Raw genomic sequence first — 57671 nt, 5'->3', positions numbered from 1 at the left:
GCTCCCGGCCTGCCGCAAATGCTCCGGCGTCAAACTCAACATCGACTGCATCGGCTGCGGCAACGAAGATGAGATCCACTCCGGAAACCGCTGCTGGGCCTGCGTCCTCGCAGCAACAGTCGACCGGCTCCTCACGCCTGAAGAAAAGGCACCTTCCTCCGAACTGCAAGCCATCGCAACAGCGCTGAAATCCATGAAACGAGCCAACAGCGGCCTTACTTGGATACAGCAGCCCCACGTCACCGGCTTCCTCCGCCAACTGGCAGCATCGCCCGACATCACCCACACAGGCCTCGACCAACTCCCCGCTTCGCCAACCCGCGAATACGTCCGCGGCCTCCTCGTCGAACACAACGTCCTGCCCCGCCGTGACGAGCTCAGCCAGCGATTCACCAGCTGGGCCGGCCAAGCGATCGACAGGGTCACGACCCAGAACCATCGCGACGTGATCCGCCGCTACATCCGCTGGCACCACCAACGCCGCATGAACCAAATGGACGAAGTCACCCAAGGTACCTTCCTCAGAGCCAAACAATCAGTCACGGTCGCCATCGAACTGCTCAACTGGCTCACTGAACAACACACCGACCTGGCAACCATGACGCAGGCACACCTGGACCGCTGGCAAGCAGAAGGCCCCACCACCCGGGGAATCGCATCCCGCTTCCTCGACTGGGCAACCAAAACCAACCTCATCGACCCCTCACTGAAGCTGCAACCCCACCGCCGCGGCACCAGCCCCCGACTCGACGCAGCCACACAACAAGACCTTGTCCAAGGCCTCACCCACACAACCGAAATGAGCCCACGAGACCGCGCGGCAGCGATCCTTGTCCTGGTCTTCGGCCAGCAGATCTCGGACGTCGTTAAACTCACCTGGGACCACGTCAAGGTCACCGACGAAGAAGTCACCATCACCCTCGGAACCGTCGAGATTGCCCTCACACGGCCACTCGATGAACCCTGGCGCGAGTTGGTGGCCACTCCCACACATGATCAGACCGCCGCGCACCCCAACAGCAACTGGGTCTTCCGCGGCGGCTCACCCGGAAAACATCTCCGAGCCTCCAGCCTCACCGAACGACTCAGAACAGCCTTCAGCAGCCGAGCAGCCAGGCTCGGAACCCTCCACGAACTCACCAAACTCGCCCCGGTAGCCATCATCGCGGAAGCTCTTGGCTACGCCCCGGCAACAATTGACCGCCATGCGCTGGCCTCTTCGGCAAACTACATGGAATATATGGACTCTGTCCGGCCGGCAAACGTAAGTGAGTGAGTATCAGCCACTGTGGACCTTGATAAACGAAGGTCGCCTCAGGAAACTAGAAGCCGGAGATTCCACTGGACTGGCATCGGGCGCGCTCACCGCTGAGAAATCCTATCGAGGAACTGGTTTACCTGCCGTCAGAGAGGTGCTGATGCCTGAGCGTTTTTACGTCTCCGGATTTCCTTCCTCGTTGCGAAGGCTTGGAAGAACCACAGGACTGCCAGGGCTGCATAAAGAGAAGCGGGCCATTCAGGAAGTCGCAAGACACCGACGACGGCGAACCCCACGCCTATGAGAACGTAGGCATACCCAAGCCATACGAGATCTCTAATGTCATACTTCGGAAATCGGTAAGCACTCCGCAACCATCGCAGCATCGGTCGTCCTCTCAGGGAATAGCGCCAAGATACTCGCACCGACCGCTGCTTCCAAGTACTAGTCGGGCATACCCGCGCGCATCGATAGTAGCCTGACTGTGCTCGAATCAACTGCTGTCCACTCCATGCCGGCGTGGGCCAAAGGAATCTAGAACTGCAACTCGTCCCACTTCAACACGTCTCGCTGCCAGTCAAAGCGCGGGAGTAGAAGTAGCTGCCGGGCCAGCGTGTTCTATGCCGGCCGGCAGCTCGCGGAGGTGTCAGGCGCCTACGTACGCTGCCAGGTGTTTGCCGGTCAGCGTCGATTTCCCGGCCACAAGCTCTGCGGGCGTTCCGGCGAAAACGATCGTGCCGCCGTCGTGACCCGCGCCAGGTCCGAGATCTATGATCCAGTCCGCGTGTGCCATTACAGCTTGGTGGTGTTCGATCACAATCACTGATTTTCCCGACTCCACCAGTCGATCCAGCATGCCCAGCAGGTTCTGGACATCGGCCAGGTGCAAGCCGGTGGTTGGCTCGTCGAGAATGTAAATGTCACCTTTTTCAGACATTTGCGTGGCCAACTTGAGTCGCTGGCGCTCACCGCCGGACAGTGTGGTGAGGGGCTGGCCGAGTGTTAGGTAACCGAGCCCAACGTCGGCAAGGCGATCGAGAATTTTGTGGGCAGCCGGGGTTCGGGCCTCCCCCTCGCTGAAAAAGACTTCCGCCTCATCTACAGACATTGCAAGCACCTCTGCAATATTCCGGCCCCCCAACTGATACTCAAGAACAGCCGCCTGGAAGCGCTTTCCTTCACATTCTTCACAGGGTGATTCAACGGTGGCCATGACGCCGAGATCCGTGTAGATGACACCTGCACCATTGCACGTGGGGCAGGCGCCTTCGGAGTTCGAACTAAAGAGCGCCGGCTTAACGCCATTGGCTTTGGCGAATGCCTTTCGGATAGGTTCCAGCAGTCCGGTATACGTGGCGGGATTACTCCTGCGCGAGCCCCGAATGGCACCCTGATCGATCACGAGGACGCCGTCCCGCTTGGCTACGGAACCATGAATCAGGGAACTCTTGCCGGAGCCGGCCACCCCGGTGAGGACACAAAGAACGCCAAGGGGGATGTCGACGTCGACGTTCTTGAGGTTGTTCGTTGAGGCGTCCCGGATTTCCATGTGGCCCGTAGCGGAACGAAAGCTGTCCTTGATGGCCGCCCGGTCGTCCAGATGGCGTCCCGTGATGGTGTCGCTCCCCCGCAATCCCTCGAGGTCGCCCTCAAAACATACTGTGCCGCCTCCGGTACCGGCACCGGGCCCAAGGTCAACCACGTGGTCGGCAATCGCGATCGTCTCCGGCTTGTGTTCGACCACCAGCACAGTGTTGCCCTTGTCCCGAAGCTGTAGCAGCAGTTGGTTCATGCGCTCGATGTCGTGGGGGTGAAGGCCTATGGTGGGTTCGTCAAAGACGTAAGTGATATCGGTGAGTGATGAACCCAGATGGCGGATCATCTTGGTCCGCTGGGCCTCTCCCCCGGACAACGTGCCGGCCGGCCGGTCAAGGGACAGATAACCCAAACCAATTCCGGTGAAGGAATCCAGAAGGTGCTGGAGGCCCTTCAGTAATGGAGCAACGGAGGGTTCATCCAGCGAGCGGACCCAGCCTGCGAGGTCGCTGATCTGCATAGTGCAGACGTCGGCGATGCTCTTGCCGTTGATCTTGGAGGACCGGGCTTCGGGGCTAAGGCGTGTACCTTCGCATTCCGGGCACGTGGTGAAGGTGATGGCACGCTCCACAAACGCGCGGATGTGGGGCTGCAGGGCGTCTACGTCCTTGCTGAGCATCGACTTCTGGATCTTGGGGATGACGCCTTCGTAGGTGAGGTTGATGCCCTCCACTTTGATCTTGGTGGGCTCCCGGTACAGGAGATCGTGGAGTTCCTTCTTGGTGAATTTGGCAATGGGTTTGTCCATGTTGAAGAACCCTGAGCCGCTGAAGATTCGCCCGTACCAGCCATCCATGGTGTATCCGGGAATGGTGAGCGCGCCTTCGCTCAAGGACTTGGAGTCGTCATAGAGGGCCGTGAGATCAAAGTCATTGACCGCCCCCATGCCCTCACATCGGGAACACATTCCGCCCAGGCGATTGAACGAGGCCTTCTCGGTCTTCGTTTTGCCTTCGCCGCGTTCGACGGTGATGGCGCCACTGGCCTTCACCGTGGGAACATTGAAAGAGTAGGCGTTGGGTGAGCCGATGTGGGGTTGGCCGAGGCGGCTGAACAGGATCCGCAGCATGGCATTGGCGTCTGTTGCGGTACCCACTGTGGAGCGCGGGTTGGAGCCCATCCGTTCCTGGTCCACAATGATCGCGGTGGTCAAACCTTCAAGGACATCGACGTCGGGGCGGGCCAGGGAGGGCATGAAACCCTGCACAAAGGCACTATAGGTTTCGTTGATCATGCGTTGTGACTCTGCCGCGATAGTGGCAAAAACCAGTGAACTCTTCCCGGAGCCGGAGACGCCTGTGAAGACAGTGAGCCGGCGCTTCGGGATTTCGATGCTGATGTCTTTGAGGTTGTTTTCACGTGCACCTTGGACCCGGATCAGATCGTGGGTATCCGCAACGTGGGACCCCGGAGATTGTGTGTCCGTGCTCGCGGCAATAGTCATGATTTCTCCATCTGTTAGGCGGCGCTGCAAAACAGTCCCTCGTCGGCGTCGCCTGGCTCACACTGACCAGCCTCGGCCAGTAGCTTCGATTCTGCCATTGTCTTCCAAGGTTTACTCGCTAAGAATGAAGCATGCCGGTATACATGAGGTCCCTTGAAACCGCAGTTCCGCAAACCATCCTTGTCCAGCAGCAAGCCCGAGACGTCTTCGCATCACAGCCCGGACTGACACGGCTGGGAACCCGACTAGTCAGCACATGCTTCGACTCAGCAGCCATAGACACCCGATACACCGCCGTAGCCGAACTCAGCCTAGATGCGCACCCCGAAAATCCGCAGTTTTTTGACCCCGAAACCAACCAGGTCCTCAGCCCCAGCACCAAGGTCCGGAATGAGATCTTCGCAACCGAAGCCACCAAGTTGTTCGTCGAGGCCGGCAAAGCTGCAGTGGCCCAGGCGCCGGGTATAGATCTTGATGACATCACCCACGTGATCACGGTGTCCTGCACCGGTTTCTTCAACCCCGGTCCTGACTACAAGGTGGTCCGCGCTTTAGGCCTCAATCCTGCCGTGCAGCGGTACCACCTGGGATTCATGGGCTGCTACGCGGCCTTCCCTGCCCTCAAAGCAGCCAAGCAGTTCTGCGTTGCAGACCCCACAGCGGTTGTCCTGGTGATCTGCGTAGAACTCTGTTCCCTGCATGTGAGGACGTCGAACGATCCCGACACCATCATGGGATCGGCGATTTTCGGTGATGGCGCGGCGGCCGCGGTCGTAAGTGCCCGGGAGCTGCAAGGGCCGGAACCGGCCATCCGGCTCGATCACTTCGAAACGGTCCTGACGCCGGTGGGCGAGGAAGCCATGGCCTGGAACATTGGGGACGAAGGATTCGAAATGGTCTTGGGATCGTACGTTCCGCACATCATTGAAGAACACATCACCGGTGCCTTGGCGCCACTGCTCGCCAAAGAGCCATCGTTGGATGGCTTGCCCTACCGAGATATTACCCACTGGGCCATACACCCTGGCGGCCGAAGCATCCTGGACAAAGTCGAGTCCAAACTGGAACTGACGCAGGAGCAACTGGTCCCGGCCCGGGAGACTTTACGGGAATACGGCAACATGAGCAGCGCCACGGTGTTGTTCGTCCTCAAGTACATGTTGGAGAGGGCAGCAGCCGAACATGAGGAACGGATCTGCTCCATGGCATTCGGCCCGGGTCTGACGGTGGAAACGGGACTCTTCACGCTGGTCTCCCCTGCTCTGTGAGTCCATTTGGGTCCCTGCGGGTCAGGGATGTGAAAGCCGTCGAGGAGATGGACAGGGCCGATTGCGACCCCACACGTCTCTACAGGACTTATGCGCGCTTCCCGGTGGTGAACGCCTTGCTGTCGGGATGGCACGGGACGTATCGTCAACGTCTCCTTCCGTTGCTGGCCGAGCACAGTGCGGTTTCGGTGCTGGACATCGGGTGTGGCAGCGGCGACGTAGCCCGGAGCCTGGTTCGGTGGGCCCGGCGGGACGGATTCCGGCTTACGGTGACGGCAATCGATCCGGACGAGAGGGCCTTCACCTTTGCGTCCCACAAGCCTCCAGTGGAGGGGGTCGTGTACCTCAATGCCCACAGTTCCGAGCTCGTCGCTGACGGCCGGAAGTTCGACGTCGTCATCTCCAACCACATCCTTCATCACCTCGACCCAGGGCAGCTTGCGGAGGTCCTTCACGATTCCGAGTCGCTGAGCCGGGGGCTGTGCCTGCATAACGATCTCAACCGAAGCAACATCGCATACATGCTGTTCATGGCAGGCTTCTGGCCTTTGGGTGTGGGCTCATACATGTGTGGTGATGGCTTGACGTCCATCAGGCGCAGTTACACCGCGGAGGAACTAAGAGCTGCCGTTCCGGCCTCGTGGTCGGTTGAGAGAAACGGCCCGTGGCACCACTTGCTCGTCCGTGCGCTCGAGGATGATCGTGACTGACGTCGTGATCGTTGGTGCCGGGCCGGTAGGGCTGTTCATGGGCGTGCTGTTGCTTCAGCAGGGGCATCAGGTCCGGATCCTTGAGCGCCGGAGCAGCAGGAGCAACCGTTCGCGGGCTATCGGAATTCACCCGCCGGCACTGGCGGAGCTGGCGCGCGCAGGTGTTGCGGACCATCTGATAGCAGCCGGTGTCCGCATCAATCGGGGTGTCGCTTACAGTCAGAGGCGCAGGGTGGCCGAACTCGGGTTCGACGGAGATGCCCGCTATCCATACATTCTGGCTGTGCCGCAGACGGTCACTGAGAAGACGTTGGAGCTGGCGGTGCATGATCTGGACGTCGGAGCCATTGTCCGGGGTGCCCATGTTCGGGAGGTTGCGGAAGAACGCGGCTCCGTGCGTACCGTTGCGAATTGTCCTGGCGGCGTTCAGGAGTTCAGAAGCCAGCTGGTGGTGGCTGCCGACGGCGCGCACTCAGCCATTCGCCGCCATTACCTGCCGGGTTTGCAGGCACGGGGCTATCCGGACTGCTACATTATGGGCGATTTCCCGGATGCCACCGGCCATGGCTCCGATGCGGTGCTGTACTTGGAGCCTGCCGGAATCGTGGAGTCCTTCCCCCTGCCACAAGGTCTCCGCAGATGGGTGGTGAGGCTGGGCTCGCCGGAAAAGAACCCGACGGCGGATAAGCTGGCCGACTTGGTCCTGGCCAGGACCGGTGAGGTGCTCCATGTTCCCGGCAACTCGATGCTCAGCGCCTTCGAAGTACGGTCGCGCCTGGCTCAACTCATGGTTCACGGCAGAGTGGTGCTGTTGGGGGACGCAGCCCACGAAATCAGCCCCATCGGAGGGCAGGGCATGAACCTTGGCTGGTTGGATGCTGCGGCGCTGGCCCCGATCATCGATGCTTCTTTCCGCGGTGCCGACGTCGGGCCCGACCTAGCGGCCTTTGAGAAGTCCCGCAGAAAGGCGGCGCGCCGCGCATCGCGCCAGGCTGGACTCAACATGGCTCTGGGAAGACCTCTCCCGCCTTACGTGATGTCAGTCAGGAATGCAGCTTTCGCAAGGGCCTTGGACATGCCGGCAATTTCAGGGCTGGCGGAGCGACGCTTCACCATGCGTTAGGTGCTCCGGGGCGTTGACCTGTCCGGGGCTGGGCTATTCGGGGGTTGTGTAATAGCAGTCGTACGTATCCTGGCTGGTGATCAACCCGTCCCGAAGCTCAAAGACAGCAGTGCTCCTGGCTCGGATGGTATCGCCACGGTCCCAGTGTGGAAGGTCAAGCAGCAAGGTGGCAGACCAGTTCATTTCCAGCACCACACGGTTGTCCTGGCTCGTTGTCCGGACCACCTCAAACTTCTGATCGGAAACGATGTCCTTGCTGTGGTCGGCGCCGGCCAGGGTCTCGGCAAGGTTCCGCGTTGAGCCGGTTTTGGACAGAGCATGCGGCCACTCGGTGAGCTTGAAATCGTCCGCCAGGAAGGGTCGGATTTCAGCGGCCCCGCCGCCGGCTTCCACCGTTCGAACGAACCCGAGTACACAATCCAAAGGGGTGGAATCCATCATCCATTGAGCCTAGCCCAACTCGGGAACGCCTTGTGGAGCGTTAGGCTCACTGTATGACGCACCAACCTCATCCGGGGGCCACGAGCCCTGCCACGGACTACAACCCGATCCGCATTCGTGACGCTGTTCGCCGGTTGCTGGATACGGAGGGGCTTCCGCCCATTATTCAGGCCGGACACCCCGTATTGCGTCAGCTGGCAGCGCCATACGAAGGCCAGCTCGACGATGCGGAGTTGGCGGCTTTCATTGAGCAGATGAGGGCTGTCATGCATGCCGCACCGGGAGTCGGTTTGGCAGCTCCCCAACTGGGCATCCCATTGCAAGTGGCCGTACTGGAGGACAAATACCCGGTGGAACCGGAGTCAGCTGCCGTGCGTCACCGGGAGCAGCTGGAATTCCTGGCCATCGTCAACCCGCAGTACCGCCCGCTCGGAACCGAGACCGCCTCGTTCTATGAGGGGTGCCTCTCGGTCAGCGGGTATCAGGCGGTAGTGACCCGTCACCGGAACGTGGAGTTGCGCTACACCAGTCCAACCGGCGAGTCCACGGAAGCCTGGTATTCAGGGTGGCAGGCCCGCATTGTGCAGCACGAAACGGATCACCTCCACGGCATCCTGTACTTGGACCGGGCCGAACTGCGATCGTTATCCAGCAATGCCGAGCACTCGGCGCGCTGGTCTGCTCCGGAGATTGACGAGGCTCGCCGGGCGCTTGGATTCTTTCGCTGACTCCGGCTAGTCATCCAGGTTATTGACCTCGGTGGGGAGGTACCGTGCCCACCAGCGGAGGATGTGCTCGAAGCGCTGCCTTCGGTGATGGGGGGTGCCGGACCGTGACAACTCGTGATCCTCGCCGGGGAAGATCAGCAAAGAGGTGTCCACTCCCTTCGCCTTCAGATGCGAGTAGTAGCGCTGGCCCTGTTCGATGGGGCACCGAAGATCGTTCTCGCTGTGAATGACCAGGGTGGGTGTATCGACACTTGAGACTACGGCCATGGGACTTTGAGCCTCCATTTGTTCCGCTGTTCCTCCGGTGTATTCGGTCCCGAAGAACCAGCCGATGTCAGCTGAACCTGCAAAGCTGACGGGGTCCAGGAAACCGCGCTCCACGATCGCGCCTTTGAACCGGTGGTCGTGCGCGATGGTCCAGGCGGTGAGATAGCCGCCGTAGGAGCCCCCCATGATTCCCACGCGTTCCTTATCCAAGGCGTCAAACGAGGCCAACGCTGAGTCCAGGAATGCCAGCACGTCCTGCATGTCCACAGTCCCCATGCGCTCCTTGACGGCGCGGCCGTGGGCTTGTCCGTAGCCGGATGAACCACGTGGATTGCACATCACAACGGCGTAACCGGCAGCAGCATAGACCTGGGCTTCGTCAAAGAAAGCACCGGTGTATTGGGCGAAAGGGCCGCCGTGGATGGAGAGGAGGACGGGGTGGGGACCAGGTCCGTCAGGGAACACCACCCAACCGTGCACAGGGTGCCCATCGGCGGATTCGGCATCGAAATCCAAGGGCTCCACCACCCGGGAGTTGTTGCGCATGGGGGCGGAGAAGTCCGTGAGGAGGCGGATCTCGCCGCGTTCCAGGGAGGCGACGTCCCCCACCGTGGAAGCGTCCGAGAAACTCACGGCCATTTCGCCGTTTGCAGCCACTGTGGCCCCGGTAACCACCTTGGCGCCATGAACCAGGGGTGTGATCCCGCCGATTGCGGTGATATCGAGCAGCTCGACGCTTCCCAGCGCTGTATTCAGAACCAGAACGCTGTCGGGACCGCTGGGCTCCAGCGGTCCCGACACATCCAAATGCTCGACGTCGGTCAGCGCCACCGCTTCTCCCCCAGCAATGGGCATGGCATACAGAACCGCGTTCCGGGCCACGAAGTCCTTGCCGGTGTCACCCAGGTCCTGCGCGGTGTAAAAGAGCCACTGGCCATCCGTGGAGGGGCGCACAGCCGTGACGGTCTGCAGGCTCTTGTTGGAAGGTTCGACGGCGGTTGGCTGGCCGCCGTCGGCGTCCACCCGATAGACGGAGGTGACAAGATCGTCGTCGTGTCCTTCATGGAGGGCGGCGACGAAGTAAAGGCGGGTGCCGTCGGCTGAAAAGGATGGTGACTCATGGTCTGAGTCACCAAAAGTGACCTGCCGTGCAGAGGGAAGTCCTGTCATCCCATGTGCGGGCTGTTCGTGCGCAGCCCTACCCCTCGCAGCGACTGCCGGCTCGCCGCCCAGTTCCGGCACTTCGACCACAAACAACTGCTGGCGCTGGTCAGCGGTGTAGCCGATGCCGTTCATCCGGTACTGGTTGGCGGTGATCAATCGGGCGTCTTCTCCGCCGGAGGTGACCCCATCCATAGTTCCGTAGCGTCCTTGTTCCGGCACCCGGGATTGGAACACAATGCGGTGGGAATCAGGTGCCCACACGAACCCACCTACGCCCGCGTGCTGCTCGGTGATCTGCTGCGGCTCGCCACCTGCGGCTTCCACGACAAAGAGTTGCGGCTTACCGTCCGGATCGCACCTCAGGAAGGCAAGAACAAGGCCGTCCGGGGAGAACGCCGGGGAACTGTCCCTGAATCCTCGTGTGATGCGTCGCGAATACTTGGTGGTGTCCAAGGGAATGCTCCACAACTGACCCACATAACTGTCAGCATCAAAATCCGGCCGCGTGACGGAAACCACCGCCTTGGTGCCATCGGGGTGGATTGCCGGGGCGGATACGGAGTTCAGCAGATGCAGTTGCTCGGGTTTCACGATGGTGAGCCTAGCCCGGCACTTCGGCCCCAGGCCCTAGACACTCCGGCCGCCGTAGGATTGGAGCCATGTTGTCCGATGCCGTTGCTGCCCTCCGTTGTCCTGTTTGCCAAGGGGCGCTCCAGCTCAGTCAGGGCCACCAACAAACCCTCGTCTGTGAGGCCGGGCACCAGTTCGACGCCGCAAAACAGGGCTACTTCAACCTGCTGACGGGCAAAGGCACGGTCTTCGAAGCGGACTCGGCAGATATGGTTGCCGCGCGGTACAGGTTTCTGGACGCAGGGCACTACTCCGGACTCGCGCAGGCTGTAGCAGCAGCGGCTACCGGATCACTTCAGCGCCCCGGGGCCGTGGTTCTCGACGCAGGTACTGGCACAGGCCACTACCTGCGGGCGGTCCTTGAGCGGTCCGGGGCATCAGGAATCGGTGTGGACATCTCCAAATTCGCGCTGAGGCGTGCCGCCCGGCTCAATCCGGAAGCAGCCAACCTGGTATGGGACATCTGGCGTCCGCTGCCCATGATGGACAACACCGCGGACGTTGTCACGGTAGTTTTCGCACCGCGAAACCCCGCAGAGTTTGCCAGGGTGCTTCGGCCGGGCGGCTCGTTGATCGTTGTGACGCCCCGGCCCGGCCACCTTGCCGAGATCGCAGCCCGGGCAGGCATGCTCAGCATTGAGGATGGCAAAGAGGAGCGGCTGGTGGACTCCATGCGGGAATATTTCGACTCCGGCACCAGCCAAAACCTCGACCTTCCCCTGACACTGAGCGGCCCGGAGGTGGCCGACCTCGCCTACATGGGTCCGGCCGGACACCACGTGCAGCGCGAAGAGTTGGCGGAGTTGGCCGCTGTGGAAGGTTCAGTGGCCGCCACTGCGAAGTTCCGGATCAGCGAATTCGCCGTGTCCTGACGTGGGACGGAACGTCGGGCTAGGATGGAGGAACAGCGACTGTGATCCCGCCCGCGGGATCCGGGACCAAGGGGGAAATGATGTTCGAATGGCTCGGCGAGAATTGGTGGGCTCTCTGGCTCACAGTCTTCCTCGCGTTCGCAGTGGTGGAGATGCTTACCCTCGACCTCTTTTTCATCATGCTGGGCGGCGGAGCCCTGGCCGGGCTGATCGCCGACTTCGCGGGAGCCGATTTCTGGCTTCAGATCGTGATTTTCTCCGTGGTCTCCCTCCTGATGATTGTCTTTGTCCGGCCTGTTGCCATGAAGCACCTGCATAAGGGGCCTGCGGAACAGCGCAGCAATATCGACCGACTCATCGGTCAGTCCGCCCTCGTCATCGAAGCCGTGAGCGGAACCAGCGGACTGGTCAAGATCGGCGGCGACGTGTGGAGCGCCCGCAGCACGGCCGGCGTTCTTGATGCCGGTGCAACAGTCCAGGTCACACGGATTGACGGTGCGACGGCGGTAGTAGCCTCGCCCGCCGAGAACAGCCCGCGCTAAAGCGCGCCCATAAGTTCAGCGGTTGCCGATGCGGGCAGCCTGCCCGCGTTCAGCCGCATCAAACCACGCAATTGGGGAATGAAGGAGATGTATGGACGGCTTAGGAGGAACAGCAGCAGCAATTGTGCTGATTGTTCTCGTCATTTTTGTCATCATCGTGTTGGTCCGTTCGGTGAGGATCATCCCGCAGGCACGTGCCGGCGTCGTTGAACGCCTCGGCAAGTATCAGCGGACACTCAACCCGGGACTGACCATCCTGATCCCGTTCGTCGACCGGCTCCTGCCGTTGCTCGACCTCCGCGAGCAAGTAGTGTCTTTCCCGCCTCAGCCGGTCATCACCGAGGACAACTTGGTGGTCTCGATCGACACCGTTGTCTACTTCCAAGTTACCGATCCCCGGGCCGCAACCTACGAGATCGCCAACTACATCCAGGCTGTGGAACAGCTGACCACCACCACACTTCGTAATGTGGTGGGCGGGCTCAACCTTGAAGAAGCACTCACATCCCGCGATCAGATCAATGGTCAACTGCGTGGTGTCCTGGACGAAGCAACGGGTCGCTGGGGCATTCGCGTGTCCCGTGTGGAGTTGAAGGCGATTGATCCGCCCCACTCCATCCAGGACTCGATGGAAAAGCAGATGCGCGCTGAGCGTGATCGTCGTGCAGCCATCCTGACCGCCGAAGGCACCAAGCAGTCGCAGATCCTTACCGCCGAAGGCCAGCGGCAAGCTGCCATCCTCGCGGCTGAAGGTGACGCGAAGGCGGCCATCCTGAGGGCTGACGGTGAAGCCCAGGCCATTCAGAAGGTCTTCGATGCCATTCATAAGGGCAACCCGGACCAGAAGCTCCTTGCGTACCAGTACTTGCAGACGCTTCCCAAGATCGCTGAGGGAAGCTCGAACAAGCTCTGGATCATTCCCAGTGAAGTCGGCGAGGCACTCAAGGGCATCGGCGGTGCACTCGGAGGCAACAACGGGGACTCCCCCGTCGGGCTCTTCGGCGGTGCTGAAGAGGCCAGGGCGTCCGAGCCTGCGGGAACACCCCAGCAGCCACGGCCTGCTGAATAACGCAAAGCGCAACGCCTCCGAGCGGTCAGCCATCCAGGCTGGCCGCTCGCTGTTTGTTCCTTCTTTTGAGTAGTGGGCGAAGATCCGCGTATAATGGGATATTTGTCCGGCTGGTTCAGCGTGGATGGAACATAAAAGCTTGGCCAGGCGTTGCAATTAGTGATGCAAGGTGTGCAGAAGTAGTCCGTAAGGGACGTGAAAACGGCTTACGGCTAGCGCGGGGTTCCTGCTCCGCGAACAGACAGAGGGAGTAATCATGAGCGATCGCAGCCTGCGGGGTATGCGTCTTGGCGCCCAAAGCATGGAAACAGAATCCGGCGTTGAACCGGCACCGCGCCAGCGGGTCGAGTACCGTTGCGAGGATGGCGAGCAGGTCTTCGTAACCTTCTCCTCCGAAGCCGAAATTCCCCCCGTTTGGGTATCCAAGACCGGCAAAGAAGCGCTGCTGGTTGATGGCGAGCGTCCTGTGGATGCCAACGAGAAAGCTGTCCGCACCCACTGGGACATGCTTCTGGAACGCCGCAGCCTTCCCGAGCTCGAACAGATCCTTGAGGATCGTCTGAACATCCTGCGTGAGCGCCGCGGAGAGCGCCGCTCCGCCTAGACGGTCACAGACTGTCAACAGAAAGGCCGGGTCCGGAATCCCTCACGGGAGCCGGACCCGGCCTTTCTGTGTTCTGAAAGTGTGGAGTTGCGTGTTGGGGTTACTTAGCTTCTGCCGATGACTTGCGGGTGAGCTTTGCCCACCGGGCTGCGAGTCCCCATTTGGTGACGTTGATCATTGCCTCAACCACGATGTTGCCGCTCATCTTCGATGCACCGAGCTCTCGCTCGACAAACGTGATGGGGCGCTCTTCGATGCGGAGCCCAAGCTTGGCCACGCGCCATGCAAGATCCACCTGGAAGCCATAGCCAACGGACTCCACCTCGTCCAGGTTCAACGCTTCCAGCGTGCTGCGTCGGAAGGCTCGGTAGCCCCCGGTGACGTCCTTGATCTTGACGCCCAGCATAATGCGGGCGTAGGTGCTGCCGATGCGGGAGATTGCCTGGCGGTAGAGCGGCCAGTTAACTACGCTGCCACCTGGAACCCACCGGGAGCCCATGGCAAGATCTGCCCCGTCCTCCACGGCCTTGAGCAGAAGAGGCAACTGCTCCGGCTTGTGCGAACCGTCGGCATCCATTTCCACCAGGACGTCATAGCCTGCGGCCAGTCCCCACTTGAAGCCTGCGATGTAGGCAGCTCCAAGGCCTTCCTTCCCTTTGCGGTGAAGGACATGCACCTGGCTGTCCTTTGCTGCGAAGTCGTCGGCAAGCTTTCCCGTGCCGTCAGGACTGTTGTCGTCGACCACCAGGACATCGGAGTGCGGCACTGCTGCGCGCAACCGTCCCAATGTCACGGGGAGCGATTCCAGCTCGTTGTAGGTGGGAATGATCGTCAAGACACGCAAGAAGAGGCCTTTCCTTGATGGAGCGGTCAGTGCGCCTGAGCAGCCTGGCGGCTTGCAATCTGGCGCAACTCTCCATTATAGGACGACGGCGGGGACGCATTTGGCGGCTGTGATGACAGACACAGGCCACGCTTTCGTCGCCGCGGACATCAGACCCGCAGTGACTCGTGGGCGAACAATTCGTGTCCCTCCCGGACGGTTTGTAGGCAACGGGGGTCGCTGCCGGTGTCCAGGGCCGGCAAGAGCGGCGTCCGAGCGCGGGGATCCGTGCTCCATGACTGCACCCGGCTATCAGCCACCTGGACCATCAGTTCATCCACTTCCCACACGGCGAAACTCGCCGGAGCGCCTGGTACCAGCTGCCCCATGAGGGGGTTCCGGTGCTTGGTAGCCCGCCACCCCGCCCGCGTGTGCCCCAGGAAAGCGGCACGAGCCGAAATTCTCTGTTCCGGGTTGCTGTGCTCCAAGCAGGCTCGAACGCTCGCCCACGGGCGGAGGGGGGTTACCGGGCTATCGCTTCCGAAGGCTATGGGGACGCCGCTCGCGTAAAAGGAAGCAAACGGATTCATCTTCTGGCTGCGGGCACCCAAACGCTGCTCGTAGAGACCACCTGCAGCACCCCATAAGGCGTCGAAAACAGGCTGAACACTGACCGACACGGAGTACTTGGCCAAACGATCGATGGCGGACTGGTCGGCCATTTCCACGTGTTCGAGTCTGTGGCCGGCTGCCCGGATACGCTGCTCCCCCACCTCGGCCGCTGCGGCGTCAAAGGCGTCCAGCACAGCGCCCAGACCGGCATCACCTATGACGTGGAAGCCGGCTTGGATCCCCAGCAGCGACGTGGCTACAAGGTGGTTGGCGGCCTCGTCCACTGAAAGGTACAAACTCCCGCGTTGACCGCCGGCATCGGAGTAATCCTCTGCGAGGGCCGCCGTGCGGGATCCGATTGAGCCGTCCATGTTGAGGTCACCAGCGAGGCCCAGCACCTTGGTGCCCAAGCTATCCAGAATGGCCTGCGCTTGCTCCTGTGAGGCGGCAAGCTCGCCCCAGTAAGGGAGAACCTCCGGCATGTTCGCGAGCTCGTTCCAGGACGTGGCCATTCTCAGGTCCTCAGGCCCGCAAATGTGAGGTGCGGACATCTCGGCCATGGCAACGTAGCCGTGGGAAGCTGCTTCCTGCAGCGCCGATTCCTGGTAGCTTCGCCGGTCCGGCTCCTTGAAATTCCTGGCAGTGAGGCGGGCGGCCGTATGTGCTGCCCGGACCACGCGGGCTTCCCCGGAAAAGCCGTCCAAGGTGGTAAGCCCAGCTGCCGCAGCAAGCGAGGCCGAAACGAGGGCTGAATGGACGTCGATGCGTGAGAGGTAGACGTGCCGTCCGCCGGCCGCTCTTTCGATCTCTTCCAACGTTGGGAGGCTGGGATCGTTCCACGTCGTTTCATCCCAACCATGGCCCAGCACCGGACCAGTGCCGCCGGCGGAGGCAACGGCGTCGAGCAATTCCCTCGATGAGCGGACCGCGTCCAGCTGCAGTCCCGACAGGGCAAGGCCCGTCTCCGTCAGGTGTGCATGGGAGTCGACAAAGCCCGGAGCAAGGAGGGCGCCCCGGAGGTCGATGATCTCCATGGACGAGTCGGCAATGGACGTCGCGGCCTGCTCGGAGCCCACCCAGGCAACGGTATCGCCGTCCACCACCATGGCTGTGGCAAAGGGATCTGCCGCAGTATAGATCGAACCATTTCTGTACATAGTGACCTTGCGGCCCTTGGTGTTGCGGTCCGGGCCGGTTGGCGCGCCTGGCTGGTTCATGCGTTCTGCTCCTTGAACATGGAAAGCTGTCTTTCGGGGAAGGTGGGCTAAGCCACCGTGGAGTAGGCCACCACACCGCGGCGGACCACATCAATTGATTCCCGGCATATGCGTGCCACACGTGGGTCCAGCTGCGGGATCTTGGCCAGCTGGTCAAGGAGGTCCACCACTTGCTTGGCCCACCGTACAAAGTCTCCGGCTGCGAGGTCGGTGCCGCTCAGCACGTCCTGAAGGTGGCGGCCCCTGGCCCACTTGTACATGGGCCACACCAGTCCAAGTTCCGGTTCGCCGGTCAAAGGCAGCCTGTTGCGTTCCTCAGTATCTTCGAGTTGGGACCACTCGCGGATAACGATGTCGACGGCCGATTCCAGTGACACAGAAGGCATCTTGGGCCGCAGCCCGCGGTCTTCCCGTTTGGCCTGGTACACCAAGGTGCTCGCCAAAGCGGCCAGTTCAGCAGCGTCGAGGTCGTCGATGGCGCCGCGACGAACAGTCTGGGAAATGAGCAGGTCCTTCTCGCCGTAGATCCGGCGAAGCCTCTGTCCGTCGGCACTGATGGTGACGTGTCCGGCGTCGTTCGTTTCCAGGTATCCGTAAACCGAAAGAACATCGCACACACGGTCGAACGTCTTGGCAATAGTGTTGGTCCTGCTTTGGATTTGGCGGACCAGCCCGTCGGTCTCCCGGCGCAGCTTCCACCAACGCTCCGACCACCGTGCGTGGTCTTCGCGTTCGCTGCAGCCATGGCAAGGATGGGCCCTCAGCGCCCGCCGAAGATCCGCGATCTTCTTTTCCTGATCCGGCAGGCGGGCTCCGAGACCAAAGTCTTCGTGCCTGCTGTTACGCCGGCTGTGGGGAGCGTCTTCGCTGACGGCGTGCCGCATGGCTGAAGCGAGGTCCCGGCGCGCCTTGGGAACCTTGGCGTTGAAGGACTTCGGGATGCGGATACGCGTCACCGGAGACACCGGGCCATCGAGGTCGTGGACGCCGATGCGTCGCAGCTGGTTGTCGGAGGTGAGCACCGAGGGCCGCGGTTCACGCGCATTCCGGTCCACCTCCAGCACCACAGCGTGTCCCGCGAGCCGGCCGCTGTAAATGCTGATCACATCGCCGGGAATTAATCGCGTGAGGGAATCAGCAACATGGGACTTCCGGGCGCGTTGGTGGTCGCGGGCGGCGAAATTCTCAGCATCGCTGAGTTCGCGCCGGAGCTTGCCGTATTCTGTGAAGTCGCCCAGGTGGCACTGCATGGATTTGGCGTAGCCTGCCAGCGACTCTTCACGCCCACGCACCTGCCGGGCAAGTCCAACAACGGATCGGTCAGCTTGGAACTGGGCAAAAGAGGATTCGAGGATCTCACGTGCCCGGACCCGTCCGAACTGGGCAATCAGGTTGATGCTCATGTTGTACGTAGGACGGAAACTGGAGTTCAACGGATAGGTGCGTCGGGAGGCCAGTCCGGCCACTGCGGCGGGGTCTGTACCCGGCTGCCAAAGCACCACGGCATGGCCTTCGACGTCGATGCCGCGACGTCCGGCACGCCCGGTGAGTTGGGTGTACTCCCCCGCCGTGATGTTGACGTGCGATTCCCCGTTGAACTTTTCCAGCTTTTCAAGCACCACGCAGCGCGCGGGCATGTTGACACCAAGAGCCAACGTTTCGGTGGCGAACACAGCCTTGACCAGGCCGTCGGCAAAGAGCTTCTCCACCACTTCCTTGAAGGTTGGAAGCATGCCCGCGTGGTGGGCAGCGAGGCCCCTGATGAGCCCGTCCCGCCAACCCCAGAACCCGAGGACATCGAGGTCGTCAGCCGGAATCTCGTGGCTGGCCTCGTCCACCCGCTGGGCGATGATCTGTTGTTCCTGCTCGGTGGTCAGCCAGAGGCCTGATGCTGCACACTGCGCTACGGCTGCGTCACAACCTGCCCTGGAGAAAATAAACGTGATGGCAGGCAAGAGGTCCTGGCGCCTGAGGCTCTCGATCACCTGGGGACGGCTTGCCTTGCGGACTGGACTACGCTGCTCTGACTGTTGCCGCTCGTCGCGATAGCGGTCCTGACGACGGCGGCTTCTGCCGCCGTGTCCAAACCGGCCATTCATGCTCATCCGGCTTTCCGAACGGGCCATGGCCAGCAGGTCCGGGTTGACCTCGAATTCGGGGCCGGTAACTGCCTGACGAGCCGTGACGGCTGACGAGCGCTTGGATGAGACGCGCCGGCGATCCGTGGTGGTGGGCTCGGCCATGACCTCTTCTGCATCGGAGAGGTCAGGCACCTCCGTTTCCTGTGCTCCCGGGGCTTGGGGCGCGATTTCGTCAAAAGAGGTGTCACCGGCAAAGAGATCCACTATCTCCCGCCCCACCATGACGTGCTGCCAGAGGGGCACAGGGCGGTGCTCGGAAACGATCACGTCTGTATCGCCCCGCACAGTGTCCAACCAGGCGCCGAACTCTTCGGCGTTGGACACTGTGGCACTCAGCGAGGCAACCTGCACTTCGCTGGGCAAATGGATGATGACCTCTTCCCACACTGCGCCGCGGAAACGGTCGGCCAGGTAGTGGACTTCGTCCATCACCACATAGCCCAGGTCTCCCAAAGTTTCAGAATCGGCGTAGAGCATGTTCCGAAGGACTTCGGTGGTCATAACCACCACAGGAGCTTCGCCATTGATGGTGGTGTCGCCCGTCAGCAGACCAACGTTTGCCGCACCGTATTTCGCGGCCAGTTCCGAGTACTTCTGGTTGCTCAATGCCTTGATGGGAGTGGTGTAAAAGGCTTTGAGTCCCCGTTCCAACGCCAAATAGATCGCAAACTCGCCAACGATCGTCTTTCCGGCGCCGGTGGGAGCTGCTACAAGGACGCCGCGGCCCTCCTGAAGCGACCTGCACGCTTCGCGTTGGAAGTCGTCCAGTTCGAAGTCCAGGGAGCGGGCGAACGCTCCAAGGTAAGTTTTTGACTCAGCCGCCCGCTGGGCTGCCGCCTGGTAACGGTCTGATGGAGATGAAGACCCGGAAATGGAGGACATGCATCAAGCCTAGTGGGCCAAGGTCTAGAGATTCTCCAGATCCGAGGCCGGGGTTGCGATGTCTGCCGTGGCTTCAGTCTCAGCGGCGCGCTTGATGGCCCTGCGCTCACGGCGCCTGTCATTCAGCACGCAAATACCGATTGCCGCGAAGAACAGGATCAGCATGGGGGCAGCGAGATAGAACATGCTCATAGCGTCGGCCCCCGGAGCGGCCATCGCAGCGAACAGGCACACCAGGAAAATAGTGATTCGCCAACTCTTGATGAGTTGCTTGCCCTTGATGATTCCAGCAAGGTTCAACCCCACCAGGACCACGGGTATAAGGAAGGCGATACCAAAGGCCAGCAGGAGCCGGAGGACAAAGGCCAAATAAATTTCAGCGCTGATGAAGTTTGAACCGCCCACCGGGGTGAAATCGGTCAGCACCCGCACGGCGTTGGGGAGCACAAGCCACGCAAGCAGCACACCACCGATGAACAGCGGTACCGCAGCTGCCACGAAGGACAGCGCAAGACGCCGCTCCTTCTTGTGGAGTCCGGGGACAATGAAGGCCCACAGCTGGTAGATCCAGACAGGGCTGGAAAGGATGACGCCGAGGAAGACCGAAACCTGGACCATGAGGTCGAAGGAACTGGCCACGCCATCAAAGTTCAGTGTGGCAGCCCGTCCCTCCTTTTCGTTGAGGTCCTTGATCGGCTTGATCAATGCTTCCAGGAGGGGCTGGTAGACGATGAAGCCCACCACGGTCCCCACGATGACGCCGATTGCAGCCTTGAAGAGCCGGTTGCGCAGCTCCTTGAGGTGATCCAGGAGCGCCATCCGGGCTTCGGGGTTGGCTTTGCGCCCCTTCGTTTCTACCACTTCTCTTTAGACGCGGTTGGAAGGCGGTACGTCAGTTTCGCCGTTGTTCTTGGCCTTGACGTCCGGGTGGCCTACAACCTTGCCTTCGACGGCGTCGGAAGCGTCCTGGGAGTCCTTTGCCTCCGGGGAACCATCCTTCTTCATCTCCCGGACTTCAGACTTGAAAATACGCATCGACTGCCCGATGCTGCGCGCCATGGACGGCAGCTTCGGCGCTGCAAAGAGCACCAGGGCAAGAACGATGATGATGATGAGATGCCAGCCTTCGAGCCTCATATGGGGAGGTCCTTTCCTTTTGGATACATCCTACGTCTATCTGAATTCAATGTCGTGCAGGGACTGCGGCTGACCCCGCTCGGCTTTGCGCTTGACGCGCCGTTGACGACGAACTTCCTGACGGAAGGCTTTGGCCGTCTGGTAATCATGACGCATCTGCTCCGGGGAGGCAAAAATTGCGGACCCCGGTTCAGGACGCGGTTCCGTTGCTTCAACGTCGGAGGTTTCCGGGACAGGGGAAAGATTGCTGAAACGTTTACCCGCGGCACCCAACTCGTGAACAGTTGACATGAATTTTCTGTACAAGCGGTAACCCAGTGTCAGGTGAAGGAGCAACGAAAGGGCTATAAGCGCGATCCACAACAGGATCCAGAACCACCAAGGCATTTGAGTAGTCTAGCCAGCCTTGGTGCCCGACGGTGAGTCGTACTGAGCCAGGGCGGCGTCGATCCACTTCCGGGTTTCCTCCCGCACGGACAGCGGTTCGAGAATCCGGACCGCGCCGCCATGCTGGGATACAAACATGGGCAGCCACCCTGCGTCGCCAAACCTCACCTCGGCGAGCAGACCGCCGTCGGGCAGTTGTGCGGTTCTTTCGGCGTAGTAGTCATCGGCAAGGCCGGCACCTTGACGGGTCAGTTGGAGGGTCACCAGGACGTCGTCGTCACCGGGCGTGAACAACCGGGCCGGGAAGTCCTGCCCGGCAGTTGCAGCCACGGAGACAGCCCGGCCATTGGCCTCCAGGGCTTCCACCCTGTCCAACCGGAAGTTTCTGATGCCGGCCTTGCTGTGGCAGTAGGCCTCGAAGTACCAGGTATTGTCCAGGGAGTAGAGCCTCAGGGGGTCGACGTCGCGCTCGGTCACTTCGTCGCGTTGCAGCGAGAAGTACCTGAGCCGCAGCTGCCTGCCTTCCCTGATTGCCTGGGTTATCGCGGCAAAGGCTTGTGATTGCTCTGGCGCCACGGATTGGCCGGATACGGAGCCGGCCAGTCTCGCTGCCTGCCCCGCAGCACCTGTCAGCTTGATGGTGACTGATTCCAGCGCACTGGCTGACTCGTCCTGGGGCATGCCTGCCAAGGCAGGCAGGTCTCCCAGCATGGCCAGTCCGGTCAGCAACGCTGCGGCTTCGTCTTCACTGAAACGCACGGGACGATTCAGATCCAGGTGTTCGGAAATGTACACGTGATCGTTTTCCCATTGGATGTCCAGAAGATCGTCCGGATACCCCTCGGGCAGGCCTGAGCAGATCAGGATCTTCAGGTCATCGATCAACGCCTTGCGGCTGATGCCAAAGTGATCAGCGACCTGTTGGATATGCAGGCCCTGATGGTGGACCAGGAACGGCACCAGTTGCAGCATGCGGGCAAGTTGATCTTCGGACGTGCGCTTCCGTGCCCGGGGCGTACGGCCCGCTTCAGGAAATTCAACAGGCACTGGCGGAGCATCATCAAAGTCTGCAGCAGCTTGGAGGCGGCGGACGACGGCGGAGCGCAGTTCGGCGGGTCCCTCCACCTTGAGGTGGGGGCCATAGGATGCCAGCTCTTCTGCCAGTTGCTCCGGATCCCTAAAATCCACCACTATGCGGTCACGGTCACTGTGCTCCGGGGCCCCTTCGGCGCGAGCAGACCTCTTGCGCAGGGCAAGCAACCTGTTCTTTTCGACATCCAAGGTGGCTTGCCGGATAGGGAGCTCGTTGAGTTCGTCCAGCTCAGCCCGGGCGTCGAAGCCTTCCGGGGGGTGGAAGGTGCTGGTGGCGACCACGCTGACCGCGGTGGTCATCCGCGAGAGCCTGAAGAGCCTCTTGGCTCCCCTCCCCCGGTCCAGGCCCACGAGGTACCACTGGCCGAAGCGGCTGCCCAAGCCCCAAGGCTCCACTTCCCGGACTTCTTCCAGCCCCGTGCTGACCGCAAGGTAGCCGAAGCGGACCGGGTGCTTGCCGTGCATGGCCGCAACGACGTCGTCGAAGGCTTGTCCAGCGGGTTTGATCCGTGGCTGAACTCCAGCAGGGAGATCCACGTCCGTGAAGCCTCCTGCGGCCTGCAGCTTGCGGACGGCGTTGGCCGCTGCCGTTCCCAGCGCGGCCCGTTCCCACAGCTGTGCAGCAAGCAAGAGCACGGTGCTCTCCGCAGGCGTCAGGTTCACATCAGGTAGCCGGTTGGAGTCCTTGCCGATGCGGTAACGCGCAGAGGCGGGGTCGTCCGCGCCGAAGTTTCGCGGATCCATCAAAGTCTCGATCTCGAAGCCAAACTGTTTGAGATCCACTTTGTCGCGCTCGAACATCCGTCCAAAGGCGACGTCATTCTCAGCTGAATCGTGGTACACCTTTTCACGCAGCACGGCACGTGGAAGGCCAACTTTGGTGTTGAGCAAAGCAAGGAGAAGGTTCAGGAGGCGTTCAGTGCGGGATGCGGACACCCTTGCTACGTTACTAAAAACCAGCCGGAAAGCAGCAAGGCGCGTCACCGCCCGGCAAAACCGGAAGGTAACGCGCCCTGCGAAAAACCGATAAGTCCTAGCGGACAGCCACGAGGTCGACGACGAAAATCAAGGCCTCGTTGGGCTTGATGGCTCCACCGGCGCCACGTGAGCCGTAGGCAAGTTCCGAGGGGATCTCCAAGCGACGGCGGCCGCCGACCTTCATGCCGAGCAGGCCCTGGTCCCAGCCCTGAATGACCTGGCCGACGCCCACGCGGAAGTCCAGAGGAGCGCCGCGGCCCCAGGAAGCGTCAAATTCTTCTCCCGTGGACCAGGCAACGCCCACGTAGTGAGTGGACACGGTGTCCCCTGCCTTGGCTTCGGGACCAGTGCCCTCGATCAGGTCAGTGATGACGAGGTCTGTGGGGACGTCGCCTTCCGGGAAGTCGATTTCGGGCTTGGTGCGGTCAAAGTCGCGCTGACCAAATGACATGGTTGCTCCTTAGGTTATGGGGGCGGAGAGAGATTTCAGGAACCAGCTTAGCCAGAACCCGCGCGGGGTTTTACTTCTTAGCGGTGATCTCAACGACGAACACCAGCGGGCCCGCAGGCTTGCCCTGGGCAGCAGCGCTTGCACCGTACGCAAGATCAGTGGGAATCGTCAGGAGAACCTTGGAGCCGACCTTCTGGCCTGTAAGTCCAAGCGTCCAGCCCTTGATGACCTGGTTCAAGCCGAACGTAGCGGCCTCGCCCCGATCATAGCTGGAGTCAAACTTGGTGCTGTCTTCCCAGCGCCAGCCAGTGTAGTTGGCATCGATCGTGTCAGTGTCTTTCAGTTCCTCACCCGTACCCTCGGAGAGGACCTTAACAGAAAGGCCTGCCGGGGCATCAGTCTTGGGAATTTCCACCGAGGGTGCGCCCTTGTCATCGAAGGTCACCTTGGGAAGTTTGCCGTCCTTGTCCAGCTGATCGGTCTCCTCCTTGCTGAGAAGACCAGGCGCGTTCTTGGCTGAGGCAATCTTGAAGACCACCAGCTGGGAGGAGGCAGGCGCCGAAGCAGAGGAGTTGCCCGGAGCAGCGATGGCTACATGACTGCCCACTTTGGCGCCGATGATGGCGTCAAAGATGAGTTCATTGCCGCTTTTCATCTGTTCGGAAAGTTCGATCGCCTGGGGCCCCTTGGCGTAACCGTCCTCAAGTGTCTTGCCATCGGTACCATCGACCGCGATGAACACCAGTTCAGCGATTTGACCCATCTTGACCGGCTCGCCGTCACCTTCTTTGACCACCTTGACGGTGGGTCCAGTCACGGCCAGAGGCTTGGAGAATTCAATGCCGGGCGCTTTGTCATTGCCGTTGTCCGTGATCTTTAGGGAGTCGAGCTTGGAGACGTCACCTACTGACTTGCTGGTGGGCTCAGTAGCCGGGTTGTCTCCACCTCCGCACGCGGTCATGATCAACAGGGCGGGCAGGAGAATTGCTAGGAGTCGGCGCACAAAAAGACACTTTCGTCGGGGCAAAGGGACACTCGGAAAGGCGCATAGCGCATCCAAGTAGGGTGTATCTCGGTAAGAGACCACTATCCAGAGTAGCCCGTGAAGCTGGGAGTCAGCTTATAAAGCCCTTTAGCCCATGGAATCCAGGAGGGCATCCACCCGCTCATCAACGTTCCGGAACGGATCTTTGCACAAGATGGTTTGGTGTGCGCGATCGTTCAGTTTCAGGTGCACCCAGTCCACCGTGTAGTCGCGGCCCAGCTCCTGTGCTCGTCGCACAAAATCTCCCCGCAGTTTCGCGCGCGTTGTCTGTGGTGGAGCGTCCACGGCATCTTTGACATCGGTTTCGGTGACCAGCCTGCGTGCTGCACCACGGGCCTGCAGCAGGAAAAAGATGCCGCGTTGCCGTGAGATGTCATGGTAGGTGAGGTCCAGCTGGGCAATGCGCGGTGAGTCGAGGCTGAGGTCGTGCCGCCGCATGTAACCGTCCATGAGCTTCTTTTTGATGGCCCAGTCCACTTCGGTATCAATGGTGCTGGTATCGCCGCTTTCAATGGCGTTCAAGGTTCGCTCCCACAAGTCCAGGATGAGTGGAACGTGGGCGTTGTGGGCACCATTGGCGGCTACGAACTCGGTGACCTTATTGAGGTACTCGCGCTGGATATCCAACGCAGTCAGCTGCCGGCCGTTGGCCAAGCGGACCAAGGCCCGGCCGCTGAGGTCGTGGGAGATTTCGCGGATGCTGCGGATGGGATTCTCCATGCGCATGTCGCGCATGATGACGCCCGCCTCGATCATGCGAAGGATGAGGTCCACCGTTCCGACCTTCAGCAAAGCCGAGGTTTCGGACATATTGGAGTCCCCCACAATCACATGCAGGCGACGGTAAAACTCGGCATCTGCGTGAGGCTCATCGCGGGTGTTGATAATGGGCCTGGACCTGGTGGTGGCGGAGGACACGCCTTCCCAGATGTGGTCGGCGCGCTGGGAGAAAGCGAACGTGGCACCGTGGGGTGTCTTTAGTACCTTGCCGGCACCGGCTATCAATTGACGTGTCACCAGGAAGGGAATCAATATTTCGGCAAGGCGGGAGAACTCCCCGCGCCGCGGTATGAGGTAGTTCTCATGGCTGCCGTAGGAATTGCCCGCAGAATCGGTGTTGTTCTTGAAGAGGTACACAGTTCCGTTGAAACCCTCCGCGGCGAGCCTTGCCTGAGCCTCATCCACGAGGTCATCAAGGATCAGTTCACCGGCCCTGTCATGGGCGATCAGCTGTGCGAGGTCGTCACACTCTGCGGTGGCATACTCCGGGTGCGACCCCACATCAAGGTAAAGCCGTGAACCGTTGGTAAGGAAAACGTTGGAGGACCTGCCCCAACTGACCACCTTGCGAAAGAGGTACCGTGCAACTTCCTCGGGGGCCAAAGGGCGGGAATCAGGGCTGGAATAGGAAATTCCGAACTCCGTTTCGATGCCAAATATCCGCTTATCCATCTCAGCTCTCCTCTGTGAGCAACCGGGTCATGTCTTCCGGCAACAGCCGCCTGAACGCCCTGCGTGATCCGCGATTGCTTTCGGAAGCGCGGTACAGCACGGCAGCTTCGACGGCGGTGGCGGGCAGCTCGTCGATTTCCTTGTTGGTGGCCAAGGCACGCAGAGCCAGTCGCATGGCCCCCGCCAAGGTGAGTTCCGGCTCCCACTCCCCGCTGACGACGTCGGAAATCTGGTCAGCGAGTCCGCCCATCACCACGAACCCGTTTTCATCGGCGATTGATCCATCGAAGGTCAAACGGTAGAGGTGGTCCTCCTCCCGGGTGAGACCAACCTCGGCCACCGCCAATTCCACCTCAAACGGTTTTTGCTCGGCGGTAAACACCGCTCCGAGGCTCTGAGCGTAGACACTTGCCAGGCCGCGGGCAGTCACGTCCTCACGGTCGTAGGAGTAGCCGCGGACGTCTGCATAGCGGACTCCTGCTTGCCTGAGGCTTTCAAATTCGTTGTACTTGCCCACCGCAGCGAAGGCGATTTTGTCGTAGATTTCACCGATCTTGTGAAGCGAAGGTGAAGGGTTTTCGGCGATCAGCGCGATGCCATCGGAGCAGCTGATGACCACAACAGAGCGCCCACGCGCTATGCCCTTCCGTGCGAAGTCCGCACGGTCCTTCATTAACTGCTCGGGAGAGACGTAGAACTGCTGTGTCATATCAGGCCTCCCGTCCGGCGGCAGCCCGCGATTCAACAATTGCGCCAGCAACTGCGGCCAGATCCCGTTCAGGGACCCGCCGGTTGCCGGATCGATCGACGGTATAAACCACCGGCCACAATTGGCGAACGGGGTCGGGCCCTCCAGTGGCGGAGTCGTCATCTGCGGCGTCATAGAGTGCCTCAACAGCTACTGCTACGGCGTTTTCCGCAGACAAATTAGGCTTCCAGAGCTTCTTGAGCGCGCCGCGGGCGAACACGGAACCGGAACCGACGGAGTGATGCTCCTGTTCTTCGTACCGGCCGCCTGTGACGTCGTAGGAGAACAAACGGCCCACACCGGAGCTGTGGTCGAAGCCTGCAAACAAGGGAACGACTGCCATCCCCTGCATCGCCATGGGCAGGTTTCCGCGGATCATGGCGCCCAGGCGGTTAGCCTTGCCGACCAGGCTGAGGAGCGTGCCCTCGATCTTTTCGTAATGCTCCAGCTCAACCTGGAAGAGCCGCGTGATGTCAATTGCCAGGCCGGCCGTACCAGCTATGCCGAGGACTGAATACTCGTCCGCCGGAAACACTTTCTCGATGTGCCGGCTGGCGATGATGTTGCCCATGGTCGCGCGCCGGTCCCCCGCCATCAGCACTCCACCTGCGTACGTCAAGGCAACGATGGTGGTGGCGTGCGGGGACGACGGCACCATGCCGGCGGGTAACGATTGATTAAAGGGAAGGAGTTCGGGACGCGAGCGTTGAAGATGCTCCGTGAAAGAAGACGTTGCCTGGGTGGCCAGGGGGCCGGTTGATGGGTCCTGCATTGCTGCACTCCTTCGACTCTGCATTCCGATGCCCGGCGGCCTTACGCCGACCGGGCAGTACATCCTCTGGCGGGTCCGCCTACTGTCCGCCCTTTTGGACAAACGCCCTGACGAACTCTTCGGCGTTGGATTCCAAAACGCCGTCAATTTCGTCGAGAAGGTCATCCACTCCTTGCGTCGCGTCCGAGGCCTGTGCCTCCGGTGCTGCCGGGGGCGCTTCGGGTGCGTCCACTTCGGTCTCGGTTTCCCGCGACTGCGGTTGTTGCTGCTCCTGTGCTGCCATTTTCTTTCTCCCTACTGTCAGTCCCCTGTTGACGGAGACTTCCTACTGCCATAGTGCCACGCCGACCGATGCTGCGGACGGCTTTAACCAACGGCGAATAATCCTGTGGCGGGCATCCATCAGCTCCTGGCCGGTGGCGGCGTCTGACCCAACAATTCGGCCAGGAAAGAAGCAGCATCCGGGTGACGGTCAAAGAGGGCGCCGGTCAAAGCCCGGGTTCCCCTCAAAGGCTCCCGGGTAGGCACCCGCTGCAGTTTCCCCAGCCCCGGAACATCAAAAATCACCGAGTCCCAACTGGCGCCTACAACATCTTTTCCGAATCTGGAGACGCACCGCCCGCGGAAATAAGCGCGGGTGTCCGACGGCGGTTCGGTCACCGCCCGGGTGATGTCGCCTTCGTCCACGACGCGCATCATCCGGTTCCTGGAGAGCAGCCTGTAGTAGAGGCCCTTCTCAGGCCGGATATCAGACCATTGAAGATCCACCAAGCCGAGCCTGGCGTCGTCCCATGCCAACCCGTCGCGGTTTCGGTAGCCCTCGAGTAGTGACTTCTTGGCCACCCACTCGACTGTCGAGGCAGCGGCATCAGGATCAATCCCCAGCGTTGTCAGCGTGGACTCCCACTGGGACAGGACCTGGTGCGTGTGGCCATCTCCGGTGACGGAATCCGCCACCCCTGTCTCTTGGGCCAGCTTGGAAGCTGCCTCGAAATACATCCACTGCAGATCGAGGGCTGTTACCCGCCTTCCGTCGAGGAGCCTGACGGTTGTGGCCAGCGTGGTGTCGTGGCTGACGGCTTGGAGCGCCTGGACGGGTTCGTGAACCTCGATCCTGGGAGCCTGCCCCGCTTCAATGAGGCTAAGAACCATGGCCGTGGTGCCAAACTTCAAAAAGTTGGAGGCCTGGCTGAGGTTTGCGTCCCCAATGATCACATGGAGGCGACGGTACTTGTCCGCTGTCGCGTGGGGCTCGTCCCTGGTATTGATGATGGGCCGGCGGATGGTTGTCTCCAGTCCCACTTCTGCTTCGAAGAAGTCTGCCCGCTGGCTGATCTGGTAACCGGGCGTGGAGCTATCCTGCCCCAGCCCCACCCGGCCCGCGCCACAGATGACCTGGCGGGAGACGAAGAAAGGCGTGAGCCCGCGGATGATGTCCCCGAAGGGCACCGAGCGTGGCATGAGGTAGTTCTCATGCGAGCCATAGGACACGGACTTGTTGTCAGTGTTGTTCTTGTACAGGTTGATCGCCGGGAGCGAGGGGTCGGCAGCTACCTTCCGTACCGTGGCCAGGGCCACCAGATCCCCGGCGGCGTCCCATGCCACGGCGTCGCGTGGGTTGGTGACCTCCGGACTGGAGTATTCAGGATGCGCGTGGTCCACGTAAAGGCGTGCACCATTGCCGAGGACCATGTTCATCAACAGTGAACCGGACTCGTCTGCGCCGTCCAGCTCCAGCTCCTGGCGGCCATAAGCCAAGGCGACCGCTTCGGCGTCGAGCACTGGCGGTTGATCCGTCAGTTGGCTGGGATCCGCCGCTGCCCTGTCCACGGTCCAACCGCGGGCGTCGTGCAGCGGTTCCTCATCCGTGTAGTCCCACCGGGTCTCAGCCCCGCCGGCCGCCCGTTGCCGGGTCACGGTGGCGTAAGCCTGAATGATCCGGGCGGACATCATGGTGGCGTTGGCCCCCGGAGCTGACGGCGCATGGATCCCATATTCAGTTTCCGAGCCCATGACGCGCATGGCGCCGCCTGCGGGAAGCTTCTCTGCGGGTGAACCTTCGGGCCTTGCTGTCACAGGTACTGACCCGTGTTGGCAGTGGTTTCGATGGACTTGCCAGGCTCCTGGCCTGCCTTGCCCTGGACGATGGTCCTAATGTAGGTGATCCTTTCGCCCTTCTTACCGGAAATCCTTGCCCAGTCATCCGGGTTGGTGGTGTTGGGCATGTCCTCATGCTCACGGAATTCATCCACCACGGCGCGGAGCAAGTGATCGATCCGAAGACCCTTCTGCTGTAAGGTCAGCAAGTCCTTGATGGCGTATTTCTTGGCACGGTCCACCACGTTTTGCACCACCGCGCCGGAGTTGAAGTCCTTGAAGTACAGCATCTCCGTATCTCCGTTGGCGTACGTCACCTCAAGGTACTCATTGGACTTCTCAGTGGAGTACATGGCCTCCACTGTGCGCTGGACCATGGCATCCACCGTGGCCTGCACATCGCCGCCGTACTCGGCCAAATCCTGGGGGTGGAAGGGCAGGTCAGTGGTGATGTACTTTGCGAAGATGTCGGCTGCAGCTTCGGCGTCGGGCCGTTGGATCTTGACCTTCACGTCGAGGCGACCTGGACGCAGGATGGCAGGATCAATCATGTCCTCACGGTTGGAGGCACCAATGACGATGACGTTGTCCAAACGCTCCACGCCGTCGATTTCACTGAGCAGCTGAGGCACGATGGTGGTCTCAACGTCCGAAGAAACGCCGGTGCCGCGAGTGCGGAACAGCGAGTCCATCTCGTCGAAAAAGACCACCACGGGGCTGCCATCTGAAGCCTTCTCGCGGGCACGGGAGAAGATCAAGCGGATGTGGCGCTCAGTCTCACCCACGTACTTGTCCAGGAGTTCTGGACCTTTGATGTTGAGGAAGTAGCTCTTGAGATCGGTATTGCCGGCACGCTCTGCTGCCCTGGCGGCAAGGGAATTCGCTACTGCCTTGGCGATCAGGGTTTTGCCGCATCCTGGAGGGCCGTAGAGCAAAATGCCCTTAGGCGCTTTGAGCCCATGCTCGCGGTAGAGGTCCGGATGGAGGAACGGCAACTCCACGGCGTCCCGGATCTGCTCGATCTGCGGGCCAAGGCCACCGATATCCTGGTAGGTGATGTCCGGAACTTCTTCAAGGACGAGGTTCTCCACCTCGGCGCGCGGTACCTTCTCCAACGCGTAGCCCGTCCGTGAATCCAGTGACAAGGCGTCGCCCACCTTCAGGTGAAGGCCTTGGAGCGCCCCGGACAACCGGACCACCCGCTCTTCATCGGCGCGGCCAACCACCAGCGCGCGGTCCTTGCCAAGCATTTCCTTGAGCGTGACCAATTCGCCGGCGCGTTCGTAGCCGAGGCCTGCCACCACCAGCAGCGCTTCGTTAAGCAGGACTTCCTGCCCCACCGCAAGCTGGTTGAGGTTCACGAGCGGGCTGACACCTACACGCATCTTGCGCCCGGCATTGAAGATGTCCACGGACTCTTCGGTAGCTGCCTGCCCTGAACTGCCAGGGGCGGGCTGCTTCCGCGGGTTGATCTGCACCACGGTCCCAAAGCTGTAAGGAGGTTGACCCTCCTGCTCCAGAGCGCCCTTCAAGCGAAGAATCTCAGCCTTGGCTGTTTCCAGCATGCTGACGAGCTTGCTGTTGTTCTGGGTCGCGGCTGCCAACTGGCGGTCAATGTGGCGAAGCTTGTCCCGAAGGATATTGATTTGCCGTTCGGCAACCGTCAGTTCACCCGAGGTCTCCGGCGGTTGAACGGCGCTGAACCTCCGGCCTGCCGTAGTCTCCGCTTCGCCGTTTGCATCGTCCGGCGTCGGCCGTCCAAGGTCGTTGTTTGACGTATCCACGATTCATCAGCCCCTTCCTGCGCTTAACAAGACCTTAGTCCCGAAAAGCTCAGGGCGCCGGGTGACATTCGGAATGCGAACCCTATTGTGACCTTTGTCAGGTTGTGACTGGAGGGTCATCCTGAACATTGGTCCCTGCGATTGCGTCACGTGCTGCGCGCCGAAGTTTCTTGTCAGACACGGAGCGCTCCCCCACCGCTGCAGGGGTCCACGCGTTGAGGTCCTCTTCGCTGAACTCGGTCTTGGATGGACGGCGCTTCACGGAAATTCCGGTGACACCGTCAGCAAGACGGCGTGTGACCAGCAGGAATCCGGTGTGGGCGACCATGCGGTGATCCGGACGGACCGCGAGGCCCTCGAGGTGCCAACCACGAACCATCGATTCCCAGGCATCCGGTTCGGTGAAGCGGCCGTCCGCGCGGATTGCTTCGGCGGTGCGGGACAGCTGGGTGACGGTGGCGACATAGTTGATCCAAACCCCGCCCGGAGCCAGGACAGTGGCTACCGCGTCCAAGCACTCCCATGGTGCGAGCATGTCCAGGACAACCCTGTCCACGGAGCCCGGAGCTTCGGCTTTGATGACCTCTTCCTGGAAATCGCCCAAGGAGATCTGCCATGCGGGATGGGGGCCGCCAAAGATGGTTTCTACGTTTCCCCGGGCGATGTCCGCGAATTCCTCGCGGCGCTCGAAGGAATGCAGGTAGCCCCCGTCCCCGACTGCGCGCAACAAGGAAATGGACAGAGCGCCCGAACCCACACCGGCTTCGACAACCCGCGCGCCGGGGAAGATGTCCGCCATGGTAACAATCTGGGCGGCATCCTTGGGGTAAACCACAGCAGCGCCCCGGGGCATGGACAGCACGAAATCAGAGAGCAGCGGACGCAACGTCTGGTACTGCTGACCGACGTTGTTGCTGACCACGGAACCATCAACTTTCCCGATGATTTCATCGTGGTTCAGGAAACCGCGGTGGGTGTGGAAAGCGCCGCCTACTTCCAGTGTGATGGTGTTCATCCGGCCACGCTCGTCCGTGAGCTGGACCCGCTCGCCCACACGGAAAGGCCCGCGGCGTCGTGCAGCGCCCGTCGGCTGTACAGCCGAGCCGATGGCTGACTGGTCAGTGCCTGTGCTTGCTGCGGGGGCGGCGGTTTCGCTGCTCATGTGGTGTTCCTCGCTCCTGTACGGCTTGGCCGCGGTGTGTGACCGGCTGGTGGGCGCCAAAAAATCATTGGCTCTTGTTATGCATATCGGCCGGCAAGTAACTCTACCGGCAAGACAGTCAGGCGCGCCCGCTCCTGCGTGCTTCCTTACCTGTTATGGCGGTCACTACTGCCTGCTGTCGAAGCAGCCCGGTGACGATTCCATTGTGGTCCACCACAGCGTATTCGCCGCCGTCCAGGCGAGCCAGGTACTGGATCAATTCCTGGCCCTTCGACCATTCCGGGACGTAAGCCCCGGCGGCCAGGGCATGAGCCACGGCGGTGACCGGCGTCGTCGTCGCATGTGCGGCCGGTACAGCGAGCGTTGCACCGAAATCCACCACACCCTGTGGCTTGCCGTCAGGACCGCAAATCACGACGGCGGGACTTCCGGTCGGTGAAATGTCCAGGACGTCAGCCACGGATGCCGAGTTCGGCACACCTACTGCCGGCTCAGCGAGGCCGGCAGCACTGACCAGGTAGAGGCGGCTGCGGAGCTTAGCGTGGTGGATGGAGCTGGAGGCGCCCATCCAGAGGAAACCGCAGACAAGCACGGTGACGGTGGTGTACGTCAGATCCGGCCATTGCCCCCTCAGGAAAGGGACCACGATGAACCAGATAACAAGTGCCACCACAATGATCCGGCCGGACCATCCTGCTGCTATGGTGCCCTTGTCCTGGCTGCCCGTAGCTTTCCAAACCGCAGATTCAACCAATCGACCCCCGTCCAGCGGCATCCCCGGGAGAATGTTGAAGATTCCAATCAGCAGATTGGCCATCACCACTATGTCTGTCAGCGTCCCGGCAACTCCCTTGAACTGGGCAACGGAGTCGATCGAGAACATCACTGCGGCTACCACGAAGTTGGATGCCGGGCCGGCCAACGCCACAACCACGGAACGCCCCGGAGAGGCGGTGAAGTTCTCGAACTGTGTGTGGCCGCCCCAAAGGTTGATGACGATTTTCTCGGTGGGCCAGTGGAAGACTTTCGCACTGAGGGCATGGGCGAGTTCATGGATAAGAACTGATAACGCCAGGAGTAACGCGACCGCCAACCCAACGAGGTAAGCCCAGTTGCCCAGTCCTGGTATGAAATCCATGATGAACGGACCGTAGAAGACCACGGTGATGGCTGCTATGACAAACCACGAGTACGCGAGGTAGACCGGCACGCCGGCAATCTTCCCCAGAGGGATGCCGTCACGTTTTTTGCTTTGCGAATGGTGCGGTGTGGACGGGCTGGTCACCTAGCTGGCCCCTTCAAGCAAGTCCGCTGCTGCGAAACGGTCAGCTACCAGCTCTTGCAGATCGGGAGCGGCACGGCCAACCAAAGTGGGCCACATGATCATTCGTGGATCTTCCGGAAGGGGCACCTGATGGGGAATTCCCACAGTAATCACCCCCGAAGCAATGGCTGCCGTTGCGCCTGGGATGGAATCTTCGAGCGCGACGCAGTGGTGGATGCTAACGGAGGGGTCGTCCAGCTTGAGCCGTTCAACTGCCGTGAGATAGGCCTCCGGGTGCGGTTTTCCGTGGGTGACAGTATCGCCGGTGACCATGAACTCGAAGTAGGGCTTGGGTAGGCTTTCCACCACCACACCGGCCAGGGGCCCTTCGGACATGGTCACCAGTGCGCAGCGAATGCCTGCCTCGTGGAGTTCATCCAGCAGCTCGCGGGCGCCTGGCCGCCAGGGAACCTCTTTGCGGACCTGGGCGATCACTTGTGCACTCAAGGTGTCTACGATTTCGCGGGCCTCCAACCTGACGCCTGCGGCCTGCAGGACGGCTGCCGAGTGCAGTAAGGACTGTCCCACCAACTGCATGGCCTGTTGGTGGGACCAGGTCCCGCCGTGGGACTCCACCAGCGCACGCTCGGCCGCTATCCAATAGGGTTCGGTGTCCACGAGTGTGCCATCCATATCCCAGAGCACGGCTTTGAGGAGGGGCTGGCTGGGTGAGGAATGCATGGTTTCCAGTCTACGTGGAACCAAGCGCGCGGCCGTCCGCGGGTTGCGCTGTGGGCGAATCGCGGACACGCTTCCGGGTGAAATGCCATGCATCCACAAGGGTCTTGGACGTAGGGTGAGTGGATGAACAGTGTGGACGGGACCCCCGAAGGACAGGACATCACCGCGGAGCCCGAGCGTTTCCTCAAGGAACCCGCGGACGGCCGGCGTGTCACCGTAATGCTTGCCGCGTTTGAGGGCTGGAACGATGCCGGTGAGGCCGCCAGCGATGCTCTGCACTACTTGAACAAGCTCTGGGACGGCAAGAAGGTGGCCACCGTGGACGCCGAGGAGTACTACGACTTCCAGTTCACGCGGCCCACGGTGCGCCGGACGTCCTCAGGCGCCCGAAAGGTGAAATGGCCGTCAACCCGGATTTACAAGGCTGAAGTTCCGGACAGCAACGTGGATGTGGTCCTGGTTCTCGGCACCGAACCCTCATACCGCTGGCGTGCTTACACCACAGAATTGCTGGTCCATGCGGAAGCGCTCAAAGTGGACTCCGTGATTTTGGTGGGCGCACTGCTGGCCGATGTCCCCCACAGCCGTCCGATTCCGGTGAGTACTACCACCGAGGACAGTTCACTGCGGGAGCGCCTGAACCTGGAGGCATCCCAATACGAGGGACCAGTGGGCATTGTGGGTGTGCTCGCAGAGTTTGCAATGCTGGCAGGGCTGCCCACAGTCTCATTGTGGGCAGCAGTACCTCATTATGTCGCCCAGCCGCCCTCCCCCAAAGCACAGCTGGCCATTCTGCACAGGATCGAGGACCTCCTCCAAGTTCCTTTGGACAGCCAGCCATTGGCTGAAGAATCTGAGGCATGGGAACGCGGAGTAGACGAGCTTGCAACAGAAGACCCTGAGATTGCCGCCTATGTGCGGCAGCTGGAAGAAGCGAAAGATACAGCTGACCTGCCGGAGGCCTCAGGCGAATCCATTGCCCGTGAATTCGAGCGGTACCTGAAACGGCGCGGTAAAGAACGTCCCTAAGAGGACAAACCCCTCAAACAAGCAACGGCCCTGGCATGATGCCAGGGCCGTTGTTGGTTTTTCTTGGGAGTCGCTTAGAGCTCAACCCCGAGCAGAGCATCAATGGCGTCAGCAACAAGGGCGGCATCCGTAGCCGAGCTGACCGCGTCGGCGCGAATCGCTTCCCCTGCCCAATGGTCGACGACGGCGATGGCACCCGGGGCGTTGAGGTCGTTGGCCAGTTCACCACGCATGGCCGCTGTCAAGGCCGCAGCAGATCCAGCAGGGGCGTGATCCACGGCTATGCGCCACCGCTTGAGACGGTCTTTGGCTTCTGCAAACCCGGCATCGGTCCATGACCAGTCGGAGCGGTAGTGATGGGCCAGGATTGCCAGACGTATTGCCGCGGGTTCCTCACCGGCAGCGCGAAGTTTTGAGACAAGAACCAGGTTGCCTTTGGACTTGCTCATCTTCTCTCCGTCCAGCCCCACCATTCCGGCGTGCGCATAATGGCGCGCAAGCGGAACTCCGGAGAGTGAATAGGCATGGCCGGCGCCCATTTCATGGTGCGGGAACACCAAGTCGGAGCCGCCACCCTGAACGGTGAAGGGTGCAGGAAGATACTTTTGCGCGATCACCGTACATTCGATGTGCCAGCCGGGACGGCCGTCGCCGAGGGTGGCGCCGGGCCAGCTCGGCTCGCCCTCACGGGCAACCCGCCACAGCAAAGGATCCAAGGCGTGGCGTTTGCCCGCCCGGGCCGGGTCTCCACCGCGTTCAGCGAACAATTCCAGCATGTCCTTCTCACCCAGGCCGGAAACATCGCCCAGCGTCCAGGCGTCTGTGGCGTCTGAGCGCTTGCCGGCGGTCTCGACGTCGTAGTAAACATCGCCGTCGGGCTCTCCTTCGGAGCCGGCAACCCGGTAGGCAACGCCGTCGGCGATCAGTTGCTCAATGGCCGGAACAATGTCCGGGATGGCCTCCACAGCGCCGATGTAGTGGTTCGGCGCGAGGACGTTCAAGGCGTCCATATCTGTCTGGAACAGCTCGATTTGGCTCTGGGCCAAGTCACGCCAATCCACTCCGGTAGCTGTAGCCCGCTCCAAGAGGGGGTCATCAATATCCGTGACGTTTTGGACGTAGGAGACCCGGACGCCGGAATCGCGCCAAGCGCGGTTCAGGAGATCAAACGCCACATAACTGGCTGCGTGTCCCATATGAGTCGCGTCATACGGGGTGATACCGCAGACATACATCGACTGCTCCGGCTGCTTCTCAACGTCCACCACCCGCCCAAGGGCTGTGTCATACAGCCGTAGTTGCGGCAGGCTGCCGGGCAGCTCAGGTACAGGGCGGGAGGTCCACGATTTCACGACTTAACCTTAGTGCTAGGCGCTGATCACGCCGAAACCGAGGAGGACATACAAGGCCAGACCCAGGAGGATCCGGTACCAAACGAACAGGCGGTAGCTGCGGGTGGAGACGAATTTCAGGAACCAGCCGATGATGATGTAACCCACCACGAAGGCGATGACCGTGGCCAGCGCAGTCTCCGGGAGGCCGTAGGGCCCGCCCAAGCCTTCGTTTGAAACCGTTTTGTAGAGCTGGTACAGGCCACTGCCGAACACTGCCGGTATGGCCAGGAGGAAGGAGTACCTGGCGGCGGCTTCACGGGTGTACCCCATCAGGAGGCCGGCGGTGATGGTGCCGCCCGAGCGTGACACGCCGGGGATCAAGGCCATCGCTTGGGCGAAGCCGTAAAGAATGCCGTGCTTATAGCTCAGTTGGGTGAGATCCCTCTCCTGCCGGCCAATGGCATCGGCTACGGCAAGGATCATGCCGAACACGATCAGCATGGTGGCCACAATCCACATGCTGCGCAGCACTGACTCGATCTGGTCCTGGAACAACAGGCCGAGGATGATGATCGGCAGGCTGCCGATGATCACCAGCCAGCCCATCCGGGCATCCGGGTTGTTCCGCTCTACCTTCCCTGTGAGGGAGCCGAACCAGGCCCGGACGATCCTTACGATGTCGCGCCAGAAGTAGACAATCACGGCGGTTTCAGTTCCCAGCTGCGTAATCGCCGTGAAGGCAGCGCCGGGGTCTGAGGCATTGGGAAGGAACGAGCCGACAATCCGCAGGTGTGCGCTCGAGGAAATCGGGAGGAATTCGGTGAGGCCCTGCACCAGGCCCAGCAAGGCTGCTTCTATCCAGTTCACGTGAATAGACCCTACGTCATGAAGTCCTCTAACTCCCCGTAAGCTAACTGCTATGCAGCAGCGTTATGTCGGAAACAGCGGATTCCGTGTGTCCTCATTGTCCCTCGGAACCATGTCCTGGGCACAGGAGACCGACGAACAGGACGCTGCTGAACTCCTCCACGCATTCGTTGCCGGGGGCGGCACCGTGGTGGACACAGCAGCGTCCTACGCGCAAGGGCGGGCAGAAGCCATGTTGGGATCCATGCTGGGCGATGTAGTGGCCCGGTCCGAGATTGTGATCTCCACCAAAGCCGGCGTGTCGTCAGCAGACTCCAGGCGAAGCGTCAACGCATCGCGGGGTGCACTGCTGTCCGCCCTTGATGCCAGCCTGGCCAGGCTGGGCACTGATTACGTTGATATCTGGTTCGCTCACGAGTGGGATCCGAATGTACCACTGGACGAAACTCTCTCTGCCTTGGAACTAGCCCAGCGAAGCGGACGTGCCCGCTACGTTGGGATATCCAACTACAACAGCTGGCAGACAGCCAAGGCAGCGGCCGTGGCCGGTTTTACCCTGGTGGCAAACCAGTCCGAATACTCCCTCGTCCAACGCAAAGCCGAGGAAGAGCTCATCCCTGCCGTGGAAGACGCCGGACTGGGTCTGATGGCCTGGGCGCCTTTGGGCCGTGGTGTGCTGTCCGGTAAATATCGTGGACAAATACCTGCCGATTCCCGTGCCGCACAAAGCCGCCTTGCCGGTTACATTGAGCCCTATCTGGAATCGCGGGCGTCGCGCGTGGTTGAAGCAGTGGCGATGGCAGCCCGCGGACTGGGCCGCACTCCCCTGGACGTGTCCCTCAGCTGGTTGCTCGCCCGGCCGAGGGTAGCCACCGCAATCGTTGGCCCCAGGAACGCTGTTCAGCTCAAGGAACTGCTGGACGCGCAACTGACGGTTCTGCCGGCTGAGATTGCCCGCGCCCTGGAGGACGTTTCAGCAGCGTAGCTGGGTCTACTGGCGGTCCAGAATGTCCAGCAAGTAGCTTCCATAGCCGCTTTTTGCGAGCTTTGCAGCCTGCTGGCGGAGTCCGTCGTCGCTCAGGTATCCCATGCGCCAAGCCACCTCTTCGGGAGCCCCGATCTTCAAACCCTGCCGGTTCTCCGTGGTCCGAACGTAGTTTGAAGCGTCATTGAGGTCGCTGAAGGTGCCGGTGTCCAGCCAGGCAGTGCCCCGTGGAAACTTCTGCACATGCAAGCGGCCAAGTTCCATGTATTTCCGGTTGATATCCGTGATCTCCAGTTCCCCGCGCGGCGACGGTTGCAGGTCTTTCGCCATGGCAACAACGTTGTTGTCATAAAAGTAGAGCCCTGGAACGGCATAGTTGCTTTTGGGGACTGCGGGCTTTTCTTCAATGGAGACGGCCATTCCATGATCGTCGAACTCCACCACGCCGTACGCGGACGGATCCTTGACCCAGTAGCCGAAGATCGCACCGCCGTGGACGTCGGTGTAGTGCCTCAGCTGGTTGCCCATGCCGGGTCCATTGAAGATGTTGTCACCCAGGATCAGCGCCACGTTGCCGTTTCCGATGTGGTCCTCGCCCAGGATGAACGCCTGGGCAAGGCCGTCCGGGGTGGGCTGCTCTGCGTAGCTGAGATTGATGCCGAACTGTGAACCATCTCCGAGGAGCCGCTGGAACTGCGCGGCATCGCCGGGCGTGGTGATGACAAGAATGTCGCGAATTCCCGCCAGCATCAGCGTGCACAGAGGATAATAGATCATCGGCTTGTCGAACACCGGAACCAGCTGCTTACTGATTCCGAGCGTGATGGGATGAAGCCTTGAACCCGTTCCACCTGCAAGAACAATTCCTCGCAAACCTGCCGTCCTCACCTGTGCCCAGTATTGCCGCTGGCGGTTACTCTAGGGCCATGCAGAGAATCCTTGTCACCGGCGGGGCCGGATTCATCGGATGCAACTTTGTCCACTACATCATGGAGCACACCGGGCTTCATGTCACGGTATTGGACAAACTGACGTATGCCGGGAACATCGAATCTCTCTCCGGGCTGCCGCCGGAGCGCTTCACCTTCGTCAAGGGAGACATTTGCGATGCAGTGTTGGTTGACAAGCTGACGGAATCCGTTGAAGCGGTGGTGCATTTCGCAGCAGAGTCCCATAACGACAATTCGCTGCAGGATCCCCGACCCTTTCTTGATACAAATCTTGCGGGAACGTTCACCATGATCGAAGCCGCACGAACGCACGGCACGCGCTTCCATCACATTTCCACCGATGAGGTCTATGGCGACTTGGCGCTGGACGATCCCCACCGCTTTACGGAGAATTCCGTGTATCGGCCGACGAGTCCCTATTCGGCAACGAAAGCCGGCTCGGATATGTTGGTGCGCGCGTGGGTGCGCTCATTCGGCCTCAAAGCAACCATTAGCAATTGCTCCAACAATTACGGCCCGTACCAGCACGTGGAGAAATTCATACCGCGGCAGATAACCAACATCCTGGACGGGAACCGGCCACATCTTTACGGCAGCGGGCGGAATATTCGTGACTGGATCCACGTGGAAGACCATTCCTCCGCAGTCTTGGCAATTTTGGAGGGCGGACGCGTGGGCGAAACCTATTTGATAGGCGCAGACGGCGAAAGGTCCAACCGGGAAGTGGTTGAGATGCTGCTCTCCCTCGCAGGACGGCCGCGCGAAGCATATGACCTGGTCACGGACAGGCCAGGTCATGATCTGCGGTACGCCATCGATTCGGGCAAACTTCGGCGTGAGCTCGGTTGGGCGCCCCGCTATTCGGACTTCGACGCCGGACTGGCTGACACCGTCCAGTGGTACAAGGACAACGAACAGTGGTGGAGACCGCAGAAAGCGGCCACGGAATCCAAGTACGCAGGTCAAGGGCACTAAGGCGTGGAACAGGGACGCCAGCTACGTTCACGGGCCACGCCCATCCCCGGACTGCTGCTGTTTGAGCTTCCTGTTCATGGGGATGGCAGAGGATGGTTCAAAGAGAACTGGCACCGGGGCAAGATGCTTGATGCCGGGTTGCCGGACTTTGGCCCGGTGCAGAACAACATCTCCTTCAACGCAGTTCGTGGAACGGTTCGCGGTATCCATGCGGAGCCTTGGGACAAGTTCGTTTCACTGGCCTCCGGACGGATCTTCGGCGCGTGGGTGGACTTGCGGGAGGGGCCAACGTTCGGGACGCTGTTCACCGCAGAACTGACCCCCGGCGAGGCCATCTACGTCCCCCGCGGCGTGGGCAACGCATTCCAGACCCTGGAGGACGACACCGCCTACACGTACCTGGTCAACGACCATTGGAGCACGGAGGCACAGAAGGACTACACGTTCCTTAACCTCGCCGACGAGGATGTGGCAGTTCCCTGGCCGATCCCCTTGGATCATTGCGTAATCTCCGCGCCGGACCAGAAGCACCCACGGCTGGCAAACGTCGTGCCAGTGCCCAGGCGGCGCACTCTGGTCCTTGGAGCGGACGGCCAGTTGGGCACTGGCCTTCGGAGTGCCTTCGCGGGTGACTCCACAGTGGAGTTCGCGGGCCGCGCGCGGTTCGACATCACCTCCGAGGACTCCTATCGGGCTGTGAACTGGCGCGAATATTCCGCCATCATCAACGCCGCCGCGTTCACCGCGGTAGATGTCGCCGAAACACCGGAAGGCCGGGCTGCTGCCTGGAGCATCAACGCCGCCGCCGTTTCCCGCTTGGCGCGTACCGCCGTCGAGCATTCACTAACTCTTGTCCACATCTCCAGTGACTACGTTTTCGACGGCACAGCAGAGGTTCACCTCGAGGATGAGCTTCCAGCTCCCCTGGGGGTCTACGGCCAAAGCAAGGCTGCCGGCGACCTCGCGGCGGGCATCGCGCCAAGGCATTACATCGTCAGGACTAGTTGGGTAGTGGGCAGCGGCAGGAACTTTGTTCGAACCATGGCGGCGTTGGCCGCGAAGGGTGCCTCGCCAACGGTGGTGAATGACCAATGGGGGCGATTGAGTTTCGCGTCCGACATCGCAGCGGGCATTCGTCACCTGCTCCTCAACAAAGCCCCGTACGGGACGTACAACCTCAGCAACGGTGGCAACCCCCAGACCTGGTTTGAGCTGGCCCGCGATGTCTACCGCCTTGTGGGCGCCGATCCGAATCTGGTGCGTCCGATCGGCACCGCCGACTACGCAGGACCCCACACTGCTCCAAGGCCGCGCAGCAGCGTCCTGGATTTGTCCGGTATCCGCGCGACCGGATTCGATCCACCCCCGGCAGCACAGCGTCTGGCCGAGTACATCAAAGGCCTGGAACTCTAGCGGAGTCCTGCGAAACGTCCTAAAGTAGCCGTACGGCAGCCTCTTGCAGGAGGCCGGGAGACAACTCAAATAAACATGGTGACACGGCGGCACTGGTCCGCCACCGACGATCCAGGCAGTGCAGCAGCCTCGGATCGTCGGCCACATGGTGATGCCTTGAGTTGGAGCCGAGAATGCTGCTACCGAAAATCATGCCCGTGGGAGATCTCCTCCCCAGGGCAGTCCCCCACTTTTACCCGCGTCGCGGCGTCCCCGCCGGCGTACCCCAGGGCGAGGACCACCACAGTGTGGCCGCTTCCGCAGAGACGGTGGCTAAGGCTCCTTGGGCGAATCTGGGCGGGGTCCCGGTCAAGCTCATGGAGGCTGAGGGCGCGCTTCGGGAAATTTTGGATCGCGCCGGCTCCCCCGATGCTCCCCCTCTGGGCGTCTGCTCCGCAAACCTGGACCATATCCGACACTTCGGAACCGGAAGCCGCTGGATAGGCACTTTGGACCCGCCCGCACCTGTTGAATGGTTAACCCTGATTGACGGCGCCCCCCTGGCCACCCAGGCTCGGCGCCTGACGTCAAAGACATGGCCCCGGCTTGCCGGCAGCGACCTCATTCACCCCTTCCTGGCAGGAGCAGCGGCACGCGGCTTGCGCCTGGGCTTTCTGGGAGGTTCGGAAGAGACCCAAAAACTGATCGCAAGCAAGTTCGTAACCGAGCGGCCTGAGCTGAAGGTAGTTGGTTGGTGGGCTCCCGCCAGGTCCACGCTGGGAGACGCAGCAGCCTCCCGCAGGCTCGCCCGGGAGATACGGGCGGCATCGCCCGATGTCCTGATTGTTTGCTTGGGAAAACCCCGACAGGAACTGTGGATAGCCGAGTACGGTCACCTGACCGGCGCCAAGGTCCTGCTGGCATTCGGTGCCGTGGTCGATTTCCTGGCGGGGAACGTCCGGCGGGCTCCCTCCTGGGCCAGTTCGCACAGCCTTGAGTGGGCATGGCGCCTGATGCTGGAGCCACGCCGCTTGGCACGCCGTTATTTGGTGGAGGGGCCGGAGGCATACGTGAAGTTGCGGACCGCCAGCAGTTCCGACGTCGAGCCAAGAAAGCTGCTTTCCAGCGCCGCATACGCTGTCCCGGAACCCGTGCCCAGCCGGGCTCCGGGATCGTTCGTCCCGGCCACCGAAGCGGCCGACGTCGCCGTCGTGGTTGTCACCTACAACAACGCTGACGACGTCGGGCCGCTGGTGGCGAGCCTGCGCAAGGAAGCAGCCGATGTTTCCATCAAAGTGGTGGTGGCGGACAACTCCCCGGATGAGAGCACGCTGCGTGAGCTCGCACACCACCCCGACATCACAGCAGTGCGAACGGGCGGAAACCTCGGCTATGCGGGCGGAATCAACGCTGCGTTCTCTGTTGCAGGGGAAGCAGGAAGCTACCTCATCCTGAACCCGGACCTCCGCGTGGAACCAGGCGCGGTGGCCGCCATGCTCCAGCGGATGGATGAGCAGGGAGCCGGCATGGTGGTACCGGTCCTGTTGGACGATGACGGAAGCATCTACCCGTCGCTACGCCGTGAACCGGGCGTTCTGCGAGCGCTGGGTGATGCTGCTTTGGGTAGCCATGCGAAGGGCAGGCCGGGTTGGTTGTCGGAGATGGACTTTGACACTGAGAGCTATTTGCACGGGCACCGGGTTGATTGGGCCACGGGTGCGGCTCTGCTGATTAGCTCTGCGGCGTCGGAGGCGGTGGGTGCTTGGGATGAGCAGTTCTTTTTGTATTCGGAGGAGACGGACTATTGCCATCGGGTGAGGTCGGCGGGTTTCTCCATTTGGTTCGAACCCGCTGCCCGGATGTGGCATGAACGTGGTGGTTCGGGGTCATCTCCGCAGTTGACTGCTTTGATGTCGGTCAACAGGGTGCGGTATGCAGAGAAGTATCTTGGACGTGGGCGGGCGTTGGCATTCCGTGGTGCTGTGTTGGCTGCGGAAATTGCGCGGTTGAACAAAGCCGGGCATCGGGATGCTGCATTGGCGGTCCTTATGCAGCGGCGTTGGGAGAGGCTCCCGCACGCGACGCGGACCACGACGGCAGCCACGCCATGACTGTTACCCATCCTTCCGGTGCGGTGATCATCCCGGCGCATAATGAGGCCGGTGTTATCAGCAGGACGCTTGAGGCGTTGAGCGAGGTCATCGCGTGGGGCACAGTTGATGTGGTGGTGGCATGTAACGGGTGTAAGGATGCCACGGAGGCTATCGCGTCGAGGTACGGGGGTGTTCAGGTGCTTCACGTGCCGGAGGCTTCCAAGACTGCGGCGTTGAACGCTGCCGATCAGGCAACGCAGCGATGGCCGCGCGTGTACCTGGATGCCGATATTGAAGTCAGTGCCCCTGCGCTTCATGCAGTTTTTGTTGCTTTGGAGGATGGGACTTTGCTGGCTGCCCGTCCGGCTTTTCGCTATGACACCGAGGGCGCTTCGGTATTGGTGCGCTCGTATTACCGCGCCCGTTCCCGTATACCGGGCAATGCCGAGGCGCTTTGGGGTGCGGGTGCTTATGGGTTGAGTTTCACCGGGCATGAGCGGCTGGGGTCTTTTCCCCCTCTTACTGGTGATGACTACTATGTGGATCGGCTCTTCTCTGCCCATGAGAAGGCGGTGTTGGCTACGGTTCCTGTGGTGGTGCGGACGCCCCGGACGTGCAAGGCGTTGATGTCTGTTCTTAGGCGCACGTATCGGGGCAATGCGGAGCAGGATCTCGTATCCGGCGGTGCCTCCACGGCGAGGACTGTACGGCAGTTGCTTGCCTCCGTCAGGGGGCCGCTGAGCGTTTTTGATGCCGCCGTTTACGTCGTGTTCGCCGGTGCGGGCCGCCGTCGTGCGCTGTTTGGCCCTCAGGCGCTGCCTGGTTGGGAGCGGGACGACACCAGCCGTTAGTCAGAAGCCGCAGCTGCCCCCGCCTTCAATGCTGTAAAGGTGGACGGCGTTGCCGTCGGCGAAAGTGTCGGTGAAGGTTCCGGCCACTATGGGGATGGTGCGGTTTTCGTCGATGACGACGGCGGTGCTGCCGCCGCATTTCAGCGTGAAGGTCGCTGCGCCGCCGGTGTTCTTGTTCGCTCCCGCGAAGATGTAGACGTGGCCGTTGTGGAGTTTGGTGGCGAGGTCTACCGGGCCGGTGACTGTGGTGGCGCCGTCAAGGAAGGGGGCGTTGAGGACGGGTGCGAGGTCTGTGATTTGCTTGTTCACGGAAGTGAGTGTGGGCACTATGTCTTTGCCGCAGTCCCTAATGACGTGTTGGGTGACGCATGGGCCGCCGAAGTTGTGGTTGAAATAGATGATTCCCCGGGCGCCGTGGATGAGGCTGCTCCAGACTGCGGCCTTGAGTTCAGGGCCGGTGATTGTTGTGGTGTTGGGGACATCGCCTGAAGGATGGCCATTCTCTACGAACGCCCACACAGGAATTCTGGTGGCGGGGTCCTGCAGATTCCGTAGCCTGTCGATGGTCCAGCCATAGTTGGCAGCTAGTCGGCATTCCTCTCGCGTCAGGTCTCTTGCATAGCCAACAATGGCACCTCCTTCGCCTTTGCCGCAGATGTTGGGATCGGTGAACCAGTAGTTATCCGCGGAGACCACATCCTGGACTCCCCTGATGAATCCGTGGGCTTCCTGGTCGGATTCCCAGAAGGTGACGCCTTTTCCGTAGTTGGAGTAAAGCAAGACGTTCTGTGGTGCGTATGCCCGCCGTTCCTTCTGTATGGTGTACCCGCATGGTGTGCCTTCGGGAAAACACGGTGCGCCGTCCCCTGGGTATCTGCCGGTCCATCGGGCGTCCCCCGGGCCTGCCCACATGTCCACTTCGTCGCTCAAGACGTAGCCCGCGGCAGCAGCGTGCCGAAAAGTTGGCAGCGCATACATGCCGGAGTCTTTGATCAACTGCACGTCGGAGTTCCCTGTCAGTTCAACGTAGGTGTTGATGCCGGCTGCCGAGTCCATGGCTGTGTTGCCTTTGTCCAGGACGCTTTCCAGCCACACCCCCAGAGGAAAGAAGGATGGGTCTGTTGGAAGGCTGTTGGCAAATTTCCCGTAGTAGTCCGGTCCTCCGTCCACGTCGCGCAGTGCCAGGGACGTTCCGGGCGCGGACCCGCTGCTGGGGGAACTTCCGGGAACCGGCAGGGCTGAGGGCGTGGGGGTCCGGCTTGATCCCACGACGGCGATCAGGCTGACGGCCGCGATTGCGAGCGCAGAACCGGCCCAGAGGCCAACTGTTTTGCCCTTCATTGTTTCCCTTTCCGGGAGTTGGTTCAGATCCGTGCTGCCATGATGCGGGCGCTCTTGGAGACGTCGTAGGATTCGCCAAGAGTTATCCGCGCCCGCTGTCCCATGGCTGCAGAGCGCGAGGGGTTGTGGAGGGTGTGCAGTATTGCTGCTGCCAGGGATGCGGGATTACCGGGATCGACCAAGGTGCCGGACTGTCCGGTAGCTATCAGGTCCGGGACGCCCCCGGCTGATGTGGCTACCACGGGAACCTCCATGGCCATGGCCTCCATGATGGCCACACCCAGTGGTTCCTGGTGGCTGGCCAAGGTGAAGATGTGTGCTCTTTGAAGTTCTTCCTTGACCCTGTGCTCCGGAACGGCACCGAGGAGCGTTACCCGCTGTGTGAGATCGAGTTCCTTGATGAGGTTTTCCATGGCTTGCCTGTAGCCCTTTCCTCCGATTTCGTCCTCGCCTGCGATGGTCAACTCGACGTCTATTCCGGTGTCTGTGATCAGACGGACCGCTGTGAGGAGTTCCTCGTGACCTTTGCTGGGGTTGAGCCGGGCACAGCAGAACAGCCGTGCAGGTCCTGCACCGTCCCACGGGACGTAAGGTGCGGTGCGTGTGAAGGCGGCCAGTTCCACCCCCATGGGGGCGACACTGACGTCCGCAGGCATGACGTCCTCAAGTTGCTGCAGGGTTTCACTCAGTAGCCGTTCGGTGATGACGAGGGAGAATTTGGCGTTGAGCCATTTCTGGTGCTGGTTTGGGCCGTAGTCGCTGAGGGGGCCATGGAGCGTCAGGCTGTAGGTGATGCCGGTGATCATATGGGCGAACAGGGCTACCTGGGCGGCGTGGGCGCAGGAATGGACATGTATGTGCTGCCACCCTCTGGTGCGCGCGTGCCGGGCCAGGGCGGCTCCTGCCCAGAGCAGTCCTGCCGTTTGCAGAACGTCGCGGGTCTGAGCCGGGGTCAGTGCGGGCTGCCGGTGGATGCCGGACGCTGCTACCAGCGTGTCAAGGTGGCGGAGTCCGGCCAAGGCCGTCTTGGCTGTGCCGCCGATGCCGGACAGGCCCGGTGGGACCAGGTAATGAATCTTAGGTAGTTGGTCCTGTGCCCAGGGAGGCACGGTCCCGGGCTGCTGTGGACGGCGGGTGGAAACTGGCTCCGGCTGGTGCCCGAGGTCGGTCAGTGCTTTGAGTTCACGCCAGAAGAAGCTGTGCGTCTGACCTGGGAATTCCGGCACCAGGTAACCAAATCTGGTCATTGCTGCATCGTCCCCAACCGTTAGCGGCTGTTGGTTGGTTGAACAGATGGTGTGGTGGTGGTTCTTCTATCTTCGTGGGGTTCAAGTGGGTGGATTGCCACCAGGGGCTCCGAAATCGGCAGAGCCTTGTCGTCGAAGGTTGGGTCCTTACCCGGCAGTACTAGCGTCGGGTTGCTTTCGGAGATCTTACGCAAGCTGCGCTTGCGGGGATCGTTTTTTGATTTACTCTCCCGATTCCTGGTGGTCTCCACCGCGCGCGCCAGCGAGACTGCGCCAAGTGTGAGAACCAGACCGGCAACCACCACGACGATGACGGACCTCAACCTGCTGGAGAACTGTTCTGTGGCTTTCTCTGGTGAAGCTACGACCAGTGCCGTGAACAGGTATCTATCAGAGGCGCCGTTGATCGCTTGGATGGTCCTTAGGTCTTGCTCCAGGCGCTCCCCCAGCGCCTTGGCGGTGCTGATTGCCTGGGCCTTGTCATCTGAGATTCCGGAGATGTCGATGAGGAAGGCGTCCGAGGGCCGTTCTACCTTGTAGTCCGTGCTGAGCCCTTGTTCTGCAAGGAAATCGCCCGTAGCAACATCGTTCAGACGGGTCACAGCTACCTGGGCTACGAGGGAAGTGTCGGCAGAGCGCAGGTAGGGGTTGTCAGTGTTGAGCAAGCCCAGGGCAGGATCCTTTTCGATCTGTTCCGCCGTTGGTACCTGTGGGGCGACTATGGCGTAGGTGGTGCGGGCTTCGTATGTTCTGGGGGCGTAGGAAAACATGTAGACCGCCGCCACCGCCGTCAGCAACAGGACGGGGAGTACGAAGATTTTGTAACGCCACAGGGTTTTGATGACGGCTACGGGGTCCATGATCTCTCCTTGGGGAGTAGTTTCTTCGTGTTAAGCGGCGGCCGCGTTCGGCCCTCTGTTGCAGCAGGATCTTTTTGATGTTCGAGCTCCCGCCGCACCATGTTCCACGTTCCTCCGGACAGCCCGACGATGAAGGGATAGGCGAGCGCGAAGACCGGGAATGACATGGAGTCGAACGTCAGGGAGCAGATGGCGGCAACGATTCCGGCAGCGGCGACGGCGCCCGCGAAGCATCGCAATGCGGGAAGGCGGGAAGCACGGGCGGCGAGGAGGGCGGATATGCCTGGGAACGTCAGGTAGGCGATCATGCCCACCAGACCCACCAGACCGATGGTGACTGTTGCGTTCAGATATTGGTTGTCGAGGATGTGTATGGCGTTGGTTGGCATGTAGTTTCCCGGACCTACGCCGAAGAACGGATGTTCATCCACCATTGCCGCCACCCGGGGGTAGTTGTTGGTTCGCGTGGTAATGGACGGGTCGCTTTCTCCCGCTGTCAACGATGCTCCCAGAGTGCCCACCAGGCCAGGGACGCCGAGAAACAGGACGGCTACGATCACGGGGGCCGCAACGAAAGCCCAACGCCTGGCAACCCGGGGCAGGAAAGGCAGGAAAACAGCCATACCGGCCAGCAGGCCGAGGATCCCTGAGCGCGAGACTGTTGAGGCGATGGCGAAAACCAAGAGTGCTGTGATGGTCCAATGCACCCATTTCCGGCCTTTTTGATCGTACAGGCTCCGCCATATGGACAGCGGAAGAAGCATTGCGCAGACAACGGCCATCTCGATTGAATGGAAGGTGCTCCCCGAGACACGCATCAACGACCCACGTATCTGGAATGTTGTGTTTCCCCCGTTGTTGGTGAACCCGGGCATCGCCATTTGCAGGAACTGCATGGGATCAACGCGGAAGAAGAATTGAACAGCCGCCACGAGACAGCAAAATGCCGCACCAGCCAACAGGGCCCGCGTCAAGGCCATGGCTGTGTTCAGCGTCCTTACGGCTTCCGCAGTCACCAGAATGATTCCTGCACTGGCCAGCAGGAGGATCAGCCATCTGTCAGCTGCAGCGCGTGCAGGGCTTTCGCTTCCTCCCGTGTAGCCGGAGTACATGGCCGCATAGGAGGCACATGTTCCCACCCAGAGGAGAACCAAGCCCATGCGGCCGGGATGGCGGGTGTCCAGGGGGTTGGTCAGGCCAAAAAGGACAGAGCACAGCCAAACCGCCAGAAGAAGCAACGCAATCATCAGCGGCAACGTCCCTACAGCTCCCAGCGGTTTGAGCACCATATTGGAGGGAAAGAAGAAGATGGCGAAAGCGGCAAATTTAATCAACAACGGCACGTGTGCGCGGGGGGATAGTCCGCTGACGTTGAGATCATCCAGCCCCGCGGGCGCCGGCGCGGGCTGGAGATTCATGCGATTCCTGGAGATCCTCATAACAACCCCGGACTTCCGGGCTCGTTGGCGCAGGCCAATTCAATAACCCTGGCAAAGTTCTCCCGTGACACTGACCAGTCCAGACGCCCCCGTTGCGCAATGGCCGCCGCGCGTGCGGCTATGTTGGGGGCTTCCACTGCTTGTGCAAGAGCCTCGGCCATCCGGCCGGGGGTTGCCGGAGCCCACACGACGTCGGGGTCCCTCATCACCTGTTCCGAGAACGTCGATTCATTGATGACGGGAACATTGCCGGCAGCCATCAACTCTTCGGGGACAAGGGAGATGTTGGTGTAGGAGATCGCAAGTCCGGCGATGGTGCGGTTGTACAGTCTGTTCAATTCGGCAGGGCTTAGATTGCCGTGGTTGTTCACAGGGATGGACCATCCTGTGATCCTGTCCCCGTATACGTGGATCTCCTGCTCCGGGTGCAAGGAGTGGAACTGCTCCAAGGCCAGCTTGGCCAGGAGGTACCCGCGTCGATCCACAGCACGCTTCGCGTAATAGACCACCCCCTGGCGGGGCGCCTGACGTTCTCCGGCGTCCAACAGTCGGTACGTTGCGGTGTCACAGGCGAAGGGCACCGTCGCGGCGGGTTCCTGGCCTATTTCCGCTTTCATGACGGGGGTGATCATTTCTCCGAGGGCGATGTTGGTGAACCCCAGGCGATAACTGTTCTCAGCGAGCCAATACAACGTTCCCCGGGGGTAGAAGTAGGGCTCGTAGTCCTGGATGAAGTAGAAACCATGCACGTCCGGTCCCCGACGGGTCGCGGCCGCATATGCGGTTGGCCACGAACTTGCGACCACCGCGTCCAAACCGTCGAAACCTTCGGCAACACTTCTGATGCCGGCATCAACGTCCGGCCAGTATTGCCGGATGACGGAGGCGTGACGGGAAACGTCGTCGCTGTTTCGATCGTAGAGATACAGTGTGCAGCGGTGGCCGCGGTCAGCCAGGCCCTGGACCATGCGGAAGAAAGTGGTGTGTCCGCCCGAGCCAGGTCCCGGAGGCGTGCACACCCACCCGACGTCAAGGCTGCCCGTTCTGGGACGTGGCTTGTCCACAGTGCCTCGCCTTGCCGCCTCCATAATGTCTTCAGGACGAAGGGGTAGCACAGGCTCATCCAATGCCAGGTTTTCAAGGGCTTTGGCGGCTGTCCTTTGCAGCACCTTCTTAGTGACCGAACGCCAGCCATGCTCTCTGGCGTGGGTAAGAACGCGGCGGTAAATGCTTCTCACTGGAGATCACCCCGTTCGGACCCGAGCGAGGAGTCAAGGTACGACCGCAGCGCACGCCGGCGCACGTCCAGCGGTATCCCGGCCTTGGCGGAGAGCATCACCACATTCTTGTTTTGGGTTGCCCCGCTGAGGAGGCGTTCGATTTCTGCCTGGCTCAGGGGTACCTCGGCGGTGTGGACAATCCCCAGCATTTCGCTGACGGCCGGGACCGTTCCGCCGGAGACTTCATCTACGTAGAGGCCATACAACATCATTTCGGAAAAATGCAGTTGTGCTCCCACTGCTGTGGGCCAGTCCCTACCCGTGACATTTTGGATGTGCTGAAGCATGTTTCTCACTACGGCGGGCTCCCATAGGCACGGCCAGCAAATGTAGTCCGCCAAGTCGGAGGCCGGTGGGGGCGCAAGGCCGAGGAGCCGGCGTGCCGTTACATGCCAGAGTCTGTGCCCTGGAAGGGTGTGATCAACGGCACCGGGAGCGCGGTACAGAGTCACTCGACCGTCCTTGCGGAATGTATCGAGGGTTGTCTCGCGTATAATGATGCTGTCGGAGTCCAGAAGCAACGCCCCGTCAACATTGAGCCTCGCAACTACGGCCAGTTTGATGATCTGTTGGACGATCCAGCCGCGGATCGGCGGCCAGGGGCGGGCGGAATTGATCCATACATTGACTCCCGGGAGCCTGGTGAAAGACCGCGGAAGAAATTCCCGGGCACCGTGCACCTCTGTCCTGGGCCCGCCAAGGCCGGCGAAAGCATGGAGGTCATGATCCGGCACGATGATGTGGTGAGTGACGCCGGGCGCAGTCATCTCAAGGACGGATCGGTTCAGGTCCGAGCACAACTCCCGGTCAGGCAAATAGCTCGGGGTAACCACTGCCAGATCTGCACCTGGAACCGGGCCTGGACCCATGATCGGCAGGTTCGGAATCATGGCCGACCCTCCATCGCTGGCGTGTTCCCGGGCAGGGGTTGGCCTTTACGGAGCAGGCCACGCACTGTCCGCAGGAGTACTTTGCCCTGCCGGAACGTCAGCAGGGCATAAGCGGATCCGCCCAAGCAGCATCCCAACACGAGTGCCATCACAGGGTCCGTGATGCTGAACGTGGCGATCCGGGCCAAGAATCCCGCAACCATCGCCGCCGCAAGAGGGGCAATACTTCCACGCAACAACTCCCCGGCGCGGACGCCCAGCACTGACGCAAGAACCATGACGTACATAGGTATGACAATCAGGCAGGCAACAGCCGCGTGGGCCACGCCGGCACCGGCAATCCCCCACCACCGGATACTGAAATACAGCGCGGGTGTGAGGGCAACAAGCCACACCACCTGGACCCAAAAGAGCCATACAGTCCTCCCTGCACCCACGCTCAAGTCGGCAAAGAGTTCCACAAGAATCCGTGCGGCCCCAAAAACGCCGAGGGTCGCCAGCGCGATGCCTGCAGGCGCCCACGTTTGTCCGTAGGCTGTGACCATCAGCGGCTCTGCAAGTGCGATGATCATCGCCGAGATAGGGAACGCGCAATACGAGACCCCCGCAACAAACCGCCCCGCCAATTCCCCAAGGGTGCCCTCGGCGAACAGCCTGCCGAAAGTGGGCACCGCGGTGGCACGGATGACTGCCGTGATCACCGAGCTCGGAAGACCGGCCAAATTGAAGGCCAACAGATAAAGACCCAGGGCGGCCGGGTCCAACATTCGGCCAATGAGGAGGTAATCCATGTTGAGGGTCACAAACACCACCAGGTTGGCCATGGCCAACGGCATGCCCAGGCGCAGGACCTCCTTGGCCACCGCGCGGTCAAAGCCGGGGGCATACCTCCTTGGCGTGATGACCCAATACCCAACCATGGCGAAGAACTGGCCGCCCACCCTGGACCAGGCCAGCGCCATGGCCCCCCACCCATCCAGCGCCATGGGAACAACGAGCACCAGCACTACCGCCACACTGCCAACGTCAACGACAACCCGCGGCTTCTGCAGGAACTCACGCCACACCATGGTGGACGGAACAGCACCAATACCTTGGAACAGGATGGTCAAAGAGAGTACCTGGATCACTGGAGTCGCCGCGGGGTCGTCAAAAGCTGCAGCCAAAGCAGGAGCCAGGAGCACGGCTCCGGCAGTCATCACTGCGCTGGTCACCAAAGAAATGGAGAAAACAGTTGGTCCGATCCTGTCCGGATCCCCGTTGCCCCTGGCCAACGCCGCTGTAGCACCCAGCTCTGCCATGTTCGTGGCGATGGTTTGCACCACAATAGCCACGGCCAGGGCACCGAAATGCTCGGGCGCAATCATCCGGGCCACGATGATGGTGGTGGCGAATTGGACGATCCTGCCGAGGGCCATGTTGACCCCGCCCCACAGCGTGGCGCTCGCGGACCGGGCGCCCAGAGTGCGGTCCGCACCGCTACCGGTCGTCATGAAATTCCTGTCATGGCCCACAAACGCCAGCGGATGCGCTCAAGCTGGCTCCGGACAAACTCGGCAGCACTCGTTGCCGGCCGTGGCCGACCGCCACGTGAGACACGTGTGATCCTGGCCTGAAGCGCGTTCGCCCTATGGACATTCCCCGGGACATCCTGCAGACACTCAATGAACTTACGCAACTCAATGGCAGTTTCCAGCGAGCCGCCACGGATGACTTCCCTTGCCCCCAAATGCGAGGCTTCCTTGCTGAGCGCACCCTTGGCCCGCCGCAACTGGCGAACCCGCTTTTCTGACGTAATCGGAAAACGGACATCTTCAAGAACCCGGAAGGCCTCAAGCCGATGCTGGAGGTCCACCGCCGCCGCAGCGAACTCCGTTTGGTGCATGTTGTTCCCATGAACCCGGTAGAAAGCCTGCACCGGCCCGTTGACCCGCCCAACATCCCAGGAAGCAGCCGCACGCAACCAATACTCCAAGTCCCCCGAATGTGGCAGCGAGGCACTGTAAGCGCCAACACTCAACACCGTCTCGGTCCGCATTACCACCTCGGGGGACAGAATGAAGTTCCGTCCGCGGGCACACGCAAGTGCGAGCCACCGGCTACCCTCCCACACCGTCCACGTGGTGCGCCCATGCAAGGCAACAGGCGGGGTCTGATCAACGAAGTCCTTCGGCAACCCATAAACCATCCCCACGTTCGGGTTGGCCTCCATCAAAGCCACAGCACGCCCCAGTGCACCGGGAGCGATCACATCATCGGCCGAAAGCAGCGTCACGTAACGGCCCCGGGCCCTGGAAAGTCCGTCGTTGTAAGTGGCAATATGCCCTTGGTTCTGCCCATGATGGACCACCGAAACCCGGGGATCCGCTGCGGCAAGCCCCCACGCGATCGCTGCGCTGCCATCCGTGGACGCGTCATCGACCACGATGACGTCCACTTCCACCATCTCCTGCGACAACGCACTATTGACAGCCTCCGGCAGATACCGCCCGTAGTTGTAGCAGGGAATCACCACCGTCACCGTCGGCCGGTTCACCAGGGGCCTGGGCCGCATCACTTTCACTTCACGCCCTCCAACTCAGGAGAATTACCCCGCCGAATCACCCGGGCCGGCACACCCGCCCAGGTTTCATCCTCAGGAACATCGGCAAGGACAGCGGCACCCATGCCGATGGTCGCTTTCGCCCCAATGCTCAGGCGCTCGCGGACACTGGCGTTCATTCCGAGGTATGCCGCCCTGCCGATGTGGACGTTTCCTCCGAGCGAGACGCCGGAGGCCAACGTGGCATAGTCGCCGATCACGTCGTCGTGGGTGAAGGTAACCCCCGGCATGGCAACAACATGGTTGCCGATGGTCACGGACGCCGTCATGCTCACGTGGGCGAGGATGATGCTTCCCCGGCCAATCACGCAGCCCTCGGGAACATGCACCGACGGATCTATCGCCGTGGCATAGCGGTCTTCAGCCAAGCCCAAAGCACGGAGCCTCAGCACGACGCTTTCCCGGCCGCTCCCCGTTCCAATGCAAATCAGCAGCAATGCGTGGGGGTAATTCATAGCCTCACGGATCGGACCGAGCACGTGGGCGCCGTCCACGACGCGGCCCAGCTTGTCCTCGTCGTCGTCCAGGATCCCTACGACGTCGAACGGCCCGCTGCTGCGGACCATGGCAAGCACCTCCCGGGCGAGGCCGCTTGCAGCAATGAGAAGTAGCTCGCTCATGGCTGTCCCGCCGCGCGCAGTACGGAGTCGATGACCCTAACTTGGTCGTGCAGTGCAAGTTCGTGGTAAAGCGGGAGGATCAGGGTGTGGTCGGACAACCATTCAGTGACTCCCAGTTCAGCGGCACCTGTATCGGCGCCTGCATAGGCAGGTTGCCGGTGCGCGGCCATGATCCCGCGACGGGCAGATATCCCGTCCGAGGCCAAATGTGCCATCAGAACCTCGCGTCCGACGGGGAAGGCCGGGCCCACCTCAAGCCAGCACGACTGGAAGTTGCTCATGCCGTACTCCGGATCGCTCACCAGGCGGAGACCTTCCACGCCGGCAAAGGCTTGGGCGTAGGTCGCTGCGAGTTCGCGGCGACGCCGGACAACCGCTTCGAGGCGGCTGAGTTGGACGATTCCGACGGCGGCCTGAAGATCGGTCATGCGGTAGTTGAACCCGATTTCGAGGTACTCCTCCGGGGCGGCGAGGAGGCTGGCGTGCCGGTCGGCGGCGGAAACGCTCATTGCATGTTCACGAAGTCGCCGTGCCCTGTCACCGAAGTCCTGGCGCGCAGTGGTGAGCATGCCGCCCTCTCCGGTGGTGAGGATTTTCCGCGGGTGGAATGACCACGCTGACAGCTCCGCGGTGGAACCCACCGGTTGTCCGCGGTAGAGGGAGCCGATGGCGCACGCCGCGTCCTCCACCACAATGATTCCGAGAGGATCGCAGAGTGCCCGGATGGGTTCCAAGTCAACCGGGACTCCGCCCTGGTCAACGGCTATGACCGCTTTGGTGGCAGGAGTCAGTGCAGCTTTGATGGTCGCAGCGGTGACGCAGCCTGTATGAAGATCGACATCGGCAAAAACCGGCCTGGCGCCGACGTATGCAGCAGCATTGGCGGTAGCAATGAAGGAGAAGGACGGCACCACAACGTCGTCACCGGCTCCTACGCCGGCAACAACAAGGGCCAGGTGCAGTGCGGAGGTACAACTCGAGGTTGCGATGGCGAATCCGGCATGCTGGCCAGCTGCAAAAGCGTCCTCGAATTCCCGCACCTTGGGGCCTTGGGCTACCCAGCCGGAGGCGACGACTTCAGCAAGCGCCTGCGCCTCTGCCTCGCCCAGCCATGGCTTCATGACATCAATACGGCCCAGCTGGGTTTCGGAGATAGTCATCGCACACCCACTGCCGGAGCCGTGGGGCGGGCTACCGCGCGGCCTGCGGCGATCTCTTCCCGCAGCGGACGCCACCAGGAGACCAGCGAGCGCAGCCCGTCTTCCAACGCTATGGCGGCCTCGAAGCCCAGGTCCTCGCGTGCTGCCGTGACGTCTGCGAGGCGTCTGGCAACTCCGTTGACAGCCCGTTCCGGGCCGTGTTCCACATCAAGGGGTGAGTCCATGACTTTGAGCAGCGTTTGAGCCAGTTCCGCCAGGCTGGTTTCGGTACCGCTGGCTACGTTGTAGACGCCTTCGCGTACTTCGCTGAGGGCGGCGAGGACATTGGCTCTGGCAACGTCCTCGGTATGGATGAAGTCCATGGTTTGGTCTCCGCTGCCGAAAATCACAGGGGGCAGGCCATCGACTATTCGCTCCATCCAGCGAACCAGGACTTCGGTGTAGAGGCCGTGGACGTCCATGCGGGGCCCGTAGACGTTGAAGTACCTCAGGAGGACGTAGTTCAGGCCTGACATGGCGCGGAAACTCCGGGCCATTCCTTCGTTGAAGGACTTTGCCGCGCCGTAGAAGGTGTCGTTGTTGTGATGATGGTGGGTTTCCTTGGTGGGAAATGCCTCGGCCATGCCGTAAACGGAGGCACTTGATGCTGAGATCAGTTTGTCCACTTTGTGTGTTGCAGCAGCCTCGTAGACGTTGAAGGTCCCGTCCACCAGGACTTCCAAAGCAAGCCGTGGTTCTTCCGCGCATTGGGTGATGCGGATGGCCGCTTGATGGAAGAGGAGGTCCTTGCCCCGGGTGAGATCGTGGACGAGGTCGCGGTCGCGCAGGTCTCCTTCGATCAGCTGCACCCTGCCAGTGGCGAGGGCGTCGCCGAGGTTTGCACGGCGGCCGCGGACGAGGTTGTCGAGCACGTCGACGTGCGCCGCGCCGGCGTCGAGCAGCTGGTCAACCAGCGTCGATCCGATGGTCCCGGCGCCTCCGGTAACCAGCACGTGTGCTCCTGGAAGCTCTTTCACCGTACAACCTGGAGGGAGACTTCATTCCCGGCGACAATGGTTGATTGTCCGTCAGTGCTCAAGCTTCGGGTGACGGCTTCGAGCACAGACAGGACGCGGAGCCCGGATTCACCGCTGGTCCGTGGTGTTGTCCGGTTGCGGATGGAGGAGGCAAGTTCGCTTACTACTTGGCCCAGGGGTTCCCGTTCCTGCAGGGCCGGGGACCATGTGTCCCCCAGCCGGTAGGAAATAGCTGAGGT

General features: G+C 61.3%; 52 protein-coding genes (2 of these 52 running past the window's edge). 15 read left to right on the top strand and 37 right to left on the bottom strand.

Going from position 1 to position 57671, the window contains the following annotated elements; genetic code table 11:
- Positions 1-79, bottom strand: partial view of a hypothetical protein gene (locus ACZ5J0_RS10165; RefSeq protein WP_250820232.1) — the beginning only. 131 nt of this gene lie to the left of the window's left edge; only the first 79 of its 210 coding nucleotides appear in the window; the start codon lies at positions 77-79; its stop codon lies off the left edge, out of view.
- A 114-nt stretch (positions 80-193) separates the two neighbouring features.
- On the opposite strand from ACZ5J0_RS10165, the gene ACZ5J0_RS10160 reads away from it, so the two are divergent.
- Positions 194-1276 (top strand): tyrosine-type recombinase/integrase, encoded by a 1083-nt coding sequence (locus tag ACZ5J0_RS10160; protein ID WP_250820231.1) that lies wholly within the window; start codon positions 194-196, stop codon positions 1274-1276.
- A 628-nt stretch (positions 1277-1904) separates the two neighbouring features.
- On the opposite strand, the gene ACZ5J0_RS10155 is transcribed toward ACZ5J0_RS10160, so the two are convergent.
- Positions 1905-4298 carry an ATP-binding cassette domain-containing protein gene (locus ACZ5J0_RS10155; RefSeq protein ID WP_464093063.1) on the bottom strand — a complete coding sequence of 798 codons (2394 nt, stop codon included), beginning with the start codon at positions 4296-4298 and terminating at the stop codon, positions 1905-1907.
- A gap of 131 nt (positions 4299-4429) precedes the next feature.
- Here ACZ5J0_RS10155 and ACZ5J0_RS10150 point away from each other — a divergent pair, with 131 nt between their 5' ends.
- From ACZ5J0_RS10150 to ACZ5J0_RS10140, 3 genes are read left to right on the top strand one after another with little or no spacing between them, the layout of a single operon-like run.
- A complete protein-coding gene (locus ACZ5J0_RS10150) occupies positions 4430-5566 on the top strand; it encodes a type III polyketide synthase (RefSeq protein WP_142939144.1) in 1137 nt (378 codons plus the stop codon).
- Positions 5563-6276: a class I SAM-dependent methyltransferase gene (locus tag ACZ5J0_RS10145; protein ID WP_464093062.1), complete on the top strand. Its 714-nt coding sequence runs from the start codon at positions 5563-5565 to the stop codon at positions 6274-6276. Before ACZ5J0_RS10150 ends, ACZ5J0_RS10145 begins: the two co-directional genes overlap by 4 nt.
- Positions 6269-7399: an FAD-dependent oxidoreductase gene (locus ACZ5J0_RS10140; protein ID WP_464093061.1), complete on the top strand. Its 1131-nt coding sequence runs from the start codon at positions 6269-6271 to the stop codon at positions 7397-7399. Before ACZ5J0_RS10145 ends, ACZ5J0_RS10140 begins: the two co-directional genes overlap by 8 nt.
- A 33-nt stretch (positions 7400-7432) precedes the next feature.
- Here the strand turns inward: ACZ5J0_RS10140 and ACZ5J0_RS10135 are convergent, their stop codons facing one another.
- Positions 7433-7840 (bottom strand): nuclear transport factor 2 family protein, encoded by a 408-nt coding sequence (locus ACZ5J0_RS10135; RefSeq protein ID WP_464093060.1) that lies wholly within the window; start codon positions 7838-7840, stop codon positions 7433-7435.
- A 53-nt stretch (positions 7841-7893) separates the two neighbouring features.
- Between ACZ5J0_RS10135 and ACZ5J0_RS10130 the strand changes: the two genes are divergently transcribed.
- Positions 7894-8568 carry a peptide deformylase gene (locus tag ACZ5J0_RS10130; RefSeq protein ID WP_250820227.1) on the top strand — a complete coding sequence of 225 codons (675 nt, stop codon included), beginning with the start codon at positions 7894-7896 and terminating at the stop codon, positions 8566-8568.
- Positions 8569-8574: 6 nt separating this feature from the next.
- Here ACZ5J0_RS10130 and ACZ5J0_RS10125 read toward each other — a convergent pair whose 3' ends face one another.
- Positions 8575-10590, bottom strand: a complete 2016-nt coding sequence (locus tag ACZ5J0_RS10125; RefSeq protein ID WP_464093059.1) for a S9 family peptidase — start codon at positions 10588-10590, stop codon at positions 8575-8577.
- Positions 10591-10658: 68 nt separating this feature from the next.
- Here ACZ5J0_RS10125 and ACZ5J0_RS10120 point away from each other — a divergent pair, with 68 nt between their 5' ends.
- The 4 genes from ACZ5J0_RS10120 to ACZ5J0_RS10105 all read left to right on the top strand — a co-directional run bounded on the left by ACZ5J0_RS10120 (position 10659) and on the right by ACZ5J0_RS10105 (position 13716).
- Positions 10659-11501: a putative RNA methyltransferase gene (locus tag ACZ5J0_RS10120; RefSeq protein WP_142939150.1), complete on the top strand. Its 843-nt coding sequence runs from the start codon at positions 10659-10661 to the stop codon at positions 11499-11501.
- A gap of 80 nt (positions 11502-11581) precedes the next feature.
- The gene (locus ACZ5J0_RS10115) at positions 11582-12043 is read left to right on the top strand and encodes an NfeD family protein (protein ID WP_105691804.1); all 462 of its coding nucleotides are present in this window, start codon (positions 11582-11584) and stop codon (positions 12041-12043) included.
- A 91-nt stretch (positions 12044-12134) separates the two neighbouring features.
- The gene (locus ACZ5J0_RS10110; RefSeq protein ID WP_166840685.1) at positions 12135-13112 is read left to right on the top strand and encodes an SPFH domain-containing protein; all 978 of its coding nucleotides are present in this window, start codon (positions 12135-12137) and stop codon (positions 13110-13112) included.
- Between the two features lie 256 nt (positions 13113-13368).
- Positions 13369-13716 (top strand): RNA polymerase-binding protein RbpA, encoded by a 348-nt coding sequence (locus tag ACZ5J0_RS10105; protein ID WP_011774875.1) that lies wholly within the window; start codon positions 13369-13371, stop codon positions 13714-13716.
- A 100-nt stretch (positions 13717-13816) separates the two neighbouring features.
- On the opposite strand, the gene ACZ5J0_RS10100 is transcribed toward ACZ5J0_RS10105, so the two are convergent.
- The 18 genes from ACZ5J0_RS10100 to ACZ5J0_RS10015 form a co-directional block, all read right to left on the bottom strand.
- Positions 13817-14560, bottom strand: a complete 744-nt coding sequence (locus ACZ5J0_RS10100) for a polyprenol monophosphomannose synthase (RefSeq protein ID WP_166840687.1) — start codon at positions 14558-14560, stop codon at positions 13817-13819.
- Positions 14561-14709: 149 nt separating this feature from the next.
- A complete protein-coding gene (locus ACZ5J0_RS10095; RefSeq protein ID WP_223940351.1) occupies positions 14710-16368 on the bottom strand; it encodes an amidohydrolase in 1659 nt (552 codons plus the stop codon).
- Positions 16369-16415: 47 nt separating this feature from the next.
- The gene (locus tag ACZ5J0_RS10090; RefSeq protein ID WP_464093058.1) at positions 16416-19391 is read right to left on the bottom strand and encodes a DEAD/DEAH box helicase; all 2976 of its coding nucleotides are present in this window, start codon (positions 19389-19391) and stop codon (positions 16416-16418) included.
- 24 nt (positions 19392-19415) lie between these two features.
- Positions 19416-20252: a twin-arginine translocase subunit TatC gene (tatC, locus tag ACZ5J0_RS10085; RefSeq protein WP_142939154.1), complete on the bottom strand. Its 837-nt coding sequence runs from the start codon at positions 20250-20252 to the stop codon at positions 19416-19418.
- Positions 20253-20258: 6 nt separating this feature from the next.
- Positions 20259-20528, bottom strand: coding sequence for a Sec-independent protein translocase subunit TatA (tatA, locus tag ACZ5J0_RS10080; protein WP_142939155.1), 270 nt, complete (start codon positions 20526-20528; stop codon positions 20259-20261).
- 36 nt (positions 20529-20564) lie between these two features.
- Positions 20565-20915 (bottom strand): hypothetical protein, encoded by a 351-nt coding sequence (locus ACZ5J0_RS10075; RefSeq protein WP_166840692.1) that lies wholly within the window; start codon positions 20913-20915, stop codon positions 20565-20567.
- A gap of 9 nt (positions 20916-20924) precedes the next feature.
- Positions 20925-22943, bottom strand: a complete 2019-nt coding sequence (locus ACZ5J0_RS10070; RefSeq protein WP_464093057.1) for a helix-turn-helix transcriptional regulator — start codon at positions 22941-22943, stop codon at positions 20925-20927.
- 97 nt (positions 22944-23040) lie between these two features.
- Entirely contained in the window at positions 23041-23436 is a 396-nt protein-coding gene (locus tag ACZ5J0_RS10065) for an FKBP-type peptidyl-prolyl cis-trans isomerase (RefSeq protein WP_017200957.1), read from the bottom strand.
- A gap of 70 nt (positions 23437-23506) precedes the next feature.
- Complete coding sequence (locus ACZ5J0_RS10060; protein ID WP_464093056.1) at positions 23507-24439, bottom strand: FKBP-type peptidyl-prolyl cis-trans isomerase; 933 nt, start codon at positions 24437-24439, stop codon at positions 23507-23509.
- A 129-nt stretch (positions 24440-24568) separates the two neighbouring features.
- Positions 24569-25933, bottom strand: coding sequence for a Pup--protein ligase (gene pafA / locus ACZ5J0_RS10055; RefSeq protein ID WP_142939159.1), 1365 nt, complete (start codon positions 25931-25933; stop codon positions 24569-24571).
- 1 nt (position 25934) lies between these two features.
- A complete protein-coding gene (gene prcA, locus ACZ5J0_RS10050) occupies positions 25935-26642 on the bottom strand; it encodes a proteasome subunit alpha (protein ID WP_142939160.1) in 708 nt (235 codons plus the stop codon).
- 1 nt (position 26643) lies between these two features.
- Positions 26644-27453 carry a proteasome subunit beta gene (gene prcB / locus ACZ5J0_RS10045; RefSeq protein ID WP_464093055.1) on the bottom strand — a complete coding sequence of 270 codons (810 nt, stop codon included), beginning with the start codon at positions 27451-27453 and terminating at the stop codon, positions 26644-26646.
- A 79-nt stretch (positions 27454-27532) separates the two neighbouring features.
- Positions 27533-27736 carry a ubiquitin-like protein Pup gene (locus ACZ5J0_RS10040; protein WP_142939162.1) on the bottom strand — a complete coding sequence of 68 codons (204 nt, stop codon included), beginning with the start codon at positions 27734-27736 and terminating at the stop codon, positions 27533-27535.
- A gap of 119 nt (positions 27737-27855) precedes the next feature.
- Positions 27856-29475: a depupylase/deamidase Dop gene (dop, locus tag ACZ5J0_RS10035; protein ID WP_464094717.1), complete on the bottom strand. Its 1620-nt coding sequence runs from the start codon at positions 29473-29475 to the stop codon at positions 27856-27858.
- A 50-nt stretch (positions 29476-29525) separates the two neighbouring features.
- Positions 29526-31334 (bottom strand): proteasome ATPase, encoded by a 1809-nt coding sequence (arc, locus tag ACZ5J0_RS10030; RefSeq protein WP_464093054.1) that lies wholly within the window; start codon positions 31332-31334, stop codon positions 29526-29528.
- 97 nt (positions 31335-31431) lie between these two features.
- Positions 31432-32496, bottom strand: a complete 1065-nt coding sequence (locus ACZ5J0_RS10025; protein ID WP_464093053.1) for a tRNA (adenine-N1)-methyltransferase — start codon at positions 32494-32496, stop codon at positions 31432-31434.
- 118 nt (positions 32497-32614) lie between these two features.
- Positions 32615-33781 (bottom strand): site-2 protease family protein, encoded by a 1167-nt coding sequence (locus tag ACZ5J0_RS10020; RefSeq protein ID WP_142939164.1) that lies wholly within the window; start codon positions 33779-33781, stop codon positions 32615-32617.
- Positions 33782-34594: an HAD family hydrolase gene (locus ACZ5J0_RS10015; RefSeq protein ID WP_464093052.1), complete on the bottom strand. Its 813-nt coding sequence runs from the start codon at positions 34592-34594 to the stop codon at positions 33782-33784.
- A gap of 30 nt (positions 34595-34624) precedes the next feature.
- Here ACZ5J0_RS10015 and ACZ5J0_RS10010 point away from each other — a divergent pair, with 30 nt between their 5' ends.
- Entirely contained in the window at positions 34625-35530 is a 906-nt protein-coding gene (locus tag ACZ5J0_RS10010) for a PAC2 family protein (RefSeq protein ID WP_142939166.1), read from the top strand.
- A 74-nt stretch (positions 35531-35604) separates the two neighbouring features.
- Here the strand turns inward: ACZ5J0_RS10010 and mshC are convergent, their stop codons facing one another.
- Both mshC and ACZ5J0_RS10000 read right to left on the bottom strand, forming a co-directional pair.
- A complete protein-coding gene (mshC, locus tag ACZ5J0_RS10005) occupies positions 35605-36882 on the bottom strand; it encodes a cysteine--1-D-myo-inosityl 2-amino-2-deoxy-alpha-D-glucopyranoside ligase (RefSeq protein WP_142939167.1) in 1278 nt (425 codons plus the stop codon).
- 15 nt (positions 36883-36897) lie between these two features.
- Complete coding sequence (locus tag ACZ5J0_RS10000) at positions 36898-37731, bottom strand: undecaprenyl-diphosphate phosphatase (protein WP_166840700.1); 834 nt, start codon at positions 37729-37731, stop codon at positions 36898-36900.
- Positions 37732-37783: 52 nt separating this feature from the next.
- Here ACZ5J0_RS10000 and ACZ5J0_RS09995 point away from each other — a divergent pair, with 52 nt between their 5' ends.
- Positions 37784-38716, top strand: coding sequence for an aldo/keto reductase (locus ACZ5J0_RS09995; RefSeq protein WP_464093051.1), 933 nt, complete (start codon positions 37784-37786; stop codon positions 38714-38716).
- Positions 38717-38722: 6 nt separating this feature from the next.
- Here the strand turns inward: ACZ5J0_RS09995 and rfbA are convergent, their stop codons facing one another.
- Positions 38723-39589 (bottom strand): glucose-1-phosphate thymidylyltransferase RfbA, encoded by an 867-nt coding sequence (gene rfbA / locus ACZ5J0_RS09990; RefSeq protein ID WP_142939170.1) that lies wholly within the window; start codon positions 39587-39589, stop codon positions 38723-38725.
- 53 nt (positions 39590-39642) lie between these two features.
- On the opposite strand from rfbA, the gene rfbB reads away from it, so the two are divergent.
- The 4 genes from rfbB to ACZ5J0_RS09970 all read left to right on the top strand — a co-directional run bounded on the left by rfbB (position 39643) and on the right by ACZ5J0_RS09970 (position 44977).
- Positions 39643-40641, top strand: coding sequence for a dTDP-glucose 4,6-dehydratase (gene rfbB / locus ACZ5J0_RS09985; protein WP_142939171.1), 999 nt, complete (start codon positions 39643-39645; stop codon positions 40639-40641).
- Positions 40642-40644: 3 nt separating this feature from the next.
- On the top strand, positions 40645-42054 hold the full coding sequence (locus ACZ5J0_RS09980) for a sugar nucleotide-binding protein (RefSeq protein ID WP_464093050.1): 1410 nt from the start codon (positions 40645-40647) through the stop codon (positions 42052-42054).
- A 173-nt stretch (positions 42055-42227) separates the two neighbouring features.
- Positions 42228-44144: a WecB/TagA/CpsF family glycosyltransferase gene (locus ACZ5J0_RS09975; protein WP_464093049.1), complete on the top strand. Its 1917-nt coding sequence runs from the start codon at positions 42228-42230 to the stop codon at positions 44142-44144.
- On the top strand, positions 44141-44977 hold the full coding sequence (locus ACZ5J0_RS09970; RefSeq protein ID WP_166840705.1) for a glycosyltransferase family 2 protein: 837 nt from the start codon (positions 44141-44143) through the stop codon (positions 44975-44977). Before ACZ5J0_RS09975 ends, ACZ5J0_RS09970 begins: the two co-directional genes overlap by 4 nt.
- On the opposite strand, the gene ACZ5J0_RS09965 is transcribed toward ACZ5J0_RS09970, so the two are convergent.
- From ACZ5J0_RS09965 to ACZ5J0_RS09910, 12 genes are all read right to left on the bottom strand, one after another.
- Positions 44978-46318, bottom strand: a complete 1341-nt coding sequence (locus ACZ5J0_RS09965) for a hypothetical protein (protein ID WP_223940338.1) — start codon at positions 46316-46318, stop codon at positions 44978-44980.
- Positions 46319-46341: 23 nt separating this feature from the next.
- On the bottom strand, positions 46342-47565 hold the full coding sequence (gene epsE / locus ACZ5J0_RS09960; protein WP_166840709.1) for an exopolysaccharide biosynthesis GT4 family glycosyltransferase EpsE: 1224 nt from the start codon (positions 47563-47565) through the stop codon (positions 46342-46344).
- A gap of 20 nt (positions 47566-47585) precedes the next feature.
- Complete coding sequence (locus ACZ5J0_RS09955; RefSeq protein ID WP_223940336.1) at positions 47586-48425, bottom strand: YveK family protein; 840 nt, start codon at positions 48423-48425, stop codon at positions 47586-47588.
- Entirely contained in the window at positions 48413-49843 is a 1431-nt protein-coding gene (locus tag ACZ5J0_RS09950; protein ID WP_464093048.1) for an O-antigen ligase family protein, read from the bottom strand. The genes ACZ5J0_RS09955 and ACZ5J0_RS09950 overlap by 13 nt, the downstream gene beginning before the upstream one ends.
- 17 nt (positions 49844-49860) lie before the next feature.
- Positions 49861-50928: a rhamnosyltransferase WsaF family glycosyltransferase gene (locus ACZ5J0_RS09945; protein WP_464097193.1), complete on the bottom strand. Its 1068-nt coding sequence runs from the start codon at positions 50926-50928 to the stop codon at positions 49861-49863.
- Between the two features lie 170 nt (positions 50929-51098).
- The gene (locus ACZ5J0_RS09940; protein WP_464093046.1) at positions 51099-52034 is read right to left on the bottom strand and encodes a DUF6492 family protein; all 936 of its coding nucleotides are present in this window, start codon (positions 52032-52034) and stop codon (positions 51099-51101) included.
- A complete protein-coding gene (locus ACZ5J0_RS09935; RefSeq protein ID WP_464093045.1) occupies positions 52031-53527 on the bottom strand; it encodes an oligosaccharide flippase family protein in 1497 nt (498 codons plus the stop codon). Before ACZ5J0_RS09935 ends, ACZ5J0_RS09940 begins: the two co-directional genes overlap by 4 nt.
- Complete coding sequence (locus ACZ5J0_RS09930) at positions 53524-54588, bottom strand: glycosyltransferase family 2 protein (RefSeq protein ID WP_464093044.1); 1065 nt, start codon at positions 54586-54588, stop codon at positions 53524-53526. The genes ACZ5J0_RS09935 and ACZ5J0_RS09930 overlap by 4 nt, the downstream gene beginning before the upstream one ends.
- Before the next feature lie 5 nt (positions 54589-54593).
- On the bottom strand, positions 54594-55256 hold the full coding sequence (locus ACZ5J0_RS09925; RefSeq protein WP_142939182.1) for an acetyltransferase: 663 nt from the start codon (positions 55254-55256) through the stop codon (positions 54594-54596).
- On the bottom strand, positions 55253-56416 hold the full coding sequence (locus ACZ5J0_RS09920; RefSeq protein ID WP_142939183.1) for a DegT/DnrJ/EryC1/StrS family aminotransferase: 1164 nt from the start codon (positions 56414-56416) through the stop codon (positions 55253-55255). The genes ACZ5J0_RS09925 and ACZ5J0_RS09920 overlap by 4 nt, the downstream gene beginning before the upstream one ends.
- Positions 56413-57432, bottom strand: a complete 1020-nt coding sequence (locus tag ACZ5J0_RS09915; protein ID WP_250820210.1) for an NAD-dependent epimerase/dehydratase family protein — start codon at positions 57430-57432, stop codon at positions 56413-56415. The genes ACZ5J0_RS09920 and ACZ5J0_RS09915 overlap by 4 nt, the downstream gene beginning before the upstream one ends.
- A protein-coding gene (locus ACZ5J0_RS09910) for a Gfo/Idh/MocA family protein (protein ID WP_223940328.1) crosses the window boundary here: on the bottom strand, positions 57429-57671 show its 3' portion. It continues 867 nt past the right edge of the window; only the last 243 of its 1110 coding nucleotides appear in the window; its start codon lies beyond the right edge, outside the window; its stop codon occupies positions 57429-57431. The genes ACZ5J0_RS09915 and ACZ5J0_RS09910 overlap by 4 nt, the downstream gene beginning before the upstream one ends.

This window comes from Arthrobacter sp. DualSoilB13 (assembly GCF_055389195.1).
This window is presented reverse-complemented; position numbering and strand designations above follow the sequence as displayed.

Excerpts from the sequence above, each read along its gene's own strand:
- ACZ5J0_RS10160 (WP_250820231.1), top strand. The coding sequence starts at position 194 with ATGAAACGAGCCAACAGCGGCCTTACTTGGATACAGCAGCCCCACGTC.
- ACZ5J0_RS10155 (WP_464093063.1), bottom strand. The coding sequence starts at position 4,298 with ATGACTATTGCCGCGAGCACGGACACACAATCTCCGGGGTCCCACGTT.
- ACZ5J0_RS10150 (WP_142939144.1), top strand. The coding sequence starts at position 4,430 with ATGCCGGTATACATGAGGTCCCTTGAAACCGCAGTTCCGCAAACCATC.
- ACZ5J0_RS10135 (WP_464093060.1), bottom strand. The coding sequence starts at position 7,840 with ATGATGGATTCCACCCCTTTGGATTGTGTACTCGGGTTCGTTCGAACG.
- ACZ5J0_RS10130 (WP_250820227.1), top strand. The coding sequence starts at position 7,894 with ATGACGCACCAACCTCATCCGGGGGCCACGAGCCCTGCCACGGACTAC.
- ACZ5J0_RS10120 (WP_142939150.1), top strand. The coding sequence starts at position 10,659 with ATGTTGTCCGATGCCGTTGCTGCCCTCCGTTGTCCTGTTTGCCAAGGG.
- ACZ5J0_RS10115 (WP_105691804.1), top strand. The coding sequence starts at position 11,582 with ATGTTCGAATGGCTCGGCGAGAATTGGTGGGCTCTCTGGCTCACAGTC.
- ACZ5J0_RS10110 (WP_166840685.1), top strand. The coding sequence starts at position 12,135 with ATGGACGGCTTAGGAGGAACAGCAGCAGCAATTGTGCTGATTGTTCTC.
- ACZ5J0_RS10105 (WP_011774875.1), top strand. The coding sequence starts at position 13,369 with ATGAGCGATCGCAGCCTGCGGGGTATGCGTCTTGGCGCCCAAAGCATG.
- ACZ5J0_RS10095 (WP_223940351.1), bottom strand. The coding sequence starts at position 16,368 with ATGAACCAGCCAGGCGCGCCAACCGGCCCGGACCGCAACACCAAGGGC.
- ACZ5J0_RS10090 (WP_464093058.1), bottom strand. The coding sequence starts at position 19,391 with ATGTCCTCCATTTCCGGGTCTTCATCTCCATCAGACCGTTACCAGGCG.
- tatA (WP_142939155.1), bottom strand. The coding sequence starts at position 20,528 with ATGAGGCTCGAAGGCTGGCATCTCATCATCATCATCGTTCTTGCCCTG.
- ACZ5J0_RS10075 (WP_166840692.1), bottom strand. The coding sequence starts at position 20,915 with ATGCCTTGGTGGTTCTGGATCCTGTTGTGGATCGCGCTTATAGCCCTT.
- ACZ5J0_RS10065 (WP_017200957.1), bottom strand. The coding sequence starts at position 23,436 with ATGTCATTTGGTCAGCGCGACTTTGACCGCACCAAGCCCGAAATCGAC.
- pafA (WP_142939159.1), bottom strand. The coding sequence starts at position 25,933 with ATGGATAAGCGGATATTTGGCATCGAAACGGAGTTCGGAATTTCCTAT.
- prcA (WP_142939160.1), bottom strand. The coding sequence starts at position 26,642 with ATGACACAGCAGTTCTACGTCTCTCCCGAGCAGTTAATGAAGGACCGT.
- prcB (WP_464093055.1), bottom strand. The coding sequence starts at position 27,453 with ATGCAGGACCCATCAACCGGCCCCCTGGCCACCCAGGCAACGTCTTCT.
- ACZ5J0_RS10040 (WP_142939162.1), bottom strand. The coding sequence starts at position 27,736 with ATGGCAGCACAGGAGCAGCAACAACCGCAGTCGCGGGAAACCGAGACC.
- dop (WP_464094717.1), bottom strand. The coding sequence starts at position 29,475 with ATGCGCGTCATGGGCTCGGAAACTGAATATGGGATCCATGCGCCGTCA.
- ACZ5J0_RS10025 (WP_464093053.1), bottom strand. The coding sequence starts at position 32,496 with ATGAGCAGCGAAACCGCCGCCCCCGCAGCAAGCACAGGCACTGACCAG.
- ACZ5J0_RS10015 (WP_464093052.1), bottom strand. The coding sequence starts at position 34,594 with ATGCATGGCATTTCACCCGGAAGCGTGTCCGCGATTCGCCCACAGCGC.
- ACZ5J0_RS10010 (WP_142939166.1), top strand. The coding sequence starts at position 34,625 with ATGAACAGTGTGGACGGGACCCCCGAAGGACAGGACATCACCGCGGAG.
- ACZ5J0_RS09995 (WP_464093051.1), top strand. The coding sequence starts at position 37,784 with ATGCAGCAGCGTTATGTCGGAAACAGCGGATTCCGTGTGTCCTCATTG.
- rfbB (WP_142939171.1), top strand. The coding sequence starts at position 39,643 with ATGCAGAGAATCCTTGTCACCGGCGGGGCCGGATTCATCGGATGCAAC.
- ACZ5J0_RS09975 (WP_464093049.1), top strand. The coding sequence starts at position 42,228 with ATGCTGCTACCGAAAATCATGCCCGTGGGAGATCTCCTCCCCAGGGCA.
- ACZ5J0_RS09970 (WP_166840705.1), top strand. The coding sequence starts at position 44,141 with ATGACTGTTACCCATCCTTCCGGTGCGGTGATCATCCCGGCGCATAAT.
- ACZ5J0_RS09965 (WP_223940338.1), bottom strand. The coding sequence starts at position 46,318 with ATGAAGGGCAAAACAGTTGGCCTCTGGGCCGGTTCTGCGCTCGCAATC.
- epsE (WP_166840709.1), bottom strand. The coding sequence starts at position 47,565 with ATGACCAGATTTGGTTACCTGGTGCCGGAATTCCCAGGTCAGACGCAC.
- ACZ5J0_RS09955 (WP_223940336.1), bottom strand. The coding sequence starts at position 48,425 with ATGGACCCCGTAGCCGTCATCAAAACCCTGTGGCGTTACAAAATCTTC.
- ACZ5J0_RS09950 (WP_464093048.1), bottom strand. The coding sequence starts at position 49,843 with ATGAATCTCCAGCCCGCGCCGGCGCCCGCGGGGCTGGATGATCTCAAC.
- ACZ5J0_RS09940 (WP_464093046.1), bottom strand. The coding sequence starts at position 52,034 with ATGATTCCGAACCTGCCGATCATGGGTCCAGGCCCGGTTCCAGGTGCA.
- ACZ5J0_RS09935 (WP_464093045.1), bottom strand. The coding sequence starts at position 53,527 with ATGACGACCGGTAGCGGTGCGGACCGCACTCTGGGCGCCCGGTCCGCG.
- ACZ5J0_RS09930 (WP_464093044.1), bottom strand. The coding sequence starts at position 54,588 with ATGCGGCCCAGGCCCCTGGTGAACCGGCCGACGGTGACGGTGGTGATT.
- ACZ5J0_RS09925 (WP_142939182.1), bottom strand. The coding sequence starts at position 55,256 with ATGAGCGAGCTACTTCTCATTGCTGCAAGCGGCCTCGCCCGGGAGGTG.
- ACZ5J0_RS09920 (WP_142939183.1), bottom strand. The coding sequence starts at position 56,416 with ATGACTATCTCCGAAACCCAGCTGGGCCGTATTGATGTCATGAAGCCA.